This window comes from Sphingomonas sp. BT-65 (assembly GCF_026107375.2).
Lineage (GTDB): Bacteria > Pseudomonadota > Alphaproteobacteria > Sphingomonadales > Sphingomonadaceae > Sphingomonas.
Genome location: NZ_JAPCIA010000001.1, coordinates 1,862,032 through 1,914,839 on the forward strand (window position 1 = coordinate 1,862,032; position 52,808 = coordinate 1,914,839).

The 52,808-nt window shown below is 65.4% G+C and carries 63 protein-coding genes and 3 pseudogenes (2 of these 66 only partly in view); 36 read left to right on the top strand and 30 right to left on the bottom strand.

What is annotated here, in order from left to right:
• The 6 genes from OK349_RS08905 to OK349_RS08930 all read right to left on the bottom strand — a co-directional run.
• Positions 1-1,573: the 5' portion of a CHASE3 domain-containing protein gene (locus OK349_RS08905; RefSeq protein WP_265117462.1), read on the bottom strand. 284 nt of this gene lie to the left of the window's left edge; only the first 1,573 of its 1,857 coding nucleotides appear in the window; it begins with the start codon at positions 1,571-1,573; the stop codon falls past the left edge of the window.
• Positions 1,574-1,647: 74 nt separating this feature from the next.
• Positions 1,648-2,262 (bottom strand): F0F1 ATP synthase subunit B family protein, encoded by a 615-nt coding sequence (locus tag OK349_RS08910; protein WP_265117463.1) that lies wholly within the window; start codon positions 2,260-2,262, stop codon positions 1,648-1,650.
• On the bottom strand, positions 2,255-2,746 hold the full coding sequence (locus tag OK349_RS08915) for a F0F1 ATP synthase subunit B family protein (RefSeq protein WP_265117464.1): 492 nt from the start codon (positions 2,744-2,746) through the stop codon (positions 2,255-2,257). The genes OK349_RS08910 and OK349_RS08915 overlap by 8 nt, the downstream gene beginning before the upstream one ends.
• A 57-nt stretch (positions 2,747-2,803) precedes the next feature.
• Positions 2,804-3,031, bottom strand: a complete 228-nt coding sequence (locus tag OK349_RS08920; RefSeq protein WP_265118568.1) for a F0F1 ATP synthase subunit C — start codon at positions 3,029-3,031, stop codon at positions 2,804-2,806.
• 61 nt (positions 3,032-3,092) lie between these two features.
• Positions 3,093-3,875: a F0F1 ATP synthase subunit A gene (locus OK349_RS08925; RefSeq protein ID WP_265117465.1), complete on the bottom strand. Its 783-nt coding sequence runs from the start codon at positions 3,873-3,875 to the stop codon at positions 3,093-3,095.
• Between the two features lie 34 nt (positions 3,876-3,909).
• Positions 3,910-4,227, bottom strand: coding sequence for an AtpZ/AtpI family protein (locus OK349_RS08930; protein ID WP_265117466.1), 318 nt, complete (start codon positions 4,225-4,227; stop codon positions 3,910-3,912).
• A gap of 124 nt (positions 4,228-4,351) precedes the next feature.
• On the opposite strand from OK349_RS08930, the gene OK349_RS08935 reads away from it, so the two are divergent.
• Positions 4,352-4,804 carry a VOC family protein gene (locus tag OK349_RS08935; protein WP_265117467.1) on the top strand — a complete coding sequence of 151 codons (453 nt, stop codon included), beginning with the start codon at positions 4,352-4,354 and terminating at the stop codon, positions 4,802-4,804.
• Between the two features lie 44 nt (positions 4,805-4,848).
• Positions 4,849-5,541 (top strand): RadC family protein, encoded by a 693-nt coding sequence (gene radC, locus OK349_RS08940; RefSeq protein ID WP_265117468.1) that lies wholly within the window; start codon positions 4,849-4,851, stop codon positions 5,539-5,541.
• Here radC and OK349_RS08945 read toward each other — a convergent pair.
• Both OK349_RS08945 and OK349_RS08950 read right to left on the bottom strand, forming a co-directional pair.
• Positions 5,534-5,911: a VOC family protein gene (locus OK349_RS08945; protein WP_265117469.1), complete on the bottom strand. Its 378-nt coding sequence runs from the start codon at positions 5,909-5,911 to the stop codon at positions 5,534-5,536. The genes radC and OK349_RS08945 overlap by 8 nt on opposite strands.
• Positions 5,912-6,008: 97 nt before the next feature.
• The gene (locus tag OK349_RS08950) at positions 6,009-6,506 is read right to left on the bottom strand and encodes a CREC-EF hand family protein (RefSeq protein WP_265117470.1); all 498 of its coding nucleotides are present in this window, start codon (positions 6,504-6,506) and stop codon (positions 6,009-6,011) included.
• Between the two features lie 265 nt (positions 6,507-6,771).
• On the opposite strand from OK349_RS08950, the gene purB reads away from it, so the two are divergent.
• The 3 genes from purB to OK349_RS08965 all read left to right on the top strand — a co-directional run bounded on the left by purB (position 6,772) and on the right by OK349_RS08965 (position 9,384).
• Entirely contained in the window at positions 6,772-8,085 is a 1,314-nt protein-coding gene (gene purB / locus OK349_RS08955; RefSeq protein WP_265117471.1) for an adenylosuccinate lyase, read from the top strand.
• Positions 8,086-8,150: 65 nt separating this feature from the next.
• Entirely contained in the window at positions 8,151-8,774 is a 624-nt protein-coding gene (locus OK349_RS08960) for a hypothetical protein (RefSeq protein ID WP_265117472.1), read from the top strand.
• Between the two features lie 10 nt (positions 8,775-8,784).
• On the top strand, positions 8,785-9,384 hold the full coding sequence (locus tag OK349_RS08965; protein ID WP_265117473.1) for a DUF4126 domain-containing protein: 600 nt from the start codon (positions 8,785-8,787) through the stop codon (positions 9,382-9,384).
• Here OK349_RS08965 and OK349_RS08970 read toward each other — a convergent pair.
• Complete coding sequence (locus tag OK349_RS08970) at positions 9,381-10,103, bottom strand: dienelactone hydrolase family protein (RefSeq protein ID WP_265117474.1); 723 nt, start codon at positions 10,101-10,103, stop codon at positions 9,381-9,383. The genes OK349_RS08965 and OK349_RS08970 overlap by 4 nt on opposite strands.
• A 69-nt stretch (positions 10,104-10,172) precedes the next feature.
• On the opposite strand from OK349_RS08970, the gene gpmA reads away from it, so the two are divergent.
• Positions 10,173-10,859 (top strand): 2,3-diphosphoglycerate-dependent phosphoglycerate mutase, encoded by a 687-nt coding sequence (gene gpmA / locus OK349_RS08975; protein ID WP_265117475.1) that lies wholly within the window; start codon positions 10,173-10,175, stop codon positions 10,857-10,859.
• A 161-nt stretch (positions 10,860-11,020) separates the two neighbouring features.
• Here the strand turns inward: gpmA and OK349_RS08980 are convergent, their stop codons facing one another.
• Positions 11,021-11,446, bottom strand: a complete 426-nt coding sequence (locus tag OK349_RS08980; protein WP_265117476.1) for an OsmC family protein — start codon at positions 11,444-11,446, stop codon at positions 11,021-11,023.
• A 145-nt stretch (positions 11,447-11,591) separates the two neighbouring features.
• Here OK349_RS08980 and OK349_RS08985 point away from each other — a divergent pair, with 145 nt between their 5' ends.
• From OK349_RS08985 to OK349_RS08995, 3 genes are all read left to right on the top strand, one after another.
• On the top strand, positions 11,592-12,689 hold the full coding sequence (locus OK349_RS08985) for a sensor histidine kinase (protein ID WP_265117477.1): 1,098 nt from the start codon (positions 11,592-11,594) through the stop codon (positions 12,687-12,689).
• A gap of 109 nt (positions 12,690-12,798) precedes the next feature.
• Positions 12,799-13,599, top strand: a complete 801-nt coding sequence (locus OK349_RS08990) for a LytR/AlgR family response regulator transcription factor (RefSeq protein ID WP_265117478.1) — start codon at positions 12,799-12,801, stop codon at positions 13,597-13,599.
• Between the two features lie 80 nt (positions 13,600-13,679).
• Complete coding sequence (locus tag OK349_RS08995) at positions 13,680-14,432, top strand: isocitrate lyase/PEP mutase family protein (RefSeq protein WP_265117479.1); 753 nt, start codon at positions 13,680-13,682, stop codon at positions 14,430-14,432.
• 133 nt (positions 14,433-14,565) lie between these two features.
• On the opposite strand, the gene OK349_RS09000 is transcribed toward OK349_RS08995, so the two are convergent.
• Both OK349_RS09000 and OK349_RS09005 read right to left on the bottom strand, forming a co-directional pair.
• Positions 14,566-14,838 (bottom strand): DUF3297 family protein, encoded by a 273-nt coding sequence (locus OK349_RS09000; RefSeq protein WP_265117480.1) that lies wholly within the window; start codon positions 14,836-14,838, stop codon positions 14,566-14,568.
• 68 nt (positions 14,839-14,906) lie between these two features.
• Positions 14,907-15,308, bottom strand: coding sequence for a hypothetical protein (locus tag OK349_RS09005; RefSeq protein WP_265117481.1), 402 nt, complete (start codon positions 15,306-15,308; stop codon positions 14,907-14,909).
• 253 nt (positions 15,309-15,561) lie between these two features.
• Between OK349_RS09005 and OK349_RS09010 the strand changes: the two genes are divergently transcribed.
• The 7 genes from OK349_RS09010 to pal all read left to right on the top strand — a co-directional run bounded on the left by OK349_RS09010 (position 15,562) and on the right by pal (position 20,541).
• A complete protein-coding gene (locus OK349_RS09010) occupies positions 15,562-15,963 on the top strand; it encodes an EVE domain-containing protein (RefSeq protein ID WP_265117482.1) in 402 nt (133 codons plus the stop codon).
• Between the two features lie 52 nt (positions 15,964-16,015).
• Positions 16,016-16,468 (top strand): tol-pal system-associated acyl-CoA thioesterase, encoded by a 453-nt coding sequence (gene ybgC, locus OK349_RS09015; RefSeq protein WP_265117483.1) that lies wholly within the window; start codon positions 16,016-16,018, stop codon positions 16,466-16,468.
• Between the two features lie 7 nt (positions 16,469-16,475).
• A complete protein-coding gene (gene tolQ, locus OK349_RS09020; RefSeq protein ID WP_265117484.1) occupies positions 16,476-17,177 on the top strand; it encodes a protein TolQ in 702 nt (233 codons plus the stop codon).
• A gap of 179 nt (positions 17,178-17,356) precedes the next feature.
• The gene (gene tolR / locus OK349_RS09025; RefSeq protein ID WP_265117485.1) at positions 17,357-17,791 is read left to right on the top strand and encodes a protein TolR; all 435 of its coding nucleotides are present in this window, start codon (positions 17,357-17,359) and stop codon (positions 17,789-17,791) included.
• Positions 17,781-18,617, top strand: a complete 837-nt coding sequence (locus OK349_RS09030; protein WP_265117486.1) for a cell envelope biogenesis protein TolA — start codon at positions 17,781-17,783, stop codon at positions 18,615-18,617. Before tolR ends, OK349_RS09030 begins: the two co-directional genes overlap by 11 nt.
• Positions 18,614-19,978, top strand: a complete 1,365-nt coding sequence (tolB, locus tag OK349_RS09035) for a Tol-Pal system beta propeller repeat protein TolB (RefSeq protein ID WP_265117487.1) — start codon at positions 18,614-18,616, stop codon at positions 19,976-19,978. The genes OK349_RS09030 and tolB overlap by 4 nt, the downstream gene beginning before the upstream one ends.
• Before the next feature lie 50 nt (positions 19,979-20,028).
• Positions 20,029-20,541 carry a peptidoglycan-associated lipoprotein Pal gene (gene pal, locus OK349_RS09040; RefSeq protein ID WP_265117488.1) on the top strand — a complete coding sequence of 171 codons (513 nt, stop codon included), beginning with the start codon at positions 20,029-20,031 and terminating at the stop codon, positions 20,539-20,541.
• Positions 20,542-20,595: 54 nt separating this feature from the next.
• On the opposite strand, the gene OK349_RS09045 is transcribed toward pal, so the two are convergent.
• Together OK349_RS09045 and OK349_RS09050 are read right to left on the bottom strand one after the other, a co-directional pair.
• A complete protein-coding gene (locus OK349_RS09045) occupies positions 20,596-20,970 on the bottom strand; it encodes a type II toxin-antitoxin system VapC family toxin (RefSeq protein WP_265117489.1) in 375 nt (124 codons plus the stop codon).
• Positions 20,967-21,164 (bottom strand): type II toxin-antitoxin system VapB family antitoxin, encoded by a 198-nt coding sequence (locus tag OK349_RS09050; RefSeq protein ID WP_265117490.1) that lies wholly within the window; start codon positions 21,162-21,164, stop codon positions 20,967-20,969. Before OK349_RS09050 ends, OK349_RS09045 begins: the two co-directional genes overlap by 4 nt.
• Positions 21,165-21,292: 128 nt before the next feature.
• Between OK349_RS09050 and OK349_RS09055 the strand changes: the two genes are divergently transcribed.
• Genes OK349_RS09055 through OK349_RS09065 form a run of 3 tightly spaced genes read left to right on the top strand, consistent with a single transcriptional unit; the run spans position 21,293 to position 22,617 of the window.
• Positions 21,293-22,186: an SPFH domain-containing protein gene (locus OK349_RS09055; protein WP_265117491.1), complete on the top strand. Its 894-nt coding sequence runs from the start codon at positions 21,293-21,295 to the stop codon at positions 22,184-22,186.
• A 13-nt stretch (positions 22,187-22,199) separates the two neighbouring features.
• On the top strand, positions 22,200-22,403 hold the full coding sequence (locus OK349_RS09060) for a type II toxin-antitoxin system antitoxin (RefSeq protein ID WP_265117492.1): 204 nt from the start codon (positions 22,200-22,202) through the stop codon (positions 22,401-22,403).
• A 37-nt stretch (positions 22,404-22,440) separates the two neighbouring features.
• Positions 22,441-22,617, top strand: coding sequence for a hypothetical protein (locus OK349_RS09065; protein WP_265117493.1), 177 nt, complete (start codon positions 22,441-22,443; stop codon positions 22,615-22,617).
• Here the strand turns inward: OK349_RS09065 and OK349_RS09070 are convergent.
• The 4 genes from OK349_RS09070 to OK349_RS09085 all read right to left on the bottom strand — a co-directional run bounded on the left by OK349_RS09070 (position 22,614) and on the right by OK349_RS09085 (position 27,131).
• Complete coding sequence (locus tag OK349_RS09070) at positions 22,614-23,480, bottom strand: S1/P1 nuclease (RefSeq protein ID WP_265117494.1); 867 nt, start codon at positions 23,478-23,480, stop codon at positions 22,614-22,616. The two genes, OK349_RS09065 and OK349_RS09070, sit on opposite strands and share 4 nt — an antisense overlap.
• Before the next feature lie 198 nt (positions 23,481-23,678).
• Positions 23,679-24,743, bottom strand: coding sequence for an isoaspartyl peptidase/L-asparaginase family protein (locus OK349_RS09075; RefSeq protein ID WP_265117495.1), 1,065 nt, complete (start codon positions 24,741-24,743; stop codon positions 23,679-23,681).
• On the bottom strand, positions 24,740-25,903 hold the full coding sequence (locus OK349_RS09080; RefSeq protein ID WP_265117496.1) for an acyltransferase family protein: 1,164 nt from the start codon (positions 25,901-25,903) through the stop codon (positions 24,740-24,742). Before OK349_RS09080 ends, OK349_RS09075 begins: the two co-directional genes overlap by 4 nt.
• A 31-nt stretch (positions 25,904-25,934) precedes the next feature.
• Complete coding sequence (locus OK349_RS09085; RefSeq protein WP_265117497.1) at positions 25,935-27,131, bottom strand: acyltransferase family protein; 1,197 nt, start codon at positions 27,129-27,131, stop codon at positions 25,935-25,937.
• 104 nt (positions 27,132-27,235) lie between these two features.
• On the opposite strand from OK349_RS09085, the gene ispG reads away from it, so the two are divergent.
• Positions 27,236-28,360, top strand: coding sequence for a flavodoxin-dependent (E)-4-hydroxy-3-methylbut-2-enyl-diphosphate synthase (ispG, locus tag OK349_RS09090; RefSeq protein WP_265117498.1), 1,125 nt, complete (start codon positions 27,236-27,238; stop codon positions 28,358-28,360).
• Positions 28,357-28,617: a hypothetical protein gene (locus OK349_RS09095; protein WP_265117499.1), complete on the top strand. Its 261-nt coding sequence runs from the start codon at positions 28,357-28,359 to the stop codon at positions 28,615-28,617. Before ispG ends, OK349_RS09095 begins: the two co-directional genes overlap by 4 nt.
• 190 nt (positions 28,618-28,807) lie before the next feature.
• Here the strand turns inward: OK349_RS09095 and OK349_RS09100 are convergent, their stop codons facing one another.
• On the bottom strand, positions 28,808-29,680 hold the full coding sequence (locus OK349_RS09100) for a LysR family transcriptional regulator (protein ID WP_265118569.1): 873 nt from the start codon (positions 29,678-29,680) through the stop codon (positions 28,808-28,810).
• Positions 29,681-29,786: 106 nt separating this feature from the next.
• On the opposite strand from OK349_RS09100, the gene bla reads away from it, so the two are divergent.
• Genes bla through OK349_RS09120 form a run of 4 tightly spaced genes read left to right on the top strand, consistent with a single transcriptional unit; the run spans position 29,787 to position 32,472 of the window.
• On the top strand, positions 29,787-30,695 hold the full coding sequence (gene bla, locus OK349_RS09105; RefSeq protein WP_265117500.1) for a subclass B3 metallo-beta-lactamase: 909 nt from the start codon (positions 29,787-29,789) through the stop codon (positions 30,693-30,695).
• A gap of 43 nt (positions 30,696-30,738) precedes the next feature.
• Positions 30,739-31,641, top strand: coding sequence for a DMT family transporter (locus OK349_RS09110; RefSeq protein WP_265117501.1), 903 nt, complete (start codon positions 30,739-30,741; stop codon positions 31,639-31,641).
• Positions 31,638-32,117: a GNAT family N-acetyltransferase gene (locus OK349_RS09115; RefSeq protein WP_265117502.1), complete on the top strand. Its 480-nt coding sequence runs from the start codon at positions 31,638-31,640 to the stop codon at positions 32,115-32,117. Before OK349_RS09110 ends, OK349_RS09115 begins: the two co-directional genes overlap by 4 nt.
• A complete protein-coding gene (locus OK349_RS09120; RefSeq protein WP_265117503.1) occupies positions 32,107-32,472 on the top strand; it encodes a TfoX/Sxy family protein in 366 nt (121 codons plus the stop codon). The genes OK349_RS09115 and OK349_RS09120 overlap by 11 nt, the downstream gene beginning before the upstream one ends.
• On the opposite strand, the gene OK349_RS09125 is transcribed toward OK349_RS09120, so the two are convergent.
• From OK349_RS09125 to OK349_RS09135, 3 genes are read right to left on the bottom strand one after another with little or no spacing between them, the layout of a single operon-like run.
• On the bottom strand, positions 32,453-33,112 hold the full coding sequence (locus OK349_RS09125) for a DUF1345 domain-containing protein (protein WP_265117504.1): 660 nt from the start codon (positions 33,110-33,112) through the stop codon (positions 32,453-32,455). The genes OK349_RS09120 and OK349_RS09125 overlap by 20 nt on opposite strands.
• A 47-nt stretch (positions 33,113-33,159) precedes the next feature.
• On the bottom strand, positions 33,160-33,699 hold the full coding sequence (ppa, locus tag OK349_RS09130; RefSeq protein ID WP_265117505.1) for an inorganic diphosphatase: 540 nt from the start codon (positions 33,697-33,699) through the stop codon (positions 33,160-33,162).
• A 31-nt stretch (positions 33,700-33,730) separates the two neighbouring features.
• Positions 33,731-35,647, bottom strand: coding sequence for a M61 family metallopeptidase (locus OK349_RS09135; protein WP_265117506.1), 1,917 nt, complete (start codon positions 35,645-35,647; stop codon positions 33,731-33,733).
• Between the two features lie 288 nt (positions 35,648-35,935).
• On the opposite strand from OK349_RS09135, the gene OK349_RS09140 reads away from it, so the two are divergent.
• Positions 35,936-37,270, top strand: a complete 1,335-nt coding sequence (locus OK349_RS09140) for a methyltransferase family protein (protein ID WP_265117507.1) — start codon at positions 35,936-35,938, stop codon at positions 37,268-37,270.
• Positions 37,271-37,451: 181 nt separating this feature from the next.
• Here the strand turns inward: OK349_RS09140 and OK349_RS09145 are convergent, their stop codons facing one another.
• Positions 37,452-37,874: a DUF6959 family protein gene (locus OK349_RS09145; protein WP_265117508.1), complete on the bottom strand. Its 423-nt coding sequence runs from the start codon at positions 37,872-37,874 to the stop codon at positions 37,452-37,454.
• A gap of 123 nt (positions 37,875-37,997) precedes the next feature.
• On the opposite strand from OK349_RS09145, the gene OK349_RS09150 reads away from it, so the two are divergent.
• Positions 37,998-38,996 (top strand): DUF4062 domain-containing protein, encoded by a 999-nt coding sequence (locus tag OK349_RS09150; RefSeq protein WP_265117509.1) that lies wholly within the window; start codon positions 37,998-38,000, stop codon positions 38,994-38,996.
• A 60-nt stretch (positions 38,997-39,056) separates the two neighbouring features.
• Here the strand turns inward: OK349_RS09150 and galU are convergent, their stop codons facing one another.
• On the bottom strand, positions 39,057-39,935 hold the full coding sequence (gene galU, locus OK349_RS09155) for a UTP--glucose-1-phosphate uridylyltransferase GalU (protein WP_265117510.1): 879 nt from the start codon (positions 39,933-39,935) through the stop codon (positions 39,057-39,059).
• A 78-nt stretch (positions 39,936-40,013) separates the two neighbouring features.
• On the opposite strand from galU, the gene OK349_RS09160 reads away from it, so the two are divergent.
• The 3 genes from OK349_RS09160 to wecC are packed head-to-tail and all read left to right on the top strand — an operon-like array spanning position 40,014 to position 43,485.
• Positions 40,014-41,033 carry an NAD-dependent epimerase/dehydratase family protein gene (locus tag OK349_RS09160; RefSeq protein ID WP_265117511.1) on the top strand — a complete coding sequence of 340 codons (1,020 nt, stop codon included), beginning with the start codon at positions 40,014-40,016 and terminating at the stop codon, positions 41,031-41,033.
• A 39-nt stretch (positions 41,034-41,072) separates the two neighbouring features.
• Positions 41,073-42,203, top strand: coding sequence for a non-hydrolyzing UDP-N-acetylglucosamine 2-epimerase (wecB, locus tag OK349_RS09165; RefSeq protein WP_265117512.1), 1,131 nt, complete (start codon positions 41,073-41,075; stop codon positions 42,201-42,203).
• Positions 42,187-43,485: a UDP-N-acetyl-D-mannosamine dehydrogenase gene (gene wecC, locus OK349_RS09170; protein WP_265117513.1), complete on the top strand. Its 1,299-nt coding sequence runs from the start codon at positions 42,187-42,189 to the stop codon at positions 43,483-43,485. The genes wecB and wecC overlap by 17 nt, the downstream gene beginning before the upstream one ends.
• 66 nt (positions 43,486-43,551) lie before the next feature.
• Here the strand turns inward: wecC and rfbA are convergent, their stop codons facing one another.
• Genes rfbA through rfbC form a run of 4 tightly spaced genes read right to left on the bottom strand, consistent with a single transcriptional unit; the run spans position 43,552 to position 46,996 of the window.
• Positions 43,552-44,421, bottom strand: a complete 870-nt coding sequence (gene rfbA / locus OK349_RS09175; protein ID WP_265117514.1) for a glucose-1-phosphate thymidylyltransferase RfbA — start codon at positions 44,419-44,421, stop codon at positions 43,552-43,554.
• The gene (gene rfbD / locus OK349_RS09180) at positions 44,418-45,317 is read right to left on the bottom strand and encodes a dTDP-4-dehydrorhamnose reductase (protein ID WP_265117515.1); all 900 of its coding nucleotides are present in this window, start codon (positions 45,315-45,317) and stop codon (positions 44,418-44,420) included. The genes rfbA and rfbD overlap by 4 nt, the downstream gene beginning before the upstream one ends.
• A gap of 36 nt (positions 45,318-45,353) precedes the next feature.
• Positions 45,354-46,406: a dTDP-glucose 4,6-dehydratase gene (rfbB, locus tag OK349_RS09185; protein WP_265117516.1), complete on the bottom strand. Its 1,053-nt coding sequence runs from the start codon at positions 46,404-46,406 to the stop codon at positions 45,354-45,356.
• Positions 46,407-46,417: 11 nt separating this feature from the next.
• Positions 46,418-46,996 carry a dTDP-4-dehydrorhamnose 3,5-epimerase gene (gene rfbC / locus OK349_RS09190; RefSeq protein ID WP_265118570.1) on the bottom strand — a complete coding sequence of 193 codons (579 nt, stop codon included), beginning with the start codon at positions 46,994-46,996 and terminating at the stop codon, positions 46,418-46,420.
• A gap of 137 nt (positions 46,997-47,133) precedes the next feature.
• Between rfbC and OK349_RS09195 the strand changes: the two are divergent.
• Positions 47,134-47,296 (top strand): annotated as a pseudogene (locus OK349_RS09195) (IS3 family transposase); the annotation flags it as partial.
• On the opposite strand, the pseudogene OK349_RS09200 reads toward OK349_RS09195, so the two are convergent.
• Both OK349_RS09200 and OK349_RS09205 read right to left on the bottom strand, forming a co-directional pair.
• Positions 47,295-47,439 (bottom strand): annotated as a pseudogene (locus OK349_RS09200) (IS5/IS1182 family transposase); the annotation flags it as partial. The pseudogenes OK349_RS09195 and OK349_RS09200 sit on opposite strands and share 2 nt — an antisense overlap.
• A gap of 8 nt (positions 47,440-47,447) precedes the next feature.
• Positions 47,448-48,159, bottom strand: a pseudogene (locus OK349_RS09205) (IS5 family transposase); the annotation flags it as partial.
• Positions 48,160-48,329: 170 nt separating this feature from the next.
• Between OK349_RS09205 and OK349_RS19535 the strand changes: the two are divergent.
• The 5 genes from OK349_RS19535 to OK349_RS09225 all read left to right on the top strand — a co-directional run.
• Complete coding sequence (locus OK349_RS19535) at positions 48,330-48,899, top strand: sugar transferase (RefSeq protein WP_372340545.1); 570 nt, start codon at positions 48,330-48,332, stop codon at positions 48,897-48,899.
• A complete protein-coding gene (locus tag OK349_RS09210; RefSeq protein ID WP_265117517.1) occupies positions 48,896-49,795 on the top strand; it encodes an NAD-dependent epimerase/dehydratase family protein in 900 nt (299 codons plus the stop codon). Before OK349_RS19535 ends, OK349_RS09210 begins: the two co-directional genes overlap by 4 nt.
• A 139-nt stretch (positions 49,796-49,934) precedes the next feature.
• The gene (locus OK349_RS09215; protein ID WP_265117518.1) at positions 49,935-51,164 is read left to right on the top strand and encodes a putative nucleotide-diphospho-sugar transferase; all 1,230 of its coding nucleotides are present in this window, start codon (positions 49,935-49,937) and stop codon (positions 51,162-51,164) included.
• A gap of 18 nt (positions 51,165-51,182) precedes the next feature.
• Complete coding sequence (locus OK349_RS09220; protein WP_265117519.1) at positions 51,183-52,439, top strand: hypothetical protein; 1,257 nt, start codon at positions 51,183-51,185, stop codon at positions 52,437-52,439.
• A protein-coding gene (locus OK349_RS09225) for a glycosyltransferase family 2 protein (protein ID WP_265117520.1) crosses the window boundary here: on the top strand, positions 52,436-52,808 show its 5' portion. Its footprint extends 356 nt past the window's final position; only the first 373 of its 729 coding nucleotides appear in the window; it begins with the start codon at positions 52,436-52,438; its stop codon lies beyond the right edge, outside the window. The genes OK349_RS09220 and OK349_RS09225 overlap by 4 nt, the downstream gene beginning before the upstream one ends.

Below are 52,808 nucleotides of genomic sequence, written 5' to 3' on the forward strand. Positions count from 1 at the left end.
CATAGCCGAGCTCGCGCAGCGCATCGACCGACATGTGCCGCACATTCTCTTCGTCCTCGACCACCAGGACGATCTCGTCCTCCCTGGCGCGGGGCAGGTCGGCCGGCACGGCGGCGGCTCCCGTCGCCTCCGCCTCGCCGAAATGGCGCGGGACGTAGAGCTTCACCGTGGTGCCGACATCGGGCTCGGAATAGATCTTCACATGCCCGCCCGACTGCTTGACGAACCCGAACACCTGGCTGAGGCCGAGGCCGGTGCCCTTCCCCACGCCCTTGGTCGTGTAGAAGGGATCGAACGCGCGCTCGATCACGTGCGGCGGCATGCCGGTGCCGGTATCGGTGACCGAGACCATGACATATTGCCCCGGCGTCACCTCGTCATGCGTGGCGGCATAGGCATCGTCGAGATGGGTGTTGGCGGTCTCGATCGTCAGCCGGCCGCCATCGGGCATCGCGTCGCGGCCGTTGACGCACAGGTTGAGCACCGCATTCTCGAGCTGCGCACCGTCGATGAAGGCCGGCCACAGCCCGCCCGCGAGCACGGTCTCGATCCGAATATTCTCCCCGATCGTCCGCCGCAGCAGCTCGGACATGCCGCCGACCAGCTTGTTCGCGTCGAGCGCTCTGGGGGCGAGCGGCTGCTGGCGCGAGAAGGCGAGCAGACGCGCGGTGAGCTGCGCGGCGCGCTCGGCGCCTTCCATGGCGTTGTCGATGCAGGCGAGCGCCTTGGCGCGATCATTTTCGAAGCGGCGCTTGGCCATGTCGAGGCTGCCGATGATGATCGCGAGCATGTTGTTGAAGTCGTGCGCGATCCCGCCGGTGAGCTGGCCGATCGATTCCATCTTCTGCATCTGCCGCACCTGCGCCTCCGCGGCTGCACGGTTCTCGATCTCCTCGGTCAGCTGGCGGTTGGCGGCGAGCAGCGCGTCGCCGGCAGCGAGCGCGGCTCTGGCCCGCCGGCGCGCATCGCGCGTGGCGTACCAAGCCAGCGCGAAGACCGCGATCGCGCTGAACACCAGCCAGGCCGTCAGCCGGTTGGACCAGCGCCGCAGATCAGCGTCGCGCACCGCGAGCAGCCGCTGCTCCTCGCCCTTCATCTCACGGACCAGCGCGCGGCAGCGATCCATCTGCCGCTTGCCGGTGCCCGACCGCACCAGCTGCCGCGAGCGCTCGAACTGATTCTGCCGCGCGTCGGCGACCCCGATCTCCAGCGTCCGGAGCCGCTCCTGGACGCAGCTTCCCAAGGCCGCGACGCGGGCCATCTGGTCCGGATTGTCCAGCAGCTGCCGGGCGAGCAGCCGCAGGTCGCCGTCGAGGCCGCGGCGCCCGTCGAGATAGGGTTGAAGATATTCGAGGTCGCGCGTGATGTAGTAGCCGCGGGTGCCGGTCTCGGCATCCTGGAGATGCGACAGGGTCCGGCTCAGCGTCTCCTGCACGGTGAGCGTGTGGACCACCTGGCGCTGAGCGCGCTGGTTGGCGCGGAACATCAGCAGCACGCCGACAACCGCCGTCGCCACGATGGCGAAGCCGATGATCAGCGCGATCAGTCCGCGGTCGCGACGAGCGTCCCCCATGCGCTTGGGAATACGCGAAAAAAAGGGCGCGGCAAGATGCCGCGCCCGTTTGTTTCGTTACCGCGGTGGAAAGCCTAGTTGAGCCGCGAGAGCCCTGCGATGGTATCGTCGACCAGCGCCTTGTCGGCGCCGGCATCATGCTTCTGCGCGATGATCGACGCCGCCGCCTTGGCCGCCGCATCGGCGGCACGGGCGCGGACCGCGTCGAGCGCGGCGCGCTCGGCCGCAGCGATCTTGTCCTCGGCCATCTTGCCGCGGCGCTTGACCAGCTCGTCGGCGTCCTTCTTGGCCTTGGCGACCAGCGCCTTCGCCTCTTCATCGGCATGCGCGACCATCTCGGCCGCCTGCACCTCGACGCTGGCGATCTTGCGCGCATATTCGTCGCGCAGCGCCTCGGCCTCGTCGCGCAGCGCCTTGGCTTCGTCGAGCCGCGCCTTGATCGCCGCGATCTGGCTGTCGAGGCCGCGGGTGATAAGACCCGGAACCTTCTTCCACAGCAGGATGGCGATGAACGCCGCCATCGCGATCGACACCCAGACGGTGGCGTCGACGATGCCGAAGCTCGCCGGCTCGGGATGATGCGCGCCTTCCTCGGTGGTCAGGGCCTTGGCACCGCTCTCGGGGGGCAGGGTCATACCCTTGCCATGCTCGGCCTGGCTCAGATTGTGCGCCACGGGATCCTCAGCCATTGATCGCTGCCTTCACAGCCGTCTTCGCCTCGGCCGCCGACACCTTCGCGCCGGAAACCTTGGCGACGATGTCCTGCGCGGCTTCGGCGGCGACCGCCTCGATCTCGCTTTGCGCGGCCTGCGAGGCGGCGGCGATGCGCGCCTCCGCCTCGGCGACCTTGGCGTCGATCTCGCCGCCCGCCTTGGCGAGCTGCTTCTCGGTCGCCGCGGCGGCCTTGCCGCGCGCCTCGGCGAGCTTCTTCTGCGCCGCCTCGCGCGCCGCATTCTCATGCCCGCGCCAGGTTTCCTCGGCGGCGTCGGCAGCGGCGCGCGCGGCCTCGGCAGCCCTGAGATCGGCGGCGACGGTCTGGTCGCGCTGATCCACGGTCGCCTGGACCTTGGGCGCCATGCCCCGGCCGATGAAGAAATAGACGATGCCGAAGGTCAGCAGCAGCCAGAACAGCTGTGACGCCCAGGTCGCCGCGAGTTGCGAGATTTGAGGCATTTCAATCCTGTCCGGTTGCGGGCCGAGGCAATGCCCCGGCCCGAACGCGAGAACAAGTTACGCGACGAAGATCAGGATCATCGCCACGACGAACGCGAGCAGGCCGAGAAGCTCGGCGGCCGCGAAGCCGATGAACAGACGGCCCTGCTGGCCATCGGCCGCACCCGGATTGCGCAGCGCGCCCTCGAGGAACTGGCCGAAGACGGTGCCCACGCCGATCGCGGCCATGCCCGCGCCGATGGCGGCCAGGCCGGCGCCGATGAGCTTCGCCGCTTCCGGGCTGATCATGACGGTCGGTTCCATTTCAAAACTCCTGCTTCAGATTCGTTGGTTGGTACAAGTGAACTCAGTGCAGATGCTCGGCGTCGTGGATGTACAGCGACGTGAGCAGCGCAAAGACATAGGCCTGGATGCCGGCGACCAGCACTTCGAGCGCCGAGATGCCGACCATCAGCGCGAAGCTGGGGATGCCGACCACGCCGCCCCACAACGGGCTCGCGGCGCCGGAATTGATCACGAAGCCCGCCAGCACCTTGAGCAGGATATGCCCCGCGGTCATCGCGACGAACAGTCGCAGGCCCAGCGAGAAGGGGCGGAACAGGAACGAGATCAGCTCGATCAGGAAGATCAGCGGGATCATCAGCGGCGGCGTGCCGTGCGGCACGAACAGGCTGAAGAACTTCAGGCCGTGCTTCCAGAAGCCGACGATCAGCACGATCGAGAACGACATGATCGCCAGCACGCCGGTGATCGTGAAGTGGCTGGTGAAGGTGAAGGGGTGGACGCCGAAGATGCCCAGCGGCAGCAGCCCGAGCAGGTTGGCGAACAGGATGAACATGAACAGCGAGAAGATGTAGGGCAGGTATTTGCGTCCGCCCTTGCCGATATTCTCGTCGACCAGCTTGGCGATGAAGCCGGTGAAATTCTCGACCAGCATCTGCCAGCGGCCCGGAACCACGGCCTGCTTCATGCCGCCGGCCATGAACACCCACAGCACGACGACGGTGACGAGCATCCACATCGCCGAATTGGTGAAGGCGATCTGATGTCCCGCGATATTGAAGCCGTCCCAGATCGTCTGCACCTCGAACTGGTGCATCGGGTCGATCTTGCCAGATTCGTCAGCCACGCCTGCGTCCTACATTAACCGAAGCGCCCGAAAGTCACTTCGAGCGCTGGTTCGAAATCTTGATGATGTTCCTGAAGGCGGATGCGATTCCGAGGAACAGCATCACCAGCAGGAGCCAGGGAGAGGTGCCGAGCAGCCGATCGAGCAGCCACCCGATCAACGCTCCTCCCACCAGACCGCCGATCAGCAGGCTCAGGACTCGGTTTCCCAGGCGATAGCTTGCTTCGCCCTTGTCTTGCCCCTCGCCCTTGCGGATCGCCTCGTCGGTTTGCGCCTGCGCCAGCCGCTCGTTGAGCGAGGTGATGCGCGCATCCTCCTTGAGGGGGTCCAGTCCGGGCTCGTTCTCGGCCATTTCGTCTCTCCTCAGCGCCTCAGGACACCGGGCCAAACGCATGTGCCGAGCGGCGAGCCCGCCAAGGCACGCGCGCTTTAGAAAGGGGGGTGCGCCGAGTCAACCGCGGTGCAACATCCGCGTCATGCGGCGCTTGGCTGCCGGGCGCGTTCGCGGCATGATCCCGAGCCTCGCCCTGGAGTGCCGCCACATGCAGTTCCCGCAGGCCTGCCCCGAAGTCCCGGTCGCCGACCTCGCATCCGGACTCGCCTATTATCGCGACCGGCTCGGCTTCACCGAGGACTGGTCGGACCTGGAGCTCGGCCTCGCCGGTGTGTCGCGCGGCGATGCGCGGCTGTTCCTCGCCGATGCCGGCTATCGCGCGACCCTCGGCAACGACGCGCCGATCCTGTTGTGGATCAATCTCGCCAACCGCGACGAGGTCGACGCGCTCCATGCGCAATGGCAGGAGGCGGGTGTTGCGATCCCGTGGCCACCGACCGCACAGCCTTACAAGCTCTACGAATTCTTCGCGCGAGACGACGACGGCAATCACCTGCGCGTCTTCTATGATTTCGGCTGGGAGGAAAGCGGCTGAGACGCGCCCTTCCCTGCCGGCCGCCACGCGGATAGGCTCGGCCCATGGGGGCAGCCGACAGCGAGGGAATCACCGACGGCACCGGCCATCGCGCGCGGTTGCGGCAGCGCCTGCTGACCGACGGCGAGGGGCTGCTCGACCACGAGCTGGTCGAATATCTGCTCGCGCTCGCCATTCCGCGCCGCGACACCAAGCCGCTGGCCAAGGCGCTGCTGCACGAGTTCGGCGGGATCGCCGGGCTGCTCACCGCGGATGCCGAGGCGATCGCGCGCGTGCCGGGGATGGGCGAGACCTCGGTCGCCGCGCTCAAGATCGCACACGCCGCCGCGCTCCGCCTGCTGCGCGGCGAGGTGGCGGCGCGGCCGGTGCTGGCCAACTGGCAGGCGCTGCTCGACTATCTGCGCGCCGACATGGCGCATCACGCGATCGAACGCGTGCGCGTGCTCCACATGAACAGCCGCAACATGCTGATCCGCGACGAGCTGATGCAGGAGGGTTCGGTCGACGAGGCGCCGGTCTATGTCCGCGAGGTGATCCGCCGCGCGATCGACCTGGGCTCGGCGGCGATCATCCTGGTCCACAACCATCCAAGCGGCGATCCCGCTCCGAGCCGCGCCGATATCGAGCTCACCCGCAACATCGTCGAGGCCGGCAAGCGGCTCGGCATCGCCGTGCACGATCATCTCATCATCGGCACCGAGGGCCATTCGAGCCTGCGCTCGATGGGGCTCATGTAGCCGAATAGGTCACCGCTTCGACCTTGTTGCCGTCGGGGTCGAACAGGAACGCGCCATAGTAATTGGCGTCATATTCGGGCCTGAGCCCCGGCGCGCCGGCATCGCGGCCGCCATGCGCCAGCCCTTCGCGGTGGAACGCATCGACCGCCGCGCGATTGCGCGCCTCGAACGCGATGTGCGTGCCGTTGCCGCCCGTTGCGGGCTCGCCGTCGAGCGGCCGCTCCACGCTGAACGCGAACACGCCCGACCCATAATCGAGCGATTGCTCGTCCTCGCTGACCAGCCGGTAGCCGAGCAGCGGGATCACCGCCTGATAGAAGATGCGCGAGCGTTCGAGATCGCTGCTGCCGACCGAAACATGGTGGATCATGCCGAGGCTCCTCTCAAACACGAAAACGGCCGCCGAACCACTTGGGTCCGGCGGCCGTGGGACAGGAGATGCGAGGAATCCCGTCCCGGAAGTGCTCTTACGAAGCCGCGGGGGCGAGGAAGCCCTTGAGCTCGTCCTTGCTCACCCCACCCGACTTGTCGGCGTCCGCGGCGGCGAGCGCGCGCGTCAGCCATTCCTTGTCGGCGGCGGACTGGCCCTGGAAGGCAGGCTCGCTGGCCGAACGCAGCGCGACCATCCAGCTGTTGAACTCCTCGGCCTTCAGGCTGCCGTCGGCATCCTTGTCATAGGTCGGGAAGCCCTGATCGACGACCTGCGCGATCTGGGTGGCATTGGCCGGCTGCTGGCCCGACTGGGCGGGCTGATCGGCGGTCTGCGCCGGCTGCTGCGCGGGAGTCGCTTCCTGCGGCTGCTGTGCGGTGTCGGCCGGCGCAGTGGTTTCAGCAGGCGCCGCCGGTGCCTCCGCGGGCGGCGCGGTTTCCTGCGCCGGCGGTGCCGTTTCCTGTGCAGGGGCCTCCTGCGCAAGTACCGGCGCCGAAATCATCACAGCACTGGCAAGAAGAATGGATTTAAGCATAGTGTATCTCCTAAGTTATTCTATCCGCTCGCTTGTTACCACAGATAGGATAGCTCGATTGATCTGCAACCATTCAACCCGTTGTATAATTATCACGTTCCATCATTAAATTTCGCGAATCATCAACTTAACGGGCACGTGGATCATCTCGTCTCGATCCCGTGCCGGATTCACGACGAAGCGAATACGAATATTTGCCCGGGAGCACCGTTTGCCGGGGCGAACCTGCTTTGCTAGGGGCGCGGCGCAGCACGAAAGGCATTCCATGGTCCCCCGCTATTCCCGCCCCGCCATGACCGCGATCTGGTCGCCCGAGACTCGCTTCGGCATCTGGTTCGAGATCGAGGCGCACGCGACCGAGGCGCTGGCGGAGCTGGGCGTGGTGCCGAAGAGCGCCGCCAAGGCACTGTGGGACTGGTGGGCGACCAAGCCCGCCATCGACGTCGCCGCGATCGACGCGATCGAGGCGGTGACCAAGCACGACGTGATCGCCTTCCTCACCTGGGTGGCCGAGAATGTCGGCGACGAGGCGCGCTTCATGCACCAAGGCATGACCAGCTCGGACGTGCTCGACACCTGCCTTGCGGTGCAGCTCGCGCGCGCGGCGGACATATTGCTCGACGACATCGACCAGCTGCTCGAAGTGCTCAAGCGCCGCGCGTTCGAGCACAAGCTCACCCCGACGATCGGCCGCAGCCACGGCATCCATGCCGAGCCGGTGACCTTCGGTCTCAAGATGGCGGAAGCGTACGCCGAGTTCGCGCGCAACAAGGCGCGGCTGCAGGCTGCCCGCGCCGACATCGCGACCTGCGCGATCTCGGGCGCGGTCGGTACCTTCGCCAATATCGACCCGCGCGTCGAAGCGCATGTCGCCGAGAAGCTCGGCCTCGCGGTCGAGCCGGTCTCGACCCAGGTGATCCCGCGCGACCGCCATGCGATGTTCTTCGCGACGCTCGGCGTGATCGCCAGCTCGATCGAGCGGCTGGCGGTCGAGATCCGCCACCTCCAGCGCACCGAGGTGCTCGAGGCCGAGGAATATTTCTCGCCGGGCCAGAAGGGCTCGTCGGCGATGCCGCACAAGCGCAACCCGGTGCTCACCGAGAACTTGACCGGCCTCGCCCGCATGGTGCGCAGCGCCACGATCCCGGCGATGGAGAATGTCGCGCTGTGGCACGAGCGCGACATCTCGCACTCCTCGGTTGAGCGTTACATCGGCCCGGACGCGACGATCACGCTCGACTTCGCGCTCGCGCGCCTGACCGGCGTGGTCGACAAGCTGCTGGTCTATCCGGCGCGGATGCAGAAGAATCTCGACCGGATGGGCGGCCTCGTCCATTCGCAGCGCGTGCTGCTCGCGCTGACCCAGGCCGGCGTGAGCCGCGAGGACAGCTACCGCCTGGTCCAGCGCAACGCGATGAAGGTGTGGGAAAGCGACGGCGAGCTGTCGCTGCTCGAGCTGCTCAAGGCCGATCCCGAGGTGACCGCGGCGCTTTCGCCGGCCGAGATCGAGGAGAAGTTCGACCTCGACTATCACTTCCGCCAGGTCGACACGATCTTCGACCGCGTGTTCGGGGCCTGAATCGACAAAGATTGACGCGGGCCCCACTTGCTGTGACAGTTTCGTAACACGGCAGGAGTGGGCAGATGGCCAAGAACAAGAAGAACAAGGCAGCGAAGCCGAAGGACGCGAAGGCGAAGGATCCGGCAGCGAAGTTCGCCAAGGAAATCGGCAAGCAGGCCGACAAGTTCGTCGAGATGGCCCGGCACCCGTTCATTGCCGACATCGTCTCCGCCGGACTCGCGGCGCTCGCCGTGAATGTCGGCAAGGCGGCCAGCAAGTCGAGCGAGGCCAAACCCGCCGGCAAGACGGGCGATATCGGCGAGAGCGCCAAGATGCTCGCCACCGCGCTGGCGGCCAAGGCGGCCGAACGCGTGTCGAGCCGGCTGTTCGAGGCCGCGCCCGCCCCGGCCGCGGCGCCCGCGGCCGCGCCCGCTACGGCCAAGCCCGCCGCCAGGAAACCGGCGGCGAAGAAGGCTCCGGCGAAGAAGCCGGCGGCCAAGGCCGCGACAGCGGCGAAGCCGCGCACCGCCGCCAAGCCCAAGGCTGCGCCGGCCAAGGCACCGGCAGCGAAGCCAGCTGCCGCCAAACCCGCGGCGACCAGGACCGCCGCCAAGCCGGCGGCTGCCAAGCCCAAGGCGCCGGCCGGCCGCAAGCCCGCGGCGAAACCCGCCGCCCGAAAGCCGGCAGCGCGCAAGCCGGCCTCCTGATCGTGCGCTGATGAGCGCGGTCGAGATCATCGGCCTCGCCGCCAGCGTGAGCCTGCTCGCGGGCTGGCGGCTCTATCTCTGCGTCTTCGCGGTCGGGCTCGCCATGTATACCGGCTGGGTCGACCTGCCCGACAAGCTGCACATGCTCGACGTCCTCGCCAATCCCTGGGTGATCGCCATCGCCGGGTTCGGCGCGGTCGCCGAGTTCTTCGCCGACAAGGTGATGTGGCTCGATTCGGCGTGGGACGCGGTGCACACGCTCGTCCGCCCGCTCGGCGGCGCGCTGCTCGCGCTCGCCATCGTCGATCCGTCCGATCCGGCCTGGCAGGTCGCGGCGCTGCTGCTCGGCGGGGGCGCGTCGTTGCTCACCCATGGCGCCAAGGCGAGCACGCGCGCGGTGGTGAACACCAGTCCCGAGCCGGTGAGCAACGCCGTGGTCTCGACCGGCGAGGACATCGTCACCGGCGGGCTGCTGTTCCTCGCACTCGCCAATCCGGTCGCGGCGGTGGTGATCGCGGTGCTGATCCTCGCCGCGACGATCGCCGCGCTGGTGCTGTTGCGGCGGCTGTTGCGGAAATTGCTCCCGCCGAAGCCGGCCAAGCCCGCCTAGGCGAACAGCTCGGCCAGAAAATCCCGCATCGCCTGCCAGCTGCGCCGGTCGGCGTTCGCGTCATAGCCGAAGCCCGGTCGCGCCGATCCCTTCATGCTCGCATCGGTGAAGCCGTGTCCGGCATGGCCGTAGCCGTGGAGCTGCCAGTCCGCGCCCGCCTCGGTCAGCTCGGCGGCGAGCGCGGTCACCGCTTCGGGCGGGACGAGCGGATCGTTCCAGCCGTGGCAGATCAGCAATTTCGCCGCGATCGGCCTCGGATAATCATAGCCCGGCGGGTCGAAGATGCCGTGGAACGCGACCACGCCGAGCACCCCGCCCGCACGCGCCAGATCGATCACCGACTTGCCCCCGAAGCAATAACCGATCGCCGCGGTCCGCGCCGCGTCCACTTGCGGCAGCGCCTGCATCGCCGCGACGCTCGCGTGCAGCCGGTCGCGCAGCAGCGCGCGGTCGGCGTTGAGCTGGTTCATGTACATCGCCGGGTCGGGCGATTCGCGCGTGGTGCGCTTGCCCTGGCCATAAGTGTCGGCGACGAAGCCCACATAGCCGAGCGCCGCCAGCCGTTCGGCGACGACATTGTCCTGCTCCTTCTGGCCGAGCACGTTGGGGACGATCATCACGCCGGGCCTGGGCGAACTCCAACCGGTATCAAATGCCGCCACGCCCTCGAACGGGCCGCCCGGCCCATCATACACGATGGCTTGCCTTTCGATCGCCATGGCCATCCTCCGTTGCCCTGCCGTACGCATCCGCTAAGGACGCGGGCAAATTCCCGCAAGGAGAAGCCCATGCCCACGCTCGTCCTGATCCGCCACGGCCAGTCCGCCTGGAATTTGGAGAACCGCTTCACCGGCTGGTGGGACGTCGACCTGACCGAGCAGGGCGTGAGCGAGGCTTGGGCGGCGGGCGAGCTGATGAAGGAGAAAGGCCTCGACTTCGACCTCACCTTCACCAGCTTCCAGAGCCGCGCGATCAAGACATTGAACCTTGCGCTGGAAGCGATGGGACGCCTGTGGCTGCCGACCGAGAAGTCGTGGAAGCTCAACGAGCGCCACTATGGCGGCCTCACCGGACTCAACAAGGCCGAGACCGCCGCGCTGCACGGCGACGATCAGGTCAAGCTGTGGCGCCGCAGCTTCGACATCCCGCCGCCGCTGCCCGAGGAAGGCTCGCCCTGGGACCTCGCGCAGGACGTGCGCTACAAGGGCATCCCGATCCCGCAGACCGAGAGCCTCAAGGACACGATCGCGCGCGTCCTGCCCTATTGGGACGAGCGCATCGCGCCCGAACTCAAGGCGGGCAAGCGCGTGCTGATCGCGGCGCACGGCAACTCGCTGCGCGCGCTGGTCAAGCATCTCTCGGGCATCTCGGACGCCGACATCACCGGGCTCGAGATCCCGACCGGCCAGCCGATCGTCTACGAGCTCGCCGACGATCTGACGCCGGCCGACCGATATTATCTCAGCGAGCGCTAATTCCTCCCCGGCACGGGGAGGTGGCATCGCGAAGCGATGACGGAGGGGCCGCCGTCGCAGACGGCGGAGGCCTTACCGCAAGCACCGCCGTCTACGCGGCGGCCCCTCCACCACCCGCTTCGCGGGCGGTCCCCCTCCCCGGTGGGGGAGGAATGGCGACCTCACACCAGCGTGTGCGTCAGCGTGATCTCGGCATTGAGCACCTTCGAGACCGGGCAGGTGGCCTCAGCCTCCTTCGCCAGCTTCTCGAACTCGGCCGGATCGATGCCGGGGACCGAGGCGGTGAGCGTCAGGTCGGAGCGAGTGATGGCGAAGCCGCCGTCCTTCTGCTCGAGCTTGATCGCGGCCTTGGTCTCGAGCGTGCCTTCCGAATAGCCGGCGCGGGCCAGCGCGAAGCTCAGCGCCATGGTGAAGCAACCGGCATGGGCGGCGGCGATCAGCTCCTCGGGATTGGTGCCCGGCTCTTCCTCGAAGCGGGTGTTGAAGGCGTAATATTGGTCGGTCAGCACGCCCGACTGGGTGGTGATCGCGCCCTTCCCTTCCTTGCCGAAGCCGGAATAGCGGGCGGTGGCGGTGCGCGTGGTCATGGGCAGGGTCTCCTTCGCTTGGGGATCGGGCGGCATGTGGGAAGCGCCGGGCAGGATGTGAACGGGTGTGCAACGATGTCATCGGCGTCCGCGTTCCCACATTCTTCCCACGACCCATCCCGCCATGTAGAGCAGCCGACGGAGCATGAAGAACCCCGAAGTCCTTTCCCGCCCTTTCTTCGAGCAGAAGAGCCGCGCCTTCTGGATGCTGCAGGGCGCGGGCTGGGGCGGCTATCTGATGCTGCGCGCGGTCTCCAACTTCTCCAACCGCACCTTCAGCTTCGAGGACATCATCCGCGTCACGATCGAATCGATCGTCGGCTATTGCCTGACGCTGCTGCTCTCGGCGCTCTACGGCTATTTCCGCCGCCTGCCGCGCATCACCGGCATCCTCGCGACGATCGCCACGCTCGCCGCGGCGACGCTGATCTACGCCGTGCTCAACGCCTTCACCGTCTCGGTGATGCGCGGCGAGCCGGGGATCGAGATCCCGCTGGTGCTGGGCAGCCTGTTCTTGAACTTCATCGTCATCGCCGGCTGGTCGGCGCTCTATTTCGGGATCAACTTCTACCTGATCGTCGAGGACCAGATCGACCAGATGCAAGCGCTGGAGAGCCAGGCCTCGTCGGCGCAGCTCGCGATGCTGCGCTACCAGCTCAACCCGCATTTCCTGTTCAACACGCTCAACTCGATCTCGACCCTGGTGCTGCTCAAGCAGACCGATCGCGCCAACGCGATGCTCGCGCGGCTCTCCAACTTCCTGCGCTACACGCTCGCCAACGAACCCACCGCGCACGTCACGCTGGCGCAGGAGGTGGAGACGCTGAAGCTTTATCTCGAGATCGAGAAGATGCGCTTCGACGCGCGGCTGAAGCCGGTATTCGACATCGATCCGCGCACGGTGAAGGCGCGCCTGCCCTCGCTGCTGCTCCAGCCCTTGGTCGAGAATGCGATCAAATATGCCGTGACGCCGCAGGAAGAGGGCGCCGAAATCGCCGTCGTCGCTCGGCTCACCGGCGATCGGGTGCAGATCACCGTATCGGACACCGGGCCGGGATTGATCGAGGGCAAGAACCGGCCAAGCCTTTCAACCGGGGTCGGGCTTACCAATATAAGGGAACGTCTGGCGCAGGCTTTCGGGCCGGATCATCGTTTCGACACGCGCTCGGAGCCCGGACGGGGCTTTCGCGTGGAGATCGAAATTCCGTTCCAGGTCGAGGAGCAGGCCAAGGAAGCAGCTTGATCGGAACCACGCCGTAACGAGCTCGTTTGGGAAAATGAAAGGCAGGGGATAGTGTTGGCAACGCGCCGGGGGCATCGGCGCGGCGCCGGATGTGAGAGTAAGAGGAATCATGACGATCCGCACCATCCTGGTCGATGACGAACCTTTGGCCATCCAGGGCCTCGAGCTGCGGCTCCAGGCGCATGACGACGTCGAGATCATCGACAAATGCCAGAACGGCCGCGAGGCGATCCGCGCGATCAAGACCCACAAGCCCGACCTCGTCTTCCTCGACATCCAGATGCCCGGCTTCGACGGCTTCTCGGTCGTCCAGGGTCTGATGGAGGTGGAGCCGCCGCTGTTCGTGTTCGTCACCGCCTATTCGGACCATGCGATTCGCGCGTTCGAGGCCAATGCGATGGATTACCTCATGAAGCCGGTCGACGAGGCGCGGCTCGCCGACACGCTCGAACGGGTGCGCCAGCGGCTGACCGAGAAGCGCGGCGTCGAAGAGGTCGAAAAGCTCAAGGAGGTGCTCGCCGAGGTCGCCCCGGAGACCGCCGAGGAGTTCGCCGCCGACAGCGGCGAGGTGTCGTCCAGCCGCTACGAGAAGCTCATCAACATCAAGGATCGCGGCCAGATCTTCCGCGTCGATGTCGACACGATCGAGGTGGTCGAGGCCGCCGGCGATTACATGTGCATCAAGACCGCGGACAACACATTGGTGCTGCGCGAGACGATGAAGGACCTCGAGAAGCGCCTCGATCCGCGCCGTTTCCAGCGCGTCCACCGCTCGACCATCGTCAATCTCGACCAAGTCAAGCAGGTCAAGCCGCACACCAATGGCGAATGCTTCCTGATCCTCGATTCGGGATCGCAGGTGAAGGTCAGCCGCTCCTATCGCGACGTGGTGGCGCGCTTCGTCCACTGATCGCCGGGCTTCGGCGCAACTTTCGGGTTGTTCCTCTTTCGTTCCGGCAGTAGAAGCGCCGCAAAGAGGAGGAACCCCCGATGACCGAGAAGTTCGATCGCTTCGTTGCGCTGCATGCCCCGCGCGCTCCGCTGGTGCTGTTCAACATCTGGGATGCCGGCTCGGCGAAAGCGGTCGCCGCCGCGGGCGCGCAGGCGATCGCCACGGGCAGCGCCTCGGTCGCGATGGCCAACGGCTTCGCCGACGGCGAGGCGGTGCCGCTCGACCTGGTGCTCGACATCGCCGCGCGGATCGTCGCGGCGGTCGATGTGCCGGTGACGATCGACTTCGAGGGCGGCTATGCCGTCGAGCCCGAAGCAGCGGCGGCCAATGTCGCGCGGCTCGCGGCAACCGGCGCGGTCGGCTGCAATTTCGAGGATCAGGTGGTCGGCGGCGAGGGGATCCATCCCTGCGCCTTCCAGGCCGAGCGCATCGCCGCGATCCGCGCCGCGACGGGCCCGGCCTTCTTCATCAACGCGCGCACCGACATCTTCCTGCAGGCCAAGCCCGACACGCATGACGAAGCCAAGGCCGATGCCGCGATCGAACGCGCGCATGCCTATGCCAAGGCGGGCGCGAGCGGCCTGTTCGTCCCCGGCCTCGCCAATCTCGAGCTGCTCGCGCGGGTGTGCTGGGAGTCGCCGGTGCCCGTGAACTTCATGGCCTTCCCCGGCGCGCCCGATGCCGCCGCGGTGGCGCAAGCCGGCATCGCCCGGATCAGCCACGGCCCCTTCCCCTATCGCGCCGCGATGCAGGCGCTGGAAAGTGCCGCGCGGGAGGTACTGGGCGGATAGAAGCGCAGACCTACTTCACCGTCACCCCGGCCTTGTGCCGGGTCCACCGGGAGGCAGGCGAAGCGCCGGAGCCGGGAAGGCATGGCGTGGGGAGCCGTGGATCCCGGCACGAGGCCGGGATGACGGGATAGGACTAGGCCTCTTCCGAGGCCTCGCCCTCACCCGCCGCTTCGGTCTCGAACCACGCCTCGACCGGGCCGTTGAGCTTGATCGTCAGCGGATCGCCCTTGCGGTCGGTCTTCTTGCCGAGCTGCACGCGGATCCAGCCTTCGGACATGCAATATTCCTCGACGTCGCGGCGCTGGACGCCCTTGAAGCGGATGCCGATGCCGCGCTGGAGCAGCTCGGCATTGAAGTGCGGGCTCTTCGGATTGACCGAGAGGCGGTCGGGAGGGGTGTCGCTCATTGGAACGCCCCTAACCAAAAGCGGCGCGGGAATAAACCCGCGCCGCCCTGTTGCTGCTGTGCTTGGGATCAGCAGTAACGAACGCGGACCCGGCGCCCCAGATAGGGGTCGTAGACGCGGCGGATCGTGCAGCCGCGCCAGCCGCGGCGCTCATAGTGGCGGTAGTAATAGCCGTCGCGCGGATAATAGCCGCGCTCGCGATAATACGGCCGGTCATAGTCGTAATAATAGCGGTCGTAATTGTAGTAGCGCCGGTCGTAGCGGTCGTAATAGCGATCGCGATAACGGTCGCGGCTCGACGAGGCGAGCGCCGCGCCGATCGCGATGCCCGCGATCCCGGCGACGATCGCCGTGCCCGTGTTGTCGCGGTGACGATGGCGGTAATAGCGCTGCGCGTCCGCCGGAGCGGCCGCAGTGAGCGCGGTGGCGCCGAGCGTCAGTCCGAGCACCGCCTTGGTGATGGTCTTCATGACTTCCTCCTCGTGCATCTGCACTGTCGACGCCGGTAACGCATGAGCGGGCGCCTGGGTGCAATCTGCGTGAGTCGACCTGAATTGCCGCGGAATCGCATGTTCACTTGCGGTTTAGAGTTGTTTGGCGTTTGAAGGCGGCACCAGCCCGCTCCCCCACCCGGCCACCCAACGCCAGTATCCTATGGGTGGCCGGGTGGGGGAGCGGGCTGGTGCCGGTCGGCGAAGCCGACACAGACAAAGGAACCTCCACATGAATCTGTGGCTGATGAAGTCGGAGCCCGAAACCTTCGGCTGGGACGATCTGGTCCGCGACGGCAAGACCGAGTGGGACGGGGTGCGCAACTATACCGCCGCGCTCAACCTCAAGGCGATGAAGGTCGGCGACCGCGCCTTCTTCTACCACAGCGTGCAGGGGCTCGAGATCGTCGGGATCATGGAGGTGAGCCGCGAGGCCAAGCCAGACGGCGACGGCAAACACTGGGTCTCGGTCGAGGTGAAGCCGGTCGAGCCGCTCGCCAAGCCGGTCACGCTCAAGGCGGTCAAGGCCGAGCCCAGGCTCGCCGAGATGGACCTCGTCAAATTCTCGCGCCTCTCGGTGGGCAAGGTCACACCCGACGAGTGGAAGCAAGTCATCGACATGTCGAAGGCGTAACGGTCCGCTTAACCTTTATCTCCCGACTCGCGTCGGCTAGGTGCAAACGTCCATGCCCGCCGACGACCCTGTGATCGCCGGCCGCTTCGACGGCCTCGAGCATCGTTTCCCGGTCCGTGTCTATTTCGAGGACACGGACCTGTCGGGCGTGGTCTATCACGCCAATTATCTGCGCTTCATGGAGCGCGCGCGCTCGGACATGCTGCGCCTCGCCGGGATCGACCAGCGCGCCGCGCACGAGGCGGGCGAAGGCGCCTATGCCGTCACGCGCATGCAACTTCGCTTTGCTGGACCCGCCCGGCTCGATGACGCGTTGACCGTCGTCAGCCGGCTGGTCCGCGTGCGTGCGGCGTCAGTCGATATTCAGCAACGAGTCATGCGGCACGACGAATTGCTCGTTCAGGCAGAGGTCGAGGCCGCGTTCGTGGCGCCAAACGGGCGTCCCAGGCGGCAGCCGGCCCATTGGGTGGACGCGTTCGTGCCGCTTGTATCGAAGGGGAATTGAGCGACACATGGAATTGTTCGTGAATACCGACGCCGCGGCCATGTCGCCGCTTGGCCTGTTCCTCCAGGCCGACTGGGTGGTGAAGGCGGTGATGATCGGCCTGCTGCTCGCCAGCATCTGGACCTGGGGGATCATCTTCTCCTTGCGCGGCCGCATCGCCAAGGCGCGCAAGTCGACCGACGCGTTCGAACGCGACTATCGCAAGTCCGACGATATCGACGTCTTCTACCGCATGCACGGCGACAGCGACCATCCGGTCGCGCGCGTGTTCGCCGCCGGGGTCACCGAATGGCGCCGCTCGACCGGCGGGCGCGCGCTCGACAAGGACGGCACGCGCGAGCGGCTCGCCACCACGATGGGCGCTGCGGTCGCGTATGAGATCGACAAGCTCTCGGACCGGCTCAACATCCTCGCCACGGTCGGCGCGGTCGCGCCGTTCGTCGGGCTGTTCGGCACGGTGTGGGGCATCATGCGCAGCTTCACCGCGATCGCCAGCGAGCAGAACACCTCGCTCGCCGTCGTCGCGCCAGGCATTGCCGAAGCACTATTTGCCACTGCGATCGGCCTGTTCGCAGCCATCCCCGCGGTGATCGCCTACAACCGCTTCAGCCATGGCATCAACAAGGTCGAGGCGCATCTGAACCGCTTCGCGGACGGCTTCCACGCCACATTGAGCCGCCAGCTCGACGGCGGGGGAGCGGGGTTGTGATTGGCGCGTCCACATTCCTCCCCCATCGGGGGAGGTGGCATCGCGCAGCGATGACGGAGGGGCCGCCCCGCAGAGGGCGGAATTTTGCCGAGCTGTTGCCGGCCGTCTGCGCGGCCGCCTCTCCACCACCGCCTTCGGCGGCGGTCCCCCTCCCCAAGACAAGCTGGGGGAGGATCTAGATGGCCGTTAACCTCCCCTCCAGCCGCGGCAAGGGCCGGCGCGCGCCGATGGCGGACATCAACGTCACGCCGCTGGTCGACGTGATGCTGGTGCTGCTGATCATCTTCATGGTCACCGCGCCGCTGCTCACCGCAGGCGTCCAGGTGAACTTGCCCGAGAGCCGCGCCAAGCCGCTCGACCAGGACGCGAAGCCGGTCCAGATCACGATCGACCAGCAGGGCGCGATCTTTCTCGACAACAGCGAAGTGACCGAGGAGGGCCTGCCGCCGCTGCTCGAGGAGATCGCCACGCAGCGCGGCGAGGACAAGCCGCAGGTCTATCTCCGCGCAGACCTCCGCCTCGAATATGGCAAGGTGATGCGCGTGATGGGCGAATTGAACCGTGTCGGCCTCAACAAGGTGTCGCTGGTGACCACGCCGGTGGATGGCGGCTGACATGGCGCTGGTGCTCGATCGTCGCGAGGGAACGGGGATCGGCCTGGCGCTGCTCGGCCATGTGATCCTGTTCGGCTTGCTGACGGTCGGCTTCCTCGCCACGCCGAACCCCGAGAAGCTCCAGCCGACCCCGATCGAGATCTCGTTGACCGACGAGGCGGGCCTCGTCAGCGAGGCGCCCGAGATCAACCGCGAGGCCCCTGCCGAACGCCTCGCCGAGACCCAGGCCCCGCCCGAGCCGCTCACCCCGCCCCCGGTCGAGCGCCCCGAGCCCGAGCCGGTCGTGCGTCCGGACCCCACGCCGCCCAAGGCCGAGCCGCGCCCCTCGCCGCGCAAACCCGAGCCGCAAAAGGTCGAGCCCAAAAAGGCCAGCGCTGCCCCGCCCAAGGCGCAGCCCAAGCAGACCACGCGCGAGGTGCGCCCCACCGGCCGCCTTTCGGGCATCGTCGACGGCCTCACCGACCAGCCGAGCAAGGGCAAGGCCAAGACTCCGCAGGCGAGCCAGATCGGTGCCGCGGTCAAGGCGAGCCTCGCCGCCGAGGTGATCCGCCAGCTTCGCCCGCACTGGCGTTCGCCGACCGGCGCCGATGTCGAGCTGCTGCGCACCACGGTCGAGATCCGCCTCAACCGCGACGGCTCGCTCGCCGCGCCGCCGCGGGTGATCGCGCAGACCGGGGTCAACGCCAGCAACCGCGCGCAGGCCGACCTGCACAAGGAACGCGCGCTCAACGCGGCGCGCCTCGCCGCCCCCTTCAACCTTCCGGAAGAATATTACGACGCCTGGAAGCTCCTCAGACCCAATTTCGACAGGAACCTCAGCCGATGAAGCCCGCACTTTCGCTCGTCGCCCTCCTGATCGCCACGCCGGTGGTCGCGCAGGAAGTGACTCCGCCCGCAATCCCCGCCCCCGCCCAGCAGGAGGAAGGCCTCAGCGTCGACGTCACCGACACCGCCTCGGCCGACCTTACCATCCTCATCCCCGCCATGCCGACGACTCAGGCGGTGCAGACCCCGGCGGGCAACACCGAGGCGCTCGGCCGCCAGATCGCCGAGGTGATCGCCGCCGATTTGCGCAACTCGGGCCTGTTCAAGCCGATCGGCCCCAACGGCGTGCGTACCCCCGCGGTGGGCCAGGTCCGCGCGCCCGACTTCGCCTATTGGCGCGGCGCCACCGCGCAGGCGCTGGTCCAGGGCTATGTCCAGGCCGGCGGCGGGGGGCGGCTCACCGTCGGCTGCTATCTCTACGACGTCGCGCTCGGCACCGAGCTCACCCGCCAGGGGTTCGACGTGGGCCCGTCCGACTGGCGCCGCGCTGCGCACAAATGCGCCGACGCGATCTACACCCGCCTGTCGGGCGAAGGCCCCTATTTCGATAGCCGCGTGGTCTATGTCAGCGAGACCGGGCCCAAGAATCGCCGCATCAAGCGGCTCGCGATCATGGACCAGGACGGCGCCAACCACCGCTTCCTGACCAACGGCCAGTCGATCGTGCTGACCCCGCGCCTGTCCCCCGACGAACGCCGCATTGCCTATATGAGCTACCAGGGCGACAAGCCCGCGCTCTATGTCTACGACCTCGCCTCGGGCCGGCAGCGGCTGCTCGTCACCAATGTCAGCCTCGCCTTCGCGCCGCGCTTCTCCCCCGACGGCCGCTGGATCCTGTTCACCATGTCGACCGCGGGCAACGCCGATGTCTATCGCATCTCGTCCACCGGCGGCTCGCCGCAGCAGCTGACCAGCGGCCCCGGCATCGACACCGGCGGCAGCTACTCGCCCGACGGCCGCCGCATCGTATTCGAGAGCGACCGCTCGGGCACGCAGCAGCTCTATGTGATGAACGCCGACGGCTCGAACCAGCAGCGCATCAGCTTCGGCGGCGGGCGCTATGCGACGCCCGTATGGAGCCCGCGCGGTGACCTCATCGCCTTCACCCGCATGGGCGGCGGCGGCTTCCGCATCGGGGTGATGACCCCTTCGGGCGGCGGCGAGAAATTGCTGACCAACGCCTGGGGCGACGAGGGTCCGAGCTTCTCGCCCAATGGCCGCGTGCTGATGTTCTATCGCGGGGCGCAGGGCCGCTCGGGCAAGGCCGATGTCTGGTCGGTGGACCTCACCGGCACCAATGCGCGGCGGATTCCAACGCCGCTCGATGGATCCGATCCGGCCTGGGGACCGTTACGCCCCTGAACACGATCGCTCCGCTCACGAAATCCGTAAATGCCTAGGGAGAACCACCAGTGGCAAAGCTTAGAACCGCCCTCATCATCGGCACCATGGCGATCGCGGTCGCCGGCTGCTCGAAGAAGCGTCCCGAGACGCTGCCCCCCAACCCCGGCGCGGTCGATCCCGGCCCGGGCCCCGGCACCGACACCGGCGGCGCGGTCCAGCCCGGCAGCCCCGAGCATTTCAAGCAGAACGTGTCGAGCGACACGATCCACTTCGCGCTCGACCAGTATGACATCGACGCGCAGGCGCGCACGATCCTCGACAGCCAGGCGCAGTGGCTGACTCAGTTCCCCAACACGCGGATCACGCTCGAAGGTCACGCCGACGAGCGCGGCACGCGTGAATACAATCTCGCGCTCGGCGACCGCCGCGCCAATGCCGCGAAGAACTATCTCGCGGCGCGCGGCGTCTCGGCGACCCGCATCACCACGATCAGCTATGGCAAGGAGCGCCCGCTCGCGCTCGGCTCGGATGAGCAGAGCTGGGCCCAGAACCGCCGCGCGGTGACGATCGTCATCAACTGATCTGGCCTATCGTGAAAAGCGAAGGGGCGCGGTCCGCAAGGGCGGCGCCCCTTTTCAATGGACCGTGGTTGGTAACGCAACGCCCAAGTTCAGCGCAGCCCCATGCAGCCGCCTGTCCCGCGTCCATAAACGTAATCCGGGCGTAAGCCGCACCGCTGCCAGCAAGTGCGCATCAACATAGCCAATACCCAGATTGTAGAGTGGCTGTCGCTCGATCAGGATTTGAACCTCTTCGTCTCGCGCTCGCGTCGTGGCCGGCAGTCTGCGCAAAGCCCTCAATATGTCTTCGCGGCGGCGAAGGCTGCCCAGGGCGATCTCGCCGATAACGAATGGATGGGTGAAGATCAGGCCGGACTGAAGCCGCTCGGCCATGAGCGGATCACCATGCCGCAAATGATCGATCCAGATCGTGGTATCGGCCAGGATCATCCCAATTTCGCACGGCGACGGGGAGGAGCGCCAATGTCTGGCTCACTGCCGCCCAACAAGGCCAGGCGGCGCGCGCTCTCCCGCTCGATCAGCGCCTTCAATGCTTCGCGAAGCAGCTGCGACTTTTCCTTCAGGCCCGTAAACTCCTGTGCCTCCGCCAGTTGTTCGTCATCCAGCACGACCGTGGTCCGCATATCACTTCTCCTTGATGCGAGAAATAGCATCAAATGATGCCCGTATCAATGCATCCCCAATATCCGATTCCGCTTGTCTTTCATAAGATTCGATATAAATTTGATATCATGATTTACGGGAGGCATTGATGACCGATTCGAACCCCCGCGCGCTCCGCAGCAGCGCCGAGCGCCCCGCTTCCACCGCCAGTGGCTATGCCATGCTGCTCGTCCTTCTGCTCGCGATCCTGGGCTTCGCGTTCAGCGCGCCGCTTTCGGACGATATGATCTGGGCCGTCCTCGGCATGGCGGCGAGCGGGCTCGTCTTCCTCTTCGTGCTGCTCGGCTTCTACCTGCTCCAGCCCAACCAGGCTGCGGCGATCCTGCTGTTCGGCGAATACAAGGGCACCGATCGCAACACCGGGCTGCGCTGGGCATGGCCGTGGCTGATCAAGAAGAAGATCTCGGTCCGCATCCACAACATCACCTCGGAGCGGCTCAAGGTGAACGACCTGCGCGGCAACCCGATCGAGATCGCGTCGAACGTGGTGTGGCGCGTCGCCGACACCGCGCAGGCGCTGTTCGACGTCGACGACTATCGCGAGTTCGTCCACATCCAGATCGAGAGCGCGGTGCGCGCGATCGGCTCGCGCTACCCCTATGACGACTTCACGCATGAGGAGATCACGCTGCGCGGCAATGCCGAGCATGTCAGCGACGAGCTGCGCGCCGAGCTGCAGGAGCGAGTCGAGATGGCCGGCGTGCATATCGACGAATGCCGCCTCACCCACCTCGCCTATGCGCAGGAGATCGCCCAGGCGATGCTCCGCCGCCAGCAGGCCGAGGCCGTGGTCGCGGCGCGCAAGACCCTGGTCGAGGGTGCGGTCGGCATGGTCGAGATGGCGCTCGAGCAGCTGTCCCAGAAGAATGTCGTCGAGCTCGATGACGAGCGCCGCGCGGCGATGGTCTCGAACTTGATGGTCGTGCTCTGCTCGGAGCGCGACACCCAGCCGGTGGTGAACACGGGTAGTCTGTATCAATAACGGGAGAGGGCCTGTGTCCGCCCCACCCAAGAAAGCGTTCCCGCTCCGCCTCGACCCTGCGCTCTACGCCGCGATCGAGCGGAGCGCGGCGACTGATCTGCGCAGCGTCAACGCGCAGGTCGAATGCCTGCTGCGCGAGGCGCTGGCCAGGCGCGGCGTCAAGCTCGCGGATCCGGTGCGCGCCAAGCGCGGCCGGCCGCCAAAGGAGGAAGGTTGAGATGCGGTCGAACCCATGTCCCAAATGCCAGGGGTCGATGATCGAAGGCTTCGTGCTCACCGAACGTCACGACATGCCGGTCCTCCCCGGCTGGTCGCCCGGTGTGCCGCGCAAGGGCTGGTTCGGCGTCAAGCAAGGCAAGGACAAGCCGATCGAGATCACCACCTGGCGCTGCCAGCGCTGCGGGTTCCTCGAAAATTATGCGCGGACCTAGGGCGTAGCCGGCGGTGGCGGGCCGAACGCCTCGTCGAGCAGCCGGGCGAGGCGCAGGCCGCCGCGGGTGATCTGCTGGCGCATCACCGGTACCAGCCTTTCCACCGTCGCGTCGTCCATCTTGCCGCGCGGCGGCATGTCGTCGCGGCACGGGTCGCCGCCATAAGCCGCGGCATAGGCCTCTTTCGCGACCTCCCAATTCTCGCGGCTCCAGTCCTCGACCGTCCCCGCGCCCTGCGCCACGCGCTCCTCCGCCGGATAGGCGACGACCAGCGGCGGCGGGGTCGAGATCGCGCGCTCGGCCAGCCACCCGTCGAGGATCGTGTGCAGGTTCAGCCGCTCGGGGCCATAGATGCCATAGTCCGACCGCGCCCGGTTGCCGCCCAGGTCGCCCTTGTCGCCGGCATGCAGCGGCTGGTGCAGGTCGCCGACGAAATGGACGAGGAAGGCGAGCGCCATCACCTTCTCGCGCACCGGCACCTTGGGATCCTGCAGCAGCTTCACGTCGCGCTCGATCTGCGCCGAGACGCAATTGCCGTCGGGGCAATTGCCCTTGAGCGTGAACGGCTTGCAGATGCTCACATTCTGATAGTGCCAGTTATAGGCATAGCTGAACCGTTGCCCGAGCGGCTTGATGCAGTCCGCCCAGATGCTCGCCTGCTCGATCGTCTTCGCGGGACAGGTCGGGGTCTCGAGCAGCGCCTGGCGCGCGAGCAGCCGGTCGATCTCGCGCCGCGTCTCGGGCTTCGCATTCCTGTAGGCGATCGCGGCGATCGTCTCATGGCTATATTCCCAATAGGCGAAGGCGGGTGAGGCGATGAGCGTCGCGGCGAGCGCGACGGCGGCGAGGATGCGGCGAATCATGCGAAGCGCCATAGCCGGTCGATGCACCAAAATCGCTTGCAATATTGGCGAATGTTCTATATATGTTCTGAAATGAGCTTCCTATTTTCCCTGCTCAGCCAGTCCGGCACGCGAGTGTCTGGACGGAGGGCAGATCGGGGGAGACGTAGTGTGAGTTTTGACAGCTTCCAGCGCGAATCACCCGGTGCGAACCGCCGATCAGCCCTCGTCGTTGTAGATCGCGACGACCTTCTCGCCGTCCGCCGAAACCTTGCCGCGGTACATGCCCGGCGTGTTGAAGCTCCAGCCGCCCGCTCCGTCGGGCGTCACGAAGATCACGCCGCCGCTGCCACCGAGTTCCTTCACCTCGTCCATCACCACTGTCGCGATATCGGTGGCCGTCTCGGCATCCAGTTCAGGACGCCTCCAGCACTGCGCGAATTCTTCCTTCGCCTGGTCCGGGCATTCGACATGCTCCGCCCGCCGCGCCAATCGCATCGAAGTGCAAATCTCGTGCGCCACGCCGACGCGGATGAAATACTCTCCCGCCCCGGTCGCCGAGACGGCGCAGGCACGGTCGTCGGCGTAGGTGCCCGCGCCAATCACCGGCGAATCGCCGATCCGGCCCCAGCGCTTGCCGGTGATCCCGCCGGTCGAGGTCGCGGCGGCGACATGGCCCGCTTTGTCCATCGCCACCGCGCCGACCGTGCCGAACTTGCGGTCGACGTCGAACCAGCTGGTCTTCTTCGCCTTGAGCGTCTCGAGCTGGCGACGGCGTTCCTCGGTCGCGAAGTACGACGGGTCGACCTGCTCCAGCCCCTTCTCCGCGCTGAACTGGTCGGCGCCCTTACCCGCCAGCATCACATGCGGGCTGTCCTCCATCACCTTGCGGGCAAGGCTGATCGGGTTCCTGGTCCGCGTCACACCCGCGACCGCGCCCGCCTTGCGCGTCGTCCCCTCCATGATCGAGGCGTCGAGCTCGTTGGTGCCCTCATAGGTGAACACCGCACCGCGGCCGGCGTTGAAATTGGGATCGTCCTCCAGCACCTTCACCGCCGCCTCGACCGCGTCGAGCGCGCTGCCGCCTTTGGCCAGCACCTGCGACCCGGCCTCAAGCGACGCGTCCAGCGCCTTGCGCACCGCCGCCTCGCGCTCGGGCGTCATCTTGTCGCGTTCCATCACGCCAGCCCCGCCATGGATCACCAGCGTCCATTCGGGCTTGGTCTGCGCCGTGGCGGAAAGCGACATCAGCAGGGCTCCGGCGATGAGGAACGAGCGGTTCATGCGGCCTCCGGCGTAGGTTCGGGCGCGGGACGCGGGCGGTCGCGCCGCTCCATCCTGAGCCCGATCAGCGGCCGCAGCAACGGGATCTCACGGCCATAGCGATAGAAGATCCAGCAGCCGAGCGCAGTGGCGAGCACGAGGATCGCGAACTCCGCGAACCCGGGCAGGTCGAGCTTGAGCAGCCAGTACATCGCGACGACGATGATCGTCTGGTGGATGAGGTAGAAGGGGAACACCGCCTCGGTCAGCATCGGCCGCAGCCGGTGGTCGCGGTTGAGGAAGACCTCGGCGATGCCGATCAGCGCCGCGATCGTCATCCAGCACTGGATGTAGCGCGCCGCGAGCATGATCCGCCCGACCGCCCAGGGCGGATCGGCGGTATAGGCGATGTCGATCGCGACCGACACGATGTAGCCGGCAAGGCCGAGCACCGCCGCTGGCTTCCACAGCCGCGCGATCCAGCCCATCACCGGCTCCGACCCCGCCAGCGCGAAGCCGAACAGAAAGGCCGGGAAATAAGCGAGATGCGCGACGCCGTCGTTGACCACGTCATGGCTGTCGCTCCAGCGCTGGAAGATCACCACCTGGGTCAGCAGCAGATAGGCGGCGGGCAGCCACAGCACGCGGGTGCCGGCGAAGATGCGGTCGAACAGTCGCTGGATCCAGCTCCCGCCCGGCAGCAGCACGATCAGCGCCAGCGCGAGCGTGTAGAGCCAGAGATAGCCGACGAACCACAGATGGTTCCAGGTCGGCACGATGATCCCGTCGAGCGTGCCGAAATACCAGTAATGGTGCGCCCAGAAGGTCCAGTAGTTGAACCAATAGCCGTGCTGGGTCACCAGCTCGACCCAAGTCTGCGGCGGCACGATCACCGCGACGCCGAACAGCAGCGGCACGATCAGCCGCCAGGTGCGGTTGGCCGCGAACTTGCCCGCGTTGCGCGACTTCAACCACAGCGCGCGGCTGGCATAGCCCGAGACGAGGAACAGCAGGGTCAGCCGCCAGGGACTGGTGAACAGCATCGGCACCGTCACCCAGTCGGCGGGCGCCGCGGTCTTCACATGATAGCCCCAGGGCACGAAGACCATGCCGACATGATAGAGGATCAGCAGGCCGAACGCCCCGATCCGCAGCCAGTCCATGCCGTAATGCCGTTCCACCGCCGCCCCTTAGCCGGGTCGGCGCCCAATGTCAGGCCGGTTGCGGCGAAATCTCCGGTGCTGCGCGTGGCGAACGCGGGCCGAGCCCGATCAGCGGCCGCAGCCAGCCGATCTCGCGCCCGATCAGGTAGAAGGCCGCACAGGCCGCGCCGGTGCCCGCGAGCAGCGTCGCGAACTCGACCCAGGGATTGAGCTTGAGCGGGAGCGAATACCAGGTGATCACGACGATCGCCGGCTGGTGGATCAGGTAGAAGGGGAACACCGCCTCCGCGATCGACTTGCGCCAGCGATGGTCGCGGTTCCAGTAGCGGTCGGCGAGCACGAACAGCGCGATCGTCATCGTCCACGCCATCGCCACCTGCGCCGCGCGCTCGCCTGCCATCACCCAGCGCGGCGGGATCGTCTCGCCGGGAAAGACCAGCTCGACCACCACGACGACCGCGCCGGAAAGCGCGGCGATCACCAGCGCCGCCTTCCACTTCCGCTGGAGCGGCGCCCAGAGCTGCGGCGTACCGGCGAGCACGAAGCCGAACAGGAACATCGGCAGATATTGCGCATGCCCCGCCCAGTCGCTGAGCAGCCCATGGTCCTCGGGCACGACGAACAGCAGCCCGAGCTTCGCGACCGCCAGCCCGGCGATCGGGAACCACAGGATACGCCACCCCTTGGATAGCCATTCCACCAGCCACGCCGCGCCCGCCTCGATCCGCGCGCGGCCGATCGCCAGCGCCGCGGCGAGGAGCGCGGTGTAGGTCCACAGATAGGCGACGAACCACAGATGCTCCCAGCTCGGGAACTCGCGCCCCCAGAACTCGCCCGAGCGCCAATAGTCGGACAGCCAGAAATGGAGATATCCGTGCGGATAGCCCTTCTCCATCACCCGCACCCACATCTCCACCGGCACCAGGAACCCCATGCCGAAGGCGAGCGGCACCAGCAGCCGGATGTTGCGCAGATGCAGGAACCTGCCCGCGCTCCCCGCCTTCTGGAACAGGTGCCAAGAGGCATAGCCCGACACCGCGAACAGCAAAGCGAGCCGCCACGGCGTGAGCAGCGACATCGGCGCGATCAGCTCGGGATAACTGTGGTTGGTCTTGATCACCCAGGTCCAGGGCGCGAACACCATGCCGATATGATAGAGGATCAGCAGCGCGAACGCCGCGATGCGCAGCCAGTCGAGGCCATAGTGGCGGTTGGTACGCACGGGTTGATCACCTACATCGGTCACGGCACGGCCTATAGCCCCGGGAATTAACCAATTGGTTATCGGCCGCCCGCCTTTCTCGGGCGCGGCGGATCGGGTATAGGGCCGGCGAACCCAGAGGAATCCCAATGTCCGTGCGTCCCTGGCGCGATATCGCGCGCCGCCAAAGCCGCCAGATCATGGTCGGCAACGTGCCCGTCGGCGGCGATGCGCCGGTCACCGTCCAGACGATGACCAACACCCCGACCGATGACGCGAAGGCGACGATCGACCAGATTCGCCGCTGCGAGGAGGCGGGGGTCGACATCATCCGCGTCTCCTGCCCCGATGTCGCGAGCACCGCGGCATTGAAGCAGATCGTCCGCGCCGCCCGCGTGCCCGTGGTCGCCGACATCCATTTCCACTACAAGCGCGCGCTAGAAGCCGCCGACGCCGGCGCTGCGTGCCTGCGCATCAACCCGGGCAACATCGGTTCGGCCGAGCGCGTCAACGAGGTGGTCAACGCCGCCAAGGCCAATGGCTGCGCGATCCGCATCGGGGTCAATGCCGGTTCCCTCGAGAAGGATCTGCTCGAGAAATATGGCGAGCCCTGCCCCGAGGCGCTGGTCGAGAGCGCGCTCGACCATATCAAGCTGCTGCAGGACCGCGACTTCCACGAATTCAAGGTCGCGGTGAAGGCGAGCGACGTGTTCCTCGCCACCGCCGCCTATCAGCAGCTCGCCGAGGCGGTGGATTGCCCGCTACACCTCGGCATCACCGAGGCGGGCGGGTTCGTCGGCGGGACGGTGAAGAGCGCGATCGGCATCGGATCGCTGCTGTGGTTCGGGATCGGCGACACGATCCGCGTGTCGCTCTCGGCCGAGCCCGAGGAGGAGGTCCGCGTCGGCTTCGAGATCCTGAAAGCGCTCGGCATCCGCAACCGGGGGGTGCGGGTGGTGAGCTGCCCGAGCTGCGCGCGCCAGGGCTTCGATGTGATCCGCACCGTCCAGACGCTGGAGGAGCGGCTGCAGCACATCCGCACGCCGATGAGCCTGTCGGTGCTCGGCTGCGTGGTCAACGGGCCGGGCGAAGCGCGCGAGACCGATATCGGCCTGACCGGCGGCGGCAACGGCAAGCACATGGTCTATCTCTCGGGCGTCACCGACCACACGGTGTCGAGCGAGGACATGCTCGACCATATCGTCCGGCTGGTCGAGGCCAAGGCGGCGGAGATCGAGGCGGCGAATGAGGCCGCGGCGGTGGCAGCGGAATGACGCGCAAGCCGGCGGCGGCGGTGGTCGTTGCGCCGTCCGAGGCGCGCGGCGCCGTCGCCACCGGCAGTTCCGCGATCGGTGCGTCGGCGCTGGGCGCGGTCGCAGTGGGCGCTCTGGCAATGGGTGCGCTGGCGATCGGCGCGCTTGCCGTAGGGCGCCTCTGGATTGGCCGAGCGCATATCCGCAAGCTGCGCATCGACGAGCTTGAGGTAGGGCGCATCGTCCGGCTGGACGAGGGCGGGAACGACCGGACCTGACCCGCTCCCGGCGACCAGCGGAAAGTCCCAAAAGTCACACTCCTACGCGCGTGCGCGATGGTGCGACCAGATTGACGAAGTTGACGTGTTCGGCGGGGTTCCGCGCGGCGTGTCAGGCTGGGATCGACGTGTCAAAGAGCGGCCGGGCACTGGCCCTGCCAGCCGAGCGAAGCACGCGAAATCCTACATTTCAAGCGGCGCCGGCCGCCGCGGACAGCCACGCCGCGAACGCCTGCATCGCCGCGCTCTCGCGCCGCGAGTTGAGGCGGGTCAGCCAGTAGCGGCCCAGCGCGATCTCAACGGCGAAGGGCTGGACGAGGCGTTCCGCGGCGAGGTCGACTTCGAACATCGCCGGCGGCGCCAGCGCAACTCCATGACCGGCGAGCGCCGCGGCGATCATCACCGCCGAACTGTCGAACACCGGCCCCGTCAGACGCGGGCTTGGCGCGCCCGCAGCTTCGAACCAGCGCGGCCATTCGTCGGGTCGATAGGAGCGCAGCAGCGTCTCGCGGGCGAGATCGGCGGGCGTGGCGAGACGCGCGGCGATGGCTGGCGCGCAGAGCGGCGACAGCGGTGCGGCGATCAGCGGGACGGCATAGGTGCCATGCCACGCGCCGTCGCCGAAGCGGATCGCGTAATCCAGCCCCTCACCTGCCAGATCGACGCGGTTGTTGTTGGTCAGCAACCGAAGATCGACTTGCGGATGCGCGCGCTGAAAGTCGTCGAGCCGCGGCAGCAGCCAGCCGGTGGCGAAGGTGCCGACCACGCCGACCGTCAGCACCTCGCGCATCCGGCCGCCCTCGTAACGGTCGAGCGTCTCGCCGATCCGGTCGAACGCGTCGCCCAACACCGGCACCAGCGCCAGCCCCTCGTCGGTGAGCGCGAGGCCGCGCGGCAGGCGGCGGAACAACGGCACGCCGAGCCGCCGCTCGAGCAGCGCGACCTGATGGCTCACCGCCCCCTGGCTGACGCACAGCTCGGCCGCGGCGCGGGTGAAGTTGAGATGCCGCGCCGCCGCCTCGAAGGCGCGCAACGCGTTGAGCGGGAGCTGGGGGCGGTCCATGTGCGAAGCATGAACTGTGCTCATGCCTAAGTCGAGAATTGATGCTTTGTGCGGCCCGGACTTCATCGGCATTTTGTGCCGGAACCCGGATCGGTGGAGGATAAGGATGAGGAAAGCTGGATTCGCATTGGCCGCGCTCACCTTGCTAACCGGGCAGGCCGACGGGCAGCGCGCCGACCGCGACGACCCGCTGCTGCGCCCGATCGCGGCGGACTATGCTGCGCGCTGGCTGGAGCCGCAGGCGCCGGTGCGGCTCCATGGCCAGAGCTATTATGTCGGATTCAAGGGGCTGGGCGTGGTGCTCGTGCGCACGTCCGCCGGCCTGATCCTGTTCGACGGCGGGGTGCCGCAATCGGTGCGCGCGATCCAGGCCAATATCCGCAAGCTCGGCTTCGACCCGAAGCAGATCAAGTACATCCTCGTCACCGAACCGCACTGGGACCATGCCGGTGGCGTCGCCGCGCTGGCGCGCGACAGTGGCGCGATGGTGATCGCGGGCGCGGCGGCGGTGGCTGAGCTGCGTCGCGGCAATGTCGGCCCGGACGATCCGCAGGCGGGCATCCATGCGCAGATGCCCGGCGTGACGCGGGTCCGGGGCGTGCGCGATGGCGAGCAGGTGCGGCTCGGCGGCGTGACGGTTACGGCGCAGGCGACGCCCGGCCATACCGCGGGCAGCACGAGCTGGTCATGGCAATCCTGCGAAGGCAAGACCTGCGCGACCCTTGTGTTCGCCGCCAGCATCAACCCGGTGAGCGCAGACGAGTACCGCTTCACCGACCATCCCGAGCGCGTCGCGCTGCTGCGCCGCGGCGCGGCCAAGCTCGCCGCGCTGCGCTGCGACATCGCCATCCCCTCGCACCCCGACACCAACGACACGCTCAAGCACCTCGCCGCGCTCGAACGTTCGCGGGTGCGCAACCCGCTGCTCGACAAGGCCGCCTGCCGCTCGCTCGCGGCGACCTATAGCGAGCGGCTCGATGCGCGGCTGGCAAAGGAGAAGGCGGAGCGGCGCTAGGCGGCGATTGACCCGGCCGCGCGGGACCGCCAAGCGCGATCGGGTGAATCGTTCCACCTCCCCATTGATCGCCTTCGCCGTCGCGGCGCTCGGCATCGCGATCTTCTCGTCGATGGACGCGCTGATGAAGGGGCTGGTGATCGCGCTCGGCACCTACAATGCGCTGACCTGGCGCATGCTCGCCGGAACGGTGGTGAGCGGCATCCCCTACGCCCTTTCCCGCCCGCGCTGGCCGGCGCGCGCGGTGATGCGCATCCACCTCATGCGCGGGCTGGTGTCGGCGGTGATGGCCTATCTGTTCTTCTGGGGCCTCGGGCGCGTGCCGATGGCGCAGGCGATTGCGCTGTCCTTCATCGCGCCGATCATCGTGCTGTTCCTCGCCGCGCTGATCCTCAAGGAGCGGATCACCCGCGTGGCCCTCATCGCCACCGCCATGGCTTTTGCCGGGGTGCTGGTGATCCTGTGGGGCCAGGCGCGCGCCGAGCTTGGACCCGAGGCGTTCTGGGGCGCGATCGCGATCCTCGTCTCCGCCGTCTGCTATGCCTGGAACATCATCCTGATGCGCCAGCAGTCGCTGGTCGCCGGACCGGGCGAGGTCGCCTTCTACCAGACGCTGATCGTGACCGCGGTCTATCTGCTCGCCGCCCCATGGCTGATGGTCGTGCCGCCGCTGGCCGAAGTGCCGGCGCTGGTGCTGGCGGCGATGCTGGCGACGGCGTCGCTGTTCCTGCTCTCCTGGGCCTATGCCCGGGCCGAGGCGAGCTATCTCGCGCCGACCGAATATACCGGCTTCCTGTGGGCGACGCTCTGGGGCTGGGTGGTGTTCGGCGAGCGCGTATCCCTTTTCACCGTCGCCGGGGCGGCGCTGATCGTCGGCGGGTGTATCCTCGCCGCCGGGCGGCGCGACAACGCCCCGGTGGCCGACAGCGAGGCGCAATTGCCATGATCTCGATTCGACAAGCGGGACCCGAGGATGTCGAGCTGGTCGCGGACTTCATCCGCAAGCTCGCCGATTACGAGAAGCTGGCGCACGAGGTACGCTTCGATCCCGAGATACTGCGCGCGCATCTGTTCGGCACGCACCCGGCAGCGGAGGTGCTGATCGGCGAGGTCGACGGCGTGCCCAGCGGCTTCGCGCTGTTCTTCCAGACCTTCTCGACCTTCGAGGGCAGGCCGGGGATCTGGCTCGAGGACCTGTTCGTCGATCCCGTCGTGCGCGGCGGCGGGCTCGGCCGCGCGCTGCTGTCGCGGCTCGCGGCGTTGGTGGTCGAGCGCGGCGGGGCGCGGCTCGAATGGAATGTGCTCGACTGGAACGAGCTCGGCAAGGGCTTCTACCGCAGCATCGGCGCGGCGCATGTCGAGAGCTGGGAACGCTGGCGGATGGAGATCGACGCGATCCGGAGCCTCGCCGATGGCGGCTGACATGGCATTGGTCGAATGGGCCAAGGAGTCGCTGGCGCCGCTGGGGACGATCAGCTTCCGGCGGATGATGGGTGCGGGCGTGCTCTATTGCGACGGCACGGTGTTCGCGGTGGTCGACGCGGAAGCGATCTACTTCAAGTCGGATGCCGAGAGCGCGCCGATCTGGGATTCGGCCGGCTGCCCGCCCTTCACCTTCGAGGGAAAGGACGGCGAGACCGTCGCGACGAAATTCCGCCGCGCGCCGGACGACGTGTACGACGATGCGGATGCGATGCGGCAATGGGCGGCGCTGGGGGTGGAGGCCGGGCTTCGCGCGCCCGCGAAGAAGCCGAAGGCTAGCCGCCGAGCGCGTTGATCGTGAAGGCGATGATGCCGAGGTTGAAGACGAACGCGGTGACGCAGTGGAAGGTTACCGCGCGGCGCATCGGCCGGCTCGTGATCGTCACGTCGCTGGTCTGGAAGGTCATGCCCAGGCACCAGGCGAAATAGACGAAGTCCGAATAGTCGGGCTCGGGCGTCTGCGGGAATTCCAGCCCACCGGCGTCCTGCCCGTGGCGTTGCGTGTAGAAGAGATGCGCATAGTGCAGCGCATAGACCGTGTTGCCGAACAGCCAGCAGATCGCGAGCGTCGCGATGACCAGCGTGAGGCTCCGCGGCTCGGGCGCGCCGTGCGGGACCAGCACGCTGGCGACGGTGGCGAACACCGCAAGGCTGATCGCCCCGGTGATGACGAGCAGCGCGACGCGGTTGGCGTCGTTGGCCCGCGCGGCGGCGCGGATATGGTGCGATTCATGGCGGAACAGCGGGAGGCACGACGCGAGGAACAGCAATGCCGCCGCGTCGAACGCCGCCATCACGCCGAAGCGGTCGCCAAGCGGCGGGATCGCGACGACGCATCCCGCGGCAAGCGCCGCGGCGAAGAGCAGGAAGCGCAGCGGGGCGACCAGGTTGCCGATGCCCCGGCGGTGCTGTGTGCCATGTGCCCCGTCCCGCATCCCCCCAGACTAGGCGAGATGCGGGCGGCTGGCCAGATCGCGGCGGCTCAGGCGGCCTTGGCGTTCTTCGCGGCTTCGATCGCCTCGAGCACGATGCGGCGCGCTTCGTCGGCATCGCCCCAGTCGCCGACGCGGACCCACTTCTCGGTCTCCAGATCCTTGTAGTGCTTGAAGAAGTGTTCGATCTGCTGGAGCACGATCGAGGGCAGGTCCTGGCGCTCGCCGACGTCCGAATAATAGGGGAAGGTGGTGTCGACGGGCACGCAGATCAGCTTCTCGTCGCCGCCATGCTCGTCCTCGAGCTTGAGCACGGCGATCGGGCGCGCGCGCACGACGCAGCCCGGGACGAAGGGCGAGCGCGCGATCACCAGCGCGTCGAGCGGATCGCCATCGGGCGACAGCGTGTGCGGTACGAAGCCATAATTCGCCGGATAGCGCATCGGCGTGTGCAGGATGCGGTCGACGAACAGCGCGCCCGACGCCTTGTCGAACTCGTACTTCACCGGCTCGCCGCCGGTCGGCACTTCGATGATGACGTTCAGGCTGTGCGGCGGATTGTCGCCGACAGGGATCATGTCGATACGCATCAAAACTTCCTTTGTTGGTTCGGCTTCCCCGTCAGCGCGGGGCTAGCAACCGATCCAGGCCACCCTCTCCGGTGCCGATTTTCTCGAGGCGCGGATAGCGCAGGCCGCCATGATAGTCGATGGCTAGTTCGCGGTAGCGGGTGCCGCTCTTGACCAGCAGCTTGATCGGCGCCTTGCCGCCCTTCGCCGCCTTGATCGCGTCCTTCAGGCGATCGTCCGAATATTCGCGGCCGTCGACCGCAACGATCGTGTCGCCGAGGTCGAGCCCGGCCTCGAACGCCGGCGAATCCCAGGTGACGCCCCCGATCGCTCCGCCCTTGCCGACCGAAATGCCGAGCGAATAGCTCAAATCGACGCGGCTGGTGCGCTTCTCGCTGTCCTTGAACGCCGCGGTCGGCTCGTCGGTATAGACCAGGCGATAGCCGTTGGCGGTGAAGCCGGTGAGCGGGGCGCGCTCGGACAGGCCGTTGAGACGGGTGTTGAGGAACGTCGCCCAGTCATAGGGCTGGATCGCGCCCAGCGTCGCGACGACGTCCTCGAACCGGTAAGTGAGCACGCCCCAGTCGCCGTCGCGCACGCCGAAGAAGGCGCGGGCGAAATCGTCCAGCGACTTGGTCCCGCCGCTTTCCTTGCGCAGGATCGAATCGGCCTCGAGCCACACCAGCAGCCCCTCGTTGTAATAATCCTCCGAGCGCTGCCAGCTCACCCAGCCCTTGGGGCGGCGCGCGGAGATGATCGGATCGTTGGTCGTGTCGATCAGCGGCCGCCAGGTCCGCGCGGGGCGGTTGTCGAGGCTGGCGGCGATGTTGGCCAGCATGTCGAGCGTGTCCTGCTTCGACACGATGCCCGAGCGCGCCTGGAGGATATAGCCCCAGAATTGGGTCTGCCCCTCATAGACCCATAGCAGCGAATCGCGCATCGGCGTGCGGAAGTCCGGGGTCCAGCTGTCGGCGCCGCGGCGGAACTTGCCGTTCCAGCTGTGCGTGAATTCGTGCGGGAGCAGGTTGCGTGAGCCGGGGCCGTCATTCCACTTGGTGAAATAGCCGGGCTTCACGCCGTTCTCGGAGCTGCGATGATGCTCGAGCCCGATCCCGCCCATCTCGTCGCTGATCGCGAGCAGGAATTCGTAGCGGTCGTAATGCTGCGCGCCGAACAGCTTGACCGACTGCTCGACCAGGCGCTTGTGCGCGTCGATCTGCTCGGGCTTGGCCTCCAGCTCCGCCGGCTCGTCGGCGAAGACGTTGAGGTCGACGCGGTCCGACAGCTTGAACTCGCGATAGTTGCGGCCGGCGAAGACGGGCGAGTCGATCAGCGTCTCATAGTCGGTCGTCTCATAGACATAGTCGCGGCCGACCCTCTTCGCGGGCAGACCCGACACCGCGGTCCAGCCCTCGGGATAGGTCACGGTCGCCTGGATCGGGATACGCCGCGTGAACCAGCCGGCGGGATAGAGGCTCACCTGCTCGAACTCGAGGTTGAGCATGGCCGGCGCGATCGAGACGCGGCCCTGGTCGGGATCGGTGGCGCCGGTGAACTGGAACGCGATGTCGAGCTGCTTCGCGCCGCGCGGCACCTCGACATGGAACGCCCAGACATCGACCGTGTCGCGCTTCCACGGCACCGCCTTGCCGCCCGCGCTGATCTTGAGGCCGGTCAGCTTTTCGATCTCGCCGCGCGCGGCATGCTTGCCCGGTAGCCAGGCGGGCATCAGCAGCACCATGTGCCCGGCCTCCGCCACCGGCAGCGTCTGCTTCACGCGATAGATCGCCTGCTGGACGTTGGTCGCGTCGACCTTGAGCACGATCGTGCCGGGATAGGCGGCGTCGCGGGCCACGGGGATGCGGTTGTCGAACGGCAGCGGCTGGGGCGCGGAGTTCTGGCCGAAAGCGGAGGGGGCGGTGGCGGAGGTGGCGAGCAACAGGGCAGTGAGCGCAAGGGCGCGGCGCATAAGGGCCTCAATCGGAAGGGAGGATATGTTGTCACCTTTAGGCGCGAGCGGCGCGGCGCGTAAAGTGCCAACGGCGGTGCGGAGGACGGGACCAGCAATTCCTCCCCCGGAGGGGGAGGTGGCAGCGCGCAGCGCTGACGGAGGGGTAGTTTCGTCAGGCGGCATCGCTTGCCGAGACTACCCCTCCACCGCCTGCGGCGGTCCCCCTCCCCCTCCGGGGGAGGATTTAGGAAGCCTCGCAAACACCCTTCACGCCTTGCTTACCATTCGCGCGCTATGCGGGGCGCCATGTATCACGACGCCGCTCTCGCCACGCAGGCCAAGGCCGATCCGCGGCCCAAGTCGGCGGTCAGCACCGGCTGCGGGCTCGCGGGGCTGCTCGGCATGGCCTGCTGGCTCGTCTATGCGCGGATCCACGGGCTCGACGGACCCTATGCGGCGCTGGTCAACCTGCTCGCCGGCGGCCTGCCGATGGTGCTGTGGGCGGTGCTGGTCGACAAGGTGCACCGCAACCCGACCACCGGCGTCAAATGGGAGAACCCCAGGCCGCTCAAGGAAACGCTCGACATCTCGATCACCAAGATCGCCGGGCTGTGGCTGACCTGGGGCGGGATCGCGGCGATCTATGCGGTGTGCCGCTTCTATTGGGAGGGCAATTTCGCCTTCGCCATGTGGTGCTTCCAGGTGTCGGCGCCGGGGCTGTTTATCCTCTCCGTGCCATACGTCCTTTGGATCGACCGGCGGCTGGAAAAGCCCAGGGACGGCGCGTGGATGCTCGGCGCCTGGCTGCTCGGCAGCAAGGAGGCGATCGACGAGGAGGCGATCCACAATCACCTGCGCAGCTGGGCGGTGAAGGCGTTCTTCCTCGCCTTCATGCTCGCGATCGTGCCGCCAGGGTTCAGCGGGTTCGTCCGCGCAAGCACCGATGGCATCCTGAGCAATCCGATCGCGCTCGCCAACTGGCTGATCACCGGCATGTTCATGTTCGACGTGGCGTTCGCGACGGTGGGCTATATCCTGACCTTCCGCCCGCTCGACAGCCATATCCGCACCGCAAATCCCTATGCCGCGGGCTGGGCGTTCGCCCTCATTTGCTACCCGCCCTTCATCCTGATGGGGAATGGCGGGCCGCTGGACTATCATCCGGGCACGTCGGACTGGACGCACTGGCTGGCGGGCCACGATATCCTGCTGTGGATCACCGGCGCGGTGCTGGTGGCGCTGACCGCAATCTATGCCTGGGCGACGATGGCGTTCGGCTTCCGCTTCTCCAACCTCACGCATCGCGGGATCATCACGCACGGGCCGTATGCGTGGACGCGGCACCCGGCGTATCTCTCCAAGAACCTGTTCTGGTGGATCAGCACCTGCCCGCTGCTGGTGACGACGGGCAGTCTCTACGACGCGGTGCGCGCAACGGTGCTGCTCGCCGCGGTGAGCGGCGTCTATTACATCCGCGCCAAGACCGAGGAAAAGCACCTCGGCGCCGACCCGGCGTATCGGGAGTATAGCGAGTGGATGGAGCGCAACGCGCCCGTGCCGCGGCTGGTGGCGTGGGTGACGGGGCGAAAGTTCAAGCCGGGGTATGCGGGGTTGAAGGATTTGGATCAGCGCGCCGGTTGATTTCAGCTCGCGAAGTTGACGAGGTTACGCGGAACGCGATTCATTCTGTCAACTTGGTCGCCTTTGTCCGGCGGTGATTCCCGGGGGCCATTGAACCGAGCGAATCGACGCAATCAAAGAGCGGCCGCCATGCAGCCCGTCGATGCAAGCAAACCAATTCCAACATTGCAAGCGGAGTAGGTTAGCGGTCATTCACTTCCGCGGAAAAAGGCAACTCAAGATCATGCTCGCGCAAGACCTGTGCGTATAGATCGACCCGAGATTGCAGGGCCTCCGCTAACTCCTTCAAGACATACCACTGATCGGAGTCAGGCTCAGCGTCCACAAGTGCGTCTGCAGCCATCTGGCTGAAACTATACAGAGTGTCTCCCTGGATAAGTACCCCTGGAAACTTGCGGCCCGGGTGCCGCATGATGGCAGCGTTCGTGGTATCAGAGTAAATCTCGACCGGCTCTGTTCGCATGCAGTCCTCCAAGTTTGCTGGAGATTGCCGCCCGAACGGAATGTCTGCAATTGGGTCGTTAGCCGACTGGCCGCTTTGGCCGAAGGAACGCAACGCGCCCGTGCCGAGGCTGGTGGCGTGGGTGACGGGGTGGAAGCACACGTCGCCTGTGGCGGAGTAAGCTAGGAACCGAAATCGATAAGATGTGTCCGGCGTGCAGCCCCAGAGCTTGCGTGCGCTCGTGTCGTTTGTAACAGATATGCTTCGCACCGGGGGGCATTACCTATGCAAAAGAAGTTTCAGGTCTTTGTGTCTTCCACATTCCGCGATCTTGCGGATGAAAGACAAGATGCTATCCGAAGCATACTAGACCTAGGTCACATTCCCGCGGGGATGGAATTGTTTCCAGCCTCAGATACCGAGCAACTATCCTATATTAAGAAAGTAATAGACGAATGCGACTATTATATACTTATTATGGGTGGAAGGTACGGGTCTTTAGACGATCAAGGCATAAGCTTTACAGAGAGGGAGTATGATTACGCCGTCGAATCCGGCAAAGTAGTTCTAGCATTTGTTCATGGAAATACAGATTCTATTCCTGTAGGAAAATCAGACATATCTCAAAGGCTAATTGAAAATCTAAATGAATTTCGCGCCAAGGTAATGAGCGGCAGGCTAGTAAGAGAGTGGCAGTCACGGGAGCAATTGGAAGCCCTTGTGGTAAAATCGCTTGTAAGGGCTATTTCAGACTATCCGGCCACCGGATGGGTTCGAGGCGACGCCGTTGCCAGCGAAGAACTATTGGGCCAAGTTAATGACCTTAGAATTGAAAATGATCATCTCCGGTCAGAAAATATTTCCCTTCGATCTTCTCTACAGCCATCAATGAGCGATCTCGCAGATTTATCAGAAGACTTTACACTTCGCTTCTATAGAAACTATAGATATAATGGTCATAGCCGGACAGAAGACAAAGAATTCTCTCTAACTTGGAAAGAGATATTCATAGCGATAGGCATAACTATCGCATCACCTAAATCGGTCGACACTATAAAATATACCATGAAGGATCATCTTAAAGAAAATAAGGAAACTAGTTACGACTGGTACATATACGACTCTGATAAAGCCGTTGTAAAGAACCAGCTTGTCGCCCTAGGCCTAATAAAAGCGTACGTTTCCAAGACATTAAACAGCGGAGCTCTGCATGAGTTCATGCAACTTACCGACATGGGAAAAAAGTTGTTATCTGAAAACTTGGCTGTCAGATCAAAAGCTTGATCCTCGAGCTGGGCACGTTGAATGGCTCGAAGTTTTTTGCGCGAGAGAAGCGCGAAGAGCCTACCCCAGCAACCCCTTCGCAAACGCCCGCACCGCCGGCCCGATGTCCTCGCGGCTCAGCGCCAGCGCCAGATTCGCCTGCGCATATCCCGCCTTGTCGCCGCAATCATAGCGCACGCCCTGGAAGGTGACGCCGTGGAAGGGCTGGCCGCCGATCATGCGGGCCATCGCGTCGGTCAACTGGATCTCGCCGCCCGCGCCCTTTTCCTGCCCCTCGAGCACGCGCATCACCTCCGGCTGGAGGATGTAGCGGCCGATCACGGCGAGGTTGCTCGGCGCGGTGCCGGCCCTGGGCTTCTCGACCAGGCCCTTGACCTCTGTCAGCGTGCCGTCGCGGGTGCCGGGGGTGATCACGCCATATTTGTCGGTCTGGTCCTCGGCCACTTCCTGCGCGCAGATGAGGTTGCCGCCGACCTTGTTGTACGCCTGCACCATCTGTTTGAGGCAGCCGGGCTGGCTCGCCGCGCCGACCATGAAATCGTCCGCGAGCAGCACCGCGAAGGGCTCGTCGCCGACGATGTCGCGCGCGCACCACACGGCATGGCCGAGGCCCATCGGCTCCTGCTGGCGGACATAGGCGACCGCGCCGGGCTTGAGCCGGGTCGCGTCGAGGATCTCGAGCGACTTGCCGCGCGCGGCCATCGTGCTCTCGAGCTCATAGGCGATGTCGAAATGGTCCTCGATCGCGCTCTTGCCGCGGCCGGTGACGAAGATCATCTGCTCGATCCCCGCCTCCAGCGCCTCGTCCACCGCGTACTGGATCAGCGGACGGTCGACGACGGGCAGCATCTCCTTGGGGAGCGCCTTGGTTGCGGGGAGGAATCGGGTGCCGAGTCCGCCGACGGGGAACACGGCCTTGCGCAGTGGCTTGATCGTCATGCCGCGGCGCATAGCCCAAGCCGCGGCCGCGGCAAAGCGCTGGACTTAATGGCGGCGTAACGGCACGCGGATAAGCGCATGACGATGAGCAACCTCGCCAACCGCCGCATCCTGGTGACCGGTTCCGCCGGCTTCATCGGCTTCCATACCGCGCGGCACCTGCTCGACGCGGGCGCGCAGGTGCTCGGAATCGACAATTTCACGCCCTATTACGACGTGTCGCTGAAGGATGCGCGCAACGCGATCCTCGCCGAGCGGCCGGAATTCCGCCTGGCGCGGCTGGGGATCGAGGAGGCCGACGCGCTGGGCGCGGTGTGGCGCGAGTTCGCGCCGGACACGGTGATCCACCTCGCCGCGCAGGCGGGGGTCAGATACTCGATCGATCATCCCGATGCGTATGTCGCGACCAATGTGACGGGTACGTTCAACCTGCTCGAGCTGGCGCGGCATCATCCGGTGCGCCACTTCCTCGCCGCCTCGACCAGCTCGGTCTATGGCGCCAACACCGACATGCCCTTCGCCGAGACCCAGCGCACGCAGACGCCGATGAGCCTCTATGCCGCGACCAAAAGCGCGACCGAGCTGATCGGGCACAGCTATGCGCATCTCTATGGCATCCCGCTGACCTTCTTCCGCTTCTTCACCGTCTATGGCCCGTGGGGGCGGCCCGACATGGCGCTGTTCAAGTTCATGAAGGCGATGGCGGCGGGCGAGGCGATCGACGTCTATGGCCATGGCGAGATGGCGCGCGACTTCACTTATGTGGAGGATCTCGTTGCCGCGCTGGTGGCGCTGATCGATGCGGTGCCGGGGAGCGAGCCGGTGTCGGCCGCCGACAGCCTGTCGCCGGTGGCGCCGTTCCGCAGCGTCAATATCGGCGGAGGCAGCCCGGTGCCGCTGATGGACTATATCGCCGCGCTGGAGGCGGCGATGGGGAGCGAGGCGAAGAAGAACTTCATGGACATGCAGGCCGGCGACGTGCCCGCGACCCATGCCTCGCCCGAGCTGCTGCGCGCGCTGGTCGGGTTCGTGCCGCAGACCCCGGTGCGCGACGGGGTGCAGGCGTTCGTCGACTGGTATCGCAGCTATTATAGCTGACGTGACAGGTCTTTAACGCGGCGGCGCTAAGGGGCGGGCATGACTGACGCAAAAGTCCTGGTGATCTTCGGCACGCGGCCCGAGGCGATCAAGCTGTTCCCCGTGGTGCGCGCGCTGGCTGAGGTCCCCGGCCTCACCGTGCGGACGTGCGTGACGGCGCAGCATCGCGGGTTGCTCGACCAGGTGCTGGAGATTGCGGGCCTCGCGCCCGACATCGACCTTGATCTGATGGAGCCCGGCCAGTCGCTCGACCGGCTGACCGCGCGGCTGCTCACCGGGCTCGGCGAGGTGATGGACGCCGAGCAGCCCGGCCGCGTGCTGGTGCAGGGCGACACCGCGACCGCGATGGTCGGCGCGCTCGCCGCTTATTACCGCAAGGTGCCGGTGGGGCATGTCGAGGCCGGGTTGCGCTCGGGCGACATCTGGCAGCCCTGGCCCGAGGAAGTGAACCGCCGCATCGTCGCGCCGATCGCCGACCAGCATTTCGCGCCGACGGAAACCGCGGCGGAGGCACTCAGGCGCGAGAATATCGATCCGGCGACGATCCATGTGACGGGCAACACCGTGATCGACGCGCTGCTTGCGACGCGCGAGCGGATCGCGGCGGAGCCGGGGCTGGCAGCGGGGCTCGATCCGATCGCCGCGCGCTTCGCCGGCAAGCGGCTGGTGCTCGTCACCACGCATCGCCGCGAGAATTTCGGCGGGGGTATGGAATCGATCGCGCGCGCCATCGCCCGAATCGCCGACCGGACCGACACCGCGGTGCTGTTCCCGATGCACCCCAACCCCAATGTCGTGTCGGTGATGGATTCGGTGCTCGGCGAGCGGGACAATGTCGCGCGGATCGAGCCGCTCGACTACCCGACCTTCATCCGCGCGCTCGACCTCAGCGAGATCGTCCTTTCCGATTCGGGCGGCGTGCAGGAGGAAGCCCCGGCGCTGGGCAAACCGGTGCTGGTGATGCGCGAGACCACCGAGCGGCCCGAGGGGGTCGCGGCGGGCACTGCCAAGCTGGTCGGCACCGATTCCGACCGCATCGTTTCCGAAATCTCAACCCTGTTGGACGACAAGGGCGCCTACCAGGCCATGGCGCGCGCCCACAATCCGTTCGGCGACGGCCATGCCTCGGCACGGATTGCAAAGGTCGTCGCGCATGGATTTGGGCTCTGAACTCAAGGTTGCCGTTCTCGGGCTCGGCTATATCGGGCTGCCCACCGCCGCGGTGATCGCGCGCACCGGCGCGAAGGTGCTGGGCATCGATGTCCACCAGCATGTCGTCGACACGATCAATGCCGGCAAGGTGCATATCGAGGAAGTCGATCTCGACGGCCTCGTCTCGGGCGTGATCGCGCGCGGCACGCTGCGCGCCTCGACCGTGATCGAGCCGTCCGACGTGTTCCTGATCGCGGTGCCGACCCCGTTCGGCGAGAATCACGCCCCGAATATCGGCTATGTGCTCCAGGCCGCGACCAGCATCGCCACGGTGCTCAAGACCGGTGACGTGGTCATTCTCGAATCGACCTCGCCGGTCGGCACCACCGAGAAGGTCGCCGAGCTGCTCAGCCAGCTCCGCCCCGATCTGCGCATCCCCGGCCACTGCACCGGCATTGCCGATGTCGCTATCGCCTATTGCCCCGAGCGCGTGCTGCCCGGCCGCATCCTGGTCGAGCTGATCGACAATGACCGCGTCGTCGGCGGCGTCACCCCGCGTTGCGCGCGTAAGGCGTTGCAATTCTACCGCCGCTTCGTGCGCGGCGCCTGCGTCACCACGTCCGCGCGGGCGGCGGAGATGACCAAGCTCACCGAGAACGCGTTCCGCGACGTCAACATCGCCTTCGCCAACGAGCTGTCGATCGTGGCGGACGGCATGGGCATCGACGTGTGGGAGGTGATCCGCCTCGCCAACCGGCACCCCCGCGTCAACATCCTTTCTCCCGGGCCCGGGGTCGGCGGCCATTGCATCGCCGTCGACCCCTGGTTCCTGGTGGCGGCGGACGCCAAGAACACCCCGCTGATCCGCACCGCGCGCGAAGTGAACGACGGCAAGGTCGACTATACCGTCGCGCGCGCCGAAGCGCTGATCGCCGAACTCCCGGGCGCCCCGGTCGCGTGCCTCGGCCTCGCCTTCAAGGCCAATATCGACGATTTCCGCGAGAGCCCGGCGCTGCACGTGGCAGAGGAACTCGCGGCGCGCCACGGACCGCGCCTGCGCATCGTCGAGCCCTATGCGCGCACCCTCCCTGCCCCGCTCGCCGAAACCGGCGCGCAGCTGATCGATATCGACACCGCGCTCGAGCTCTGCCCGATCCTAATCGTGCTGGTCGACCATGACGTGTTCAAATCGGTCCCGCTCGCCGAGCGCGCCGACAAGCTGGTCTACGACACGCGCGGTATCTGGCCGGACCAGCCGGCGCGCGGCGAGGGTGTGGCGCAGCTGCGATTGGCGATGTGATCCAGTCGATGCACGAACCCACGTTGATTCGTCGGAAGTGGAGTCCAGTTCACAACAACGGCGTTATCATCGCGTCTCGACGGCCTTCAGGATTGCGCGACCATAAGCGGTCTTGCTGAACATCTCGCCGCGAGCGCGCGCCTGCTCGGCCGAAATGAATCCACGTTCAAACGCAATTTCCTCCAGGCAGGCGATCTGTATGCCCTGGCGATGCTGGAGCGTGCGGACGAACTCGCTGGCCTCGAGAAGGCTCTCATGCGTGCCGGTGTCGAGCCAAGCATAGCCGCGGCCCATTTGTTCGACATGAAGATCGTTGGCTTCCATATAGATGTGGTTGAGATCAGTGATCTCTAGCTCGCCGCGTGCGGATGGCTTCAAGTTGCGGGCAAACTCGACGACACGGTTGTCGTAGAAATAAAGACCGGTAACGGCGAGATTGGATTTGGGGGCGGCAGGCTTTTCTTCGATCGAGATGGCAAGGCCATTTTCGCCCAACTCGACCACGCCATAGCGTTCCGGATCTTCGACCCGGTAGGAAAAGACCGTCGCGCCATACTTGCGCGCCACTGCATTAGCCAAAAGATCGGTCAGATGCGCGCCGAAGAAGATGTTGTCGCCCAGCACCAGCGCGACATGATCGTCGCCGATAAAATCGGCGCCGATGGTGAACGCCTGCGCCAGCCCCTCGGGCCGGGGTTGTTCGGCATATTGGATATTGAGCCCAAAGGCGCTGCCGTCCGCAAACAGCCGCTGATAATTCGGCAGATATTCGGGGCTCGAGATGATCAGTATATCGCGGATTCCCGCCAGCATCAGCACCGATAGCGGATAATAAACCATCGGCTTATCATAGATCGGCAGCAGCTGCTTATTCACAGCGAGCGTGGCCGGGTGGAGCCGGGTACCTGACCCGCCAGCGAGAATGATGCCCTTCACTTGGTCGCTCCGATCAGTTCGTCAAGAATGTCGCTGAGCGCAAGCTGCCACGGGCGCGGTTCGATGCCATAGGCGGCGCGGACCGCATCGTGGCTGAGCAGCGAATTTGCGGGCCGTCGCGCCGGGGTCGGATATTCGGCGGTGGTGATCGGCATCACCTCGGCCGCCGGACCGCCGCGCAGCGCTGATTGGCGGAAGATCTCCGCCGCGAATCCAGCCCAGCTAACCGCGCCGGCATTGCTGAAATGAAAGGTCCCGGCAGGCGCATCCGTATCCTCGGCAAGCCGCACCGCGATCGTCATCAGTGCGCATGCCAGGTCGACGGCACTCGTCGGGCTGCCGCGCTGATCGTCGACCACCCGCAGCGCGTCCCGCTGCGCGCCAAGGCGCAGCATCGTCTTGACGAAATTCTGCCCATGAGCGCTCACTACCCAGGCCGTGCGCACGATCGCGTGCCGCGCGCCCGCCGTCCGCACCGCGAGCTCGCCGCCGAGCTTGGACGCGCCATAGACGCCGAGCGGCGCGACGGGATCGTCAACCTCCCATGCGCCGTCCTTGCTGCCGTCGAAGACATAGTCGGTCGACACCTGGATCAGCGGGATATCCACCTTAGCACAGGCCCCGCCGAATGCAGCGGGTGCCAGCGCATTGATCCGCCACGCGGCGACCGCGTCGCTTTCCGCCTTGTCGACCGCAGTATAGGCCGCGCCGTTGATCACTGCCGCCCAGGGCTGCCCGGCGACGGCGGTGGCGACCGCTTCCGGATCGGCGAGGTCGAGCGCCTCGCGGCCGATCACCACCGCTTCCCATCCCTGTGGCCAAGCCGCGCGGGCGAGCTCGATGCCGAGCTGCCCGGTCGCGCCGGTGACCAAGATCTTACGGATCGCATCGCTCATCGCATTTAAACTCGTCGATAAGTCTAAGGGCAAACCTTACGCGGCAACGCCGCGTCGCTCAGCGGCCTTAGCCTTGACCAGCGGGCGCCACCAAGCCTCGTTCGCCAGATACCATTCGACGGTCTTGCGGATGCCGGTCTCGAACGTCTCCGCTGGCGTCCAGCCCAGCTCATCACGGATCCGCGCCGCGTTGATCGCATAGCGCTTGTCATGACCCGGGCGGTCGGCGACATAGGCAATCTGATCGGCGTAGCTGCCGCCATCGGCACGCGGACGAAGCGCGTCGAGGATCGCGCAGACGGTCTGCACCACCTCGATATTCTGCTTCTCGTTGTTGCCGCCGACATTGTAGCTCCGCCCCGGCTGGCCGTGTTCGAACACCGCTTGCAGCGCGCGGACATGATCCTCGACATAGAGCCAGTCGCGAACCTGATCGCCCTTGCCATATACGGGGAGAGATTCCCCGGCGAGCGCCTTGACGATCATCAGGGGGATCAGCTTTTCGGGGAAGTGATAGGGGCCGTAATTGTTCGAGCAATTGGTGATCAGCACGGGGAGTCCGAAGGTGTGACCCCAGGCCGAGACGAGATGATCGCTGCCCGCCTTGGACGCCGAATAAGGCGATCGAGGGTCATAGGGCGTGTCCTCGGTGAACAGCCCCATGTCGCCGAGCGAGCCATAGACCTCATCGGTCGAAATATGGTGGAAGCGGAACGCGTTCTTCGCCGCGCCCTCGAGCGCTTGCCAATAGGCACGCGCCTCCGCGAGCATCGTGTAGGTGCCGACCAGATTGGTGTGGATGAACGCGCCGGGGGCGTCGATCGAGCGGTCGACATGGCTCTCGGCGGCAAGGTGCGTGATGACGTCGGGTTTGAACTCGGCAATCGCGTTGCGGACCGCGGCAGCGTCGCAAATATCGCCCTGGACGAAGCGATAGCGGTTGCTCTCCGCGACCCGCGCCACAGTCGACAAGGTGCCAGCATAGGTGAGCTTGTCGAAATTGAGTACTTCATGCGTGCTGTTGTCGATCAGGTGCCGGACCAGAGCCGAGCCGATAAAGCCGGCGCCGCCGGTGACGAAGATGCGCATATGAGTGTCCTTCAGCTGAGCGGCGCGATCGGGCATCCGTCATAGGGGAAGGGGCTGTCGAAGTCCGCCAGCAGCGGCTGGACCTTGTCCTTGGCGCTGAGCTCGGGCGGCACGCCGGGCGGGAGGGGCCAATCGATCCCAATCGCCGGATCGTCCCAGCGGATGCCACCGTCGTGCGCGGGTGCATAGGTGTCCGAGCATTTATAGGTTACCTCGCAATCGGGCTCGAGCGTCAGGAAGCCATGGGCGAAGCCGATCGGGATGAACAATTGCTGCCCATTCTCGGCGGAAAGCTCAGCGCCGACCCACTTGCCATAGGTGGGCGACCCTCGCCGGACATCGACCGCGACATCGAAGATTCTCCCGCGAATGCAGCGCACCAGTTTGTCTTGGCCGCGCGAAGGGGTTTGGAAGTGCAGCCCTCGCAACGTGTATTGAGGCGCAGAAAGCGAGTGGTTGTCCTGGACGAAGGTGCAACTGATGCCGAGCGCGGCGAAGGTGTCATGGTTATATGTCTCGGTGAACCAACCGCGCGCGTCGCCATGACGGCGGGGGCGGATGAGTTGGGGGGGAGGAGATAGAAGATTCACGATACGCGCCGTATCTCCAAATTTGTCAGTGGGCAATCGAGGGAATTGTAGCCTTTGGGTGAGTTGGTAGTAAATTGAAGCGTCTCGGGTTTCCGGAGGCTCCGATTTGAAGGAGCACCCGGTATAAGCAAGACGAGGAACACGTTTCGCCCGAGGTCCGTGACTCGTGGTTCGGATGGTTAACAAGCATCGTGGCGATTACGGCTCGCAGTGGGAAGCAATGACGTCGATGCCTCGAAGATAGGCGGCACGACCGAGACACTGCGGCGCTGGTGCCGCGAGGGAGCGAGCCAACAAGCGCCCCTTTTTTGGCCCCGGCCGCGTGCCGCAGCGCACACGATCATGGAGCCGACGATCAGATACTCAAAATCCGGATCGTCCAACATCGCCGCGAAGATACCACCACCACACCCCCTTCGGCTCCCCTTGCTGAACCGCCGGAACGCGCCGCGAAGCCGTTGAAGTGGATGTTGCGCCGTTCGTATCGAGTGGCGAAGCGTCGGAGTGCTTGAGCCGATTGAAGCATCGTTCGATACGGTTACGATGCTTGTAGGCGGCGGCATCGTGCGGGATCGCGATCTTTCGGGCGCGGTTGAAGGGGTAATGGCTTCGGCGCCGATTTCGGCGATGATTGCACGCAAGGCATTGCTATCATAGGCTTTGTCGGCCAGCACGGCATTGTCTGCCTGTCCTTCGAACAGGGCGGGGCCTGCGTGACGTCACCCACCTGGCCGGCGGTGACGATGAGGCGCAATGGTCGACCCAGTGCGTCGGCGCGCATGTGGATCTTGGTGGTCAGGCCCACCTCGGGAGCGCCCCAGCGCATGATCTTTGCCCCCTTTCCCGCGCGCAGCCTGCTGGTGAGCGCGAACGATGGTGCTATCGAGCCATCAGATATTTGTTGTCGTGGTCGGCGGTCATCGCCGCGAACACCCGCTCCCATACACCAGCATGGCATCAGCGACTGAAGCGACGGCGGACCGTCTTCCATTTGCAGCAGCGGTCGGGCAGGTCGCGCCAATGCGCTCCAGACCGTAGAATCCACAGACGCCCGTTCACAACAATCGGTTATCCGATCCGGTCCATCCACGATCGCCCACCTTGCCCGGCAGCAAAGGCTGCAAACTTAACCATTGCCCCTCGTTCAACTCATACCGCCTCACACACATCACAAGCCTCCGCCTAGTCGCGGAATCCTATGAAACAACACTCTAGCCTTTTGGGAATCCCAAATGTCGATCCGCCCTAGCCTGATCGCCGCAACACGACTACAGGCACGGCCGTCGCCGCGAACACGCGACGCGATAGTCGCCCTTCTATGTGGACCACTCCCATGCACCCGATCAAGCGCATCTTCGATATCGGCGTCTGCTTGGCGCTGCTCGTCCCTGCGTTGCTCGTTACCATAGCCGTTTTGCCCGTTGTATGCTTGGAAACCCGCACAAACCCGCTGTTCCTACAGCGTCGAGTGGGGCGCCAAGGCCGCTGCTTTACGATCGTCAAACTGCGAACGATGCGTGCGGGTACACCCAACGGCGCGTCGCACGAAGTTGGGAGCGCGACGATCACACGAAGCGGCCGATTATTTCGCCGAACAAAGGTCGACGAGCTTCCGCAACTGTGGAACGTCTTGATTGGCGATATGAGCTTGGTGGGTCCGAGGCCATGCCTGCCGAGCCAAACCGAGCTTATCGAGGAACGCGCACGGCTAGGTGTCTTGGCGCTTCGCCCAGGGATCACAGGGATTGGGCAGCTCGCCGGGCTTGACATGCGCAGTCCTGCCGAGTTGGCGCGAGCCGACGCGACATATCTAGCTGAATGGTCATTGCGCCGCGATATTGCCCTGCTTTTGCGGACAGCCCTAGGTAGGGGGACGGGAGACGCCGCTGCGGCAAGGTTATGACAGGGCGTATACTGGTCACTGGAGGAAATGGCCGTCTTGGCCGCGAGATCCTGTCGCTGCTTGGCCCTCGAGGGGTTGCCGGAGTTCGTCGGTGCAACAGTGCCAATGCGGAAGTGACGCTGACGATTAGCGATCCGCTCGATCTCGATCCGGCCCGGCTTAACGGCTTCGACGCCATCATCAATTGCGCCGGACGGGTGACAGGCACGCGCGAAGAACTTGATCGGGTCAATGTCTCTTATCCGCTGGCGCTTGCGCGGCACGCCGCCGTGGCGGGAGTGCGGCGCTTCATCCAGGTTAGCTCGTTCTCGGTCTACGGGCGAACGGAACGGATCGACGCCGACAGCCCACTATCGCCCGAAAGCGACTACGGCCTTAGCAAATTGGCTTCCGAACAGAAGCTGGCCGCTTTGGCGACCGACACCTTTCTCGTGTCATCGCTGCGCTTGCCATTCATGTTCAGCGCTGCCGAACCAGCATTGCTCGGCCGATTGGTGTCGGGTATGCTTTGGCTACGCGTTCTACCGGTCCCTTATGGCGGGGTCAGCCGGCGCTCAATGATCACCTATGCCGGCGCCGCCGATGCGCTCATCACTTTGGCGACGATGCAAGACATGCCCACCGGTGCGATCGTCGCTGCCGATCCCGACCCACTGGAACTGACCGCGGTCGCCGACGCGCTGGGCGAATGCCTGGGAAGACATATCGCCGTCCTGCCGATCCCTGCGACGCTCGCAACTCTTGCGCGGCCCCTGGCCCCCACGATGATCGACCGATTGTTGGGATCCAACATTCTTGATCGGTCGATCAACTGGCTGGCTGGGGGGACTCGGTTTCCCGCGGCGGCCGAGGTTCACCTATATCTCGATCGGATCCGCCAGAAGGGGAATGGATAGTGATCACACCATTTGGCGATTGGCAGTGGACATGCTGCGAACGCCATGCTTATGCTCGCGTACGCATCGGGCTGGCGCGGACCCATGGATGTCCTCTCGACGCCAGGGCCAGCGGTGAATTTCTGGGGAAGACGGTACGGTGAGCAATCCCCAGTCCTCGACAATCGTCTTTACCGCGTGCTCCGTAAACTATTTGCCCAAGGCGATGGCCATGGGTCGTTCAGTTCTTGCGCATGATCCGGGTTGTGACGTCGCTATTCTGGTCGTTGATCGCAGATGCCCCGTCGAGGTGGAGGACGATAGGATCACTCTTATCTGGGCGCAGGATACGTCTTTCCCCGACTACCTGCGCGCGGCGTTCAAATACAACATCATTGAACTCAATACTGCGCTCAAGCCGCACGTGGCGGCGATGCTGCTCGATCGGTATGAGAAGGTCGTTTATCTCGATCCCGACGTTTACGTCTTCAATAGCCTTGCGCCGTTATTTGATGATCTCGACCATTACGACCTGCTTCTCTCGCCTCATGCCCTTGCGCCCTACACCGACGATCATCGGCCCAACGCAGTCGATCTTCTGCGTTTCGGTGTATATAACCTGGGCTTCTTCGGCGTTCGACGCTCACCCGGTGCGCGGCCCCTGCTCGACTGGTGGGATCAATGCTGCCAGACGGATTGCTGGTACGAGCCCTCGATGGGGTTGGGAGTCGACCAAAAGTGGATGGATCTGGCACCCGCCTTGTTCAACAATGTCCATATCGTCAAACATCCTGGCGTGAATGTCGCGTTCTGGAATCTGCATGAGCGCACGATCGGCCGTAACGCTGACGGGACGTGGACGGTCAACAATGATCATCCGCTAATCTTCGTTCATTTCAGTTCGTTCGACGATCACGATCAAACGGCGATCGCGGGAAAGCAGACGCGGTTTGCGCCTGGATCGCGGGCCGATTTTTCGATGGCTCGGGATATCTATGCGCAGGCACTCGCAGGATCAGCGCGATCAATCCGGACGTCGTCGAGCGAATATGGCTATAACCGGATGTCGGACGGCCGAATGATTAGTCCGGCTCTGCGCCGCTTCTTTGCCGCGCAACTTGATACGCAATTTCACGATGTTGTTGATCCCTTCGACGCTGCGGGACCGGTCTATGCCTTCGCTCGGCGCCATCGCCTGTTCTCAAGCCGGGAACGTCCCGACAAGCATGTCGATTTCAAGGCCGAGAAGCAGTTCGGACGGCAGAAGGCCGTGCTCGATATGGGGTTCCGTCTCGCGCTGAAGTTTCTCGGTCCCGATCGATATTTCATGTTGATGCGCTATCTGGCGCATTACTCGTCGATCTTGAAACAGAACGACCTGCTGCGATAACACACTGCGGCTCGCGCGATGATTGATCTTCTTGAATATGCACGGTTTCATTACCTGTCAGAATGGGTAGCGCTGACCGTCCTTTTGGCAGCGATCCTGTTCCTGAACCGTTTGGTCGGACTTCGCTATGTCAATGCGCTACTGCTTGCGCAGATCATCTTTGTCTTCAATGCAATCCCGGTCATTGCAGGGTTCGTCGACGGTTATTTGCCGATCGACAGGGTTGTCCACTTCTTCCTGACCGAAACGATCTTGATGATCGCGACGTGCGCAGTCTACACGTTCATTGTCCGCAGGGGTATGGCGCAGAACGAACGGATCGCCGCCTTTTTTACCGGCGCGGTGCCCTATTTGCTGATCGTGGTCGGCGCGGGACTAGCGGTGTTCACCTATATGGTCACTCCGCAGGACGGCACGTCACGGATCATGTACCAAACCAATTATTGGTACTCTCTAGTGAAGCCGATCAGCGCGATTATCGGCCCGCTGTCCTATTTCGGCGCGTTCTTGCTTCTGACGGTCCATCGGCAGCGCGTGCCGGCCTATGGCTTGTTGATTGTCAGTGTTCTGGGGGGCGTTGCGTCGGGATCGAAGGGCGCCTTTGTGACTCAAGCTTTGCTAGCGTTCCTCATGGTGCGGGATCTCGGCCTAACCGGCATGTTTCGCGTGGCGCTGACGGATGTAGCACTGGGGGCGGCGGGCCTGGCCGCAGGTGTTGCGTTGAGCCTTCAGCGTCTTCGGCTCGACGTCAGCCACTTGTGGGACCGGATCATGTTATACGGTGAGCCGACGCTGCTGACCTATTTCGCGCCAGATTCGACAGCGGCCTGTAATAATCTTTCACTACTCGCGAAGATGCATCGGGGTTTGGCGCGCATGCTTGGCGATCCGGGAGCGCTTAATATCGATACCTTGTTCGGATACGCCTGGACCATCCAGTATGTGGGCGTGAATACCTTTACCGGACCCAACGCGCGCTATTCAGCATACCTGACCTGCAATTTTCCTGGATGGCTTGTATTATTTGGTCTTATAATTACATGTCTGTATTTCTTTCTTGTTGTAACCACAACCAGACTTGCCGATAGAACAAGACTATTCTATCCGGCGATCTATTCGTTTTTAATATTTTCTATTTCTTCTATTGGTCAAGATTTTAATATTCTAATGCAAGACATTAGCTTCCTTTTGGGAATGGTTGCCGTAATGATAATCTTGCCGCGTGTTTGGGCGAGCGATGGCCGCAGTATGGGGCTCGAGGCTGGCCGATCATGATCTTGACCGTCGTACTTGCCGCGAAGGATGCGCCGGCAGCGCTCATTCGTTGTTGCCTGGCATCGTTTGCGCGCCTGGTGCATGCGCGCGACATCGAGATCGTCCTTGTCAACAGCGGCGCCTTCCCGGATGGCGTTGATCTGCTCGCCGATGCGTTTGGGGCGTTCCGCATCATTGAGATGGAGCCCCAGGGCATCTATCCAGCGTTCAACCGCGGGGTTGAAGCCGCGCAGGGTCAGTATGTGCTCTTCTTCGGAGTCGACGATATCGCCTTACCAGGCATGGATGCGGTGATTGTCGAGCTGCTGCGAACGGGTGCAGTCTATGATCTCTTCGCCGCGGCTTCATATATGCAGGGTTGTGGTGTGT

Excerpts from the sequence above, each read along its gene's own strand:
- OK349_RS08910 (WP_265117463.1), bottom strand. The coding sequence starts at position 2,262 with ATGGCTGAGGATCCCGTGGCGCACAATCTGAGCCAGGCCGAGCATGGC.
- OK349_RS08915 (WP_265117464.1), bottom strand. The coding sequence starts at position 2,746 with ATGCCTCAAATCTCGCAACTCGCGGCGACCTGGGCGTCACAGCTGTTC.
- OK349_RS08930 (WP_265117466.1), bottom strand. The coding sequence starts at position 4,227 with ATGGCCGAGAACGAGCCCGGACTGGACCCCCTCAAGGAGGATGCGCGC.
- OK349_RS08935 (WP_265117467.1), top strand. The coding sequence starts at position 4,352 with ATGCGGCGCTTGGCTGCCGGGCGCGTTCGCGGCATGATCCCGAGCCTC.
- radC (WP_265117468.1), top strand. The coding sequence starts at position 4,849 with ATGGGGGCAGCCGACAGCGAGGGAATCACCGACGGCACCGGCCATCGC.
- OK349_RS08945 (WP_265117469.1), bottom strand. The coding sequence starts at position 5,911 with ATGATCCACCATGTTTCGGTCGGCAGCAGCGATCTCGAACGCTCGCGC.
- OK349_RS08950 (WP_265117470.1), bottom strand. The coding sequence starts at position 6,506 with ATGCTTAAATCCATTCTTCTTGCCAGTGCTGTGATGATTTCGGCGCCG.
- purB (WP_265117471.1), top strand. The coding sequence starts at position 6,772 with ATGGTCCCCCGCTATTCCCGCCCCGCCATGACCGCGATCTGGTCGCCC.
- OK349_RS08960 (WP_265117472.1), top strand. The coding sequence starts at position 8,151 with ATGGCCAAGAACAAGAAGAACAAGGCAGCGAAGCCGAAGGACGCGAAG.
- OK349_RS08965 (WP_265117473.1), top strand. The coding sequence starts at position 8,785 with ATGAGCGCGGTCGAGATCATCGGCCTCGCCGCCAGCGTGAGCCTGCTC.
- OK349_RS08970 (WP_265117474.1), bottom strand. The coding sequence starts at position 10,103 with ATGGCGATCGAAAGGCAAGCCATCGTGTATGATGGGCCGGGCGGCCCG.
- gpmA (WP_265117475.1), top strand. The coding sequence starts at position 10,173 with ATGCCCACGCTCGTCCTGATCCGCCACGGCCAGTCCGCCTGGAATTTG.
- OK349_RS08980 (WP_265117476.1), bottom strand. The coding sequence starts at position 11,446 with ATGACCACGCGCACCGCCACCGCCCGCTATTCCGGCTTCGGCAAGGAA.
- OK349_RS08985 (WP_265117477.1), top strand. The coding sequence starts at position 11,592 with ATGAAGAACCCCGAAGTCCTTTCCCGCCCTTTCTTCGAGCAGAAGAGC.
- OK349_RS08990 (WP_265117478.1), top strand. The coding sequence starts at position 12,799 with ATGACGATCCGCACCATCCTGGTCGATGACGAACCTTTGGCCATCCAG.
- OK349_RS08995 (WP_265117479.1), top strand. The coding sequence starts at position 13,680 with ATGACCGAGAAGTTCGATCGCTTCGTTGCGCTGCATGCCCCGCGCGCT.
- OK349_RS09000 (WP_265117480.1), bottom strand. The coding sequence starts at position 14,838 with ATGAGCGACACCCCTCCCGACCGCCTCTCGGTCAATCCGAAGAGCCCG.
- OK349_RS09005 (WP_265117481.1), bottom strand. The coding sequence starts at position 15,308 with ATGAAGACCATCACCAAGGCGGTGCTCGGACTGACGCTCGGCGCCACC.
- OK349_RS09010 (WP_265117482.1), top strand. The coding sequence starts at position 15,562 with ATGAATCTGTGGCTGATGAAGTCGGAGCCCGAAACCTTCGGCTGGGAC.
- ybgC (WP_265117483.1), top strand. The coding sequence starts at position 16,016 with ATGCCCGCCGACGACCCTGTGATCGCCGGCCGCTTCGACGGCCTCGAG.
- tolQ (WP_265117484.1), top strand. The coding sequence starts at position 16,476 with ATGGAATTGTTCGTGAATACCGACGCCGCGGCCATGTCGCCGCTTGGC.
- tolR (WP_265117485.1), top strand. The coding sequence starts at position 17,357 with ATGGCCGTTAACCTCCCCTCCAGCCGCGGCAAGGGCCGGCGCGCGCCG.
- OK349_RS09030 (WP_265117486.1), top strand. The coding sequence starts at position 17,781 with ATGGCGGCTGACATGGCGCTGGTGCTCGATCGTCGCGAGGGAACGGGG.
- tolB (WP_265117487.1), top strand. The coding sequence starts at position 18,614 with ATGAAGCCCGCACTTTCGCTCGTCGCCCTCCTGATCGCCACGCCGGTG.
- OK349_RS09045 (WP_265117489.1), bottom strand. The coding sequence starts at position 20,970 with ATGATCCTGGCCGATACCACGATCTGGATCGATCATTTGCGGCATGGT.
- OK349_RS09050 (WP_265117490.1), bottom strand. The coding sequence starts at position 21,164 with ATGCGGACCACGGTCGTGCTGGATGACGAACAACTGGCGGAGGCACAG.
- OK349_RS09055 (WP_265117491.1), top strand. The coding sequence starts at position 21,293 with ATGACCGATTCGAACCCCCGCGCGCTCCGCAGCAGCGCCGAGCGCCCC.
- OK349_RS09065 (WP_265117493.1), top strand. The coding sequence starts at position 22,441 with ATGATCGAAGGCTTCGTGCTCACCGAACGTCACGACATGCCGGTCCTC.
- OK349_RS09070 (WP_265117494.1), bottom strand. The coding sequence starts at position 23,480 with ATGATTCGCCGCATCCTCGCCGCCGTCGCGCTCGCCGCGACGCTCATC.
- OK349_RS09075 (WP_265117495.1), bottom strand. The coding sequence starts at position 24,743 with ATGAACCGCTCGTTCCTCATCGCCGGAGCCCTGCTGATGTCGCTTTCC.
- ispG (WP_265117498.1), top strand. The coding sequence starts at position 27,236 with ATGTCCGTGCGTCCCTGGCGCGATATCGCGCGCCGCCAAAGCCGCCAG.
- OK349_RS09095 (WP_265117499.1), top strand. The coding sequence starts at position 28,357 with ATGACGCGCAAGCCGGCGGCGGCGGTGGTCGTTGCGCCGTCCGAGGCG.
- OK349_RS09100 (WP_265118569.1), bottom strand. The coding sequence starts at position 29,680 with ATGGACCGCCCCCAGCTCCCGCTCAACGCGTTGCGCGCCTTCGAGGCG.
- bla (WP_265117500.1), top strand. The coding sequence starts at position 29,787 with ATGAGGAAAGCTGGATTCGCATTGGCCGCGCTCACCTTGCTAACCGGG.
- OK349_RS09115 (WP_265117502.1), top strand. The coding sequence starts at position 31,638 with ATGATCTCGATTCGACAAGCGGGACCCGAGGATGTCGAGCTGGTCGCG.
- OK349_RS09120 (WP_265117503.1), top strand. The coding sequence starts at position 32,107 with ATGGCGGCTGACATGGCATTGGTCGAATGGGCCAAGGAGTCGCTGGCG.
- OK349_RS09125 (WP_265117504.1), bottom strand. The coding sequence starts at position 33,112 with ATGCGGGACGGGGCACATGGCACACAGCACCGCCGGGGCATCGGCAAC.
- ppa (WP_265117505.1), bottom strand. The coding sequence starts at position 33,699 with ATGCGTATCGACATGATCCCTGTCGGCGACAATCCGCCGCACAGCCTG.
- OK349_RS09135 (WP_265117506.1), bottom strand. The coding sequence starts at position 35,647 with ATGCGCCGCGCCCTTGCGCTCACTGCCCTGTTGCTCGCCACCTCCGCC.
- OK349_RS09140 (WP_265117507.1), top strand. The coding sequence starts at position 35,936 with ATGTATCACGACGCCGCTCTCGCCACGCAGGCCAAGGCCGATCCGCGG.
- OK349_RS09150 (WP_265117509.1), top strand. The coding sequence starts at position 37,998 with ATGCAAAAGAAGTTTCAGGTCTTTGTGTCTTCCACATTCCGCGATCTT.
- galU (WP_265117510.1), bottom strand. The coding sequence starts at position 39,935 with ATGACGATCAAGCCACTGCGCAAGGCCGTGTTCCCCGTCGGCGGACTC.
- OK349_RS09160 (WP_265117511.1), top strand. The coding sequence starts at position 40,014 with ATGACGATGAGCAACCTCGCCAACCGCCGCATCCTGGTGACCGGTTCC.
- wecB (WP_265117512.1), top strand. The coding sequence starts at position 41,073 with ATGACTGACGCAAAAGTCCTGGTGATCTTCGGCACGCGGCCCGAGGCG.
- wecC (WP_265117513.1), top strand. The coding sequence starts at position 42,187 with ATGGATTTGGGCTCTGAACTCAAGGTTGCCGTTCTCGGGCTCGGCTAT.
- rfbD (WP_265117515.1), bottom strand. The coding sequence starts at position 45,317 with ATGAGCGATGCGATCCGTAAGATCTTGGTCACCGGCGCGACCGGGCAG.
- rfbB (WP_265117516.1), bottom strand. The coding sequence starts at position 46,406 with ATGCGCATCTTCGTCACCGGCGGCGCCGGCTTTATCGGCTCGGCTCTG.
- OK349_RS19535 (WP_372340545.1), top strand. The coding sequence starts at position 48,330 with ATGCACCCGATCAAGCGCATCTTCGATATCGGCGTCTGCTTGGCGCTG.
- OK349_RS09210 (WP_265117517.1), top strand. The coding sequence starts at position 48,896 with ATGACAGGGCGTATACTGGTCACTGGAGGAAATGGCCGTCTTGGCCGC.
- OK349_RS09220 (WP_265117519.1), top strand. The coding sequence starts at position 51,183 with ATGATTGATCTTCTTGAATATGCACGGTTTCATTACCTGTCAGAATGG.